The following is a 56,381-nucleotide window of genomic DNA, read 5'->3' on the forward strand; positions in this document are numbered from 1 at the left end:
AACCTTCCATACCGTCGATGTCAACGACATGGTCGAAACGCACGTCGGCGGTCTCAAGACCGCGCAGCGCGGCCGGAGCGGTGGTGCCGGTGGCCTTGGCAAGCACGTCCATGCATTCGAAATCGGTGCCGGACGCGTCAAGACCCAGAGATTCGTTGACTACGCGCGGGAACTTGTACGGGCTGGCGGTGGACAGCAGCACGCGCGGCGTGAGCGGATCGCGCGGCATCTGCTGCATGACGTAGTAGCCGCATGCGGTGTGCGGGTCGATCACGTAATGGTTCTTGTTCCAGCAGTCCGCGATCATCTCGCGCACCTGGTTCTCATCGGCCCAACCGGTGCCGAAGATGGAACGAATCTTCTTCATCATCGGCTCGGGAACCTCGTAGGCGCCCCACTGGCTCAGATCGTTCATCAGCATGGAGATCAGGCGCGTGTCCTTGTCGGACATGTAATACAGCATGCGCTCCAGGTTCGATGAGATGAGGATATCCATCGACGGGGAAATGGTCTGGAAGAACGGACGTTGACGGTTGTACGTGCCGGAAGTCAGGAAGTCGAACAGCACGTTGTTCTTGTCGGACGCCACCACAAGATGCTTGACCGGCAGGCCCAGCAGCTTCGCGTAATAGCCGGCGAGGATGTCGCCGAAATTACCCGTCGGCACAACGAACTCGACCTCGTCGCCCACATTGATGACCTGGCGTTCCAGCAGCTGCGCGTACGCGGAGAAGTAATAGACGACCTGCGGCACCAGACGGCCCACATTGATGGAATTCGCGGAGGAAAGCACCACATGCGAATCATCGGCGAGACGTTCGGCAAGCTCCTTGTCGCCGAAGATGCGCTTGACGGCGGACTGCGCGTCATCGAAATTGCCCTTGACCGCGCACACGTTCACATTGGAGCCGGACTGCGTGGTCATCTGCAGCTCCTGCACCTGGCTGACCTTGCCTTCCGGATAGAACACGGTGATGCCGGTGCCCGCGGCGTCCGCGAAACCAGCCAACGCGGCCTTGCCGGTGTCGCCGGACGTGGCGGTGACGATCATGATCTTCTCATCCGCGTCGCCATCCGCCGGAGTGGTGCGCGCCATGAAACGCGGCAGAATCTGCAGCGCCACATCCTTGAACGCGGAAGTCGGACCGTTGAACAGTTCCATCACATAGTCATCGCCGAGCGGCTTGACCGGAGTGATCTTCTCGTCGGACCACTGCGGGCCGTACGCTTCGTCGATGCACTCCTTGAGCTCGGCCTCGGTGTAGTCCGGCAGCAGCACGGACAGCACATCGAACGCGATCTGCTGGTAGGACTTGCCGGCCAAGGAAGCGATATCCACATGGGTCTCACCCAAGGAGTCGGTCACGAACAGGCCGCCATCATCGGCGATGCCCTTGCGGATGGCCTGCTTGGAGGTAAGCGAATCGGTGGTGCTGCGTGTGCTGTGGAACGTGGTCACTTGATTTCCTTAGCAATAGAACGGACAGATTACGTCAAACGTGCTTCTCAGTGTACCGGCACAGGTGGGAAGAACGTCGCCTCGCGTCCGTGGAATGGGACGCCGACCCCATACGATTGCCGACGGAAGGTCCTGCTTTTCCACGTGGCCCGCGATCGTGCCGTCCATGTCTTCGCGCGCAGGCGGTGCCATATTTCCCACATGTTTCGAAACCCGGTTTTCCTCCGATCGTTTTCACACGTACACTGCTCTGTAACCCGCGGTACAGCGGATGATCATTCCGAAGTCAAGGAGGGCTTCATGACTGCATCACCTCTTGCGCAAACACCGAACGACATGTTCAACGCGCCCATCGCCGAAGCGGATCCGGAAATCGCCGAAATCCTCGACGCCGAACTATCCAGGCAGCAAAACGGACTCGAAATGATCGCATCCGAGAATTTCGTGCCACGCGCCGTCCTACAGGCACAAGGCTCCGTACTGACCAACAAATACGCCGAAGGCTATCCGGGACGCCGCTACTACGGCGGCTGCGAGCAGGTGGACAAAATCGAAACCATCGCCCGCGAACGCGCCAAAAGCCTATTCGGCGCCGAATACGCCAACGTACAGCCGCACTCCGGCGCACAGGCCAACGCAGCCGTCTACCAGGCGCTCGTCAAACCCGGCGACACGGTTCTCGGCCTCGCCCTCGACCACGGCGGCCACCTCACCCATGGCATGAAAATCAACTTCTCCGGCCGCTTCTACCACGCCGAAGCCTACGGCGTGAATCCCGAAACCTTCCGCATCGACCCGGAAATCATCCGCCAGCGTGCGCTCGAGACCCATCCCGCCATGATCATCGGCGGATGGAGCGCCTACCCGCGCATCGAAGACTTCAAAGCCATGAAGGAGATCGCCGACGAGGTCGGCGCCAAATTCTGGGTGGACATGGCCCACTTCGCCGGCCTCGTAGCCGCCGGACTGCATCCAAGCCCCGTCCCATACGCCGACGTCGTATCCTCCACCGCGCACAAAACCCTCGGCGGCCCACGCTCCGGCTTCATCCTCGCCAAGCAGGAATACGCCAAGAAACTCAACTCCGCCGTATTCCCCGGCCAGCAAGGCGGCCCGCTCATGCACGTCATCGCCGGCAAGGCCGTCGCCTTCAAAGTCGCCGCCACCCCGGAATTCAAAGACCGCATGCAACGCACCCTCGACGGCGCCAAGATCCTTGCCGAACGCCTCATGGCCGACGACGTCAAAAACAACGGCATCAGCGTCCTGACCGGCGGTACCGACGTGCACCTGGTCATGGTCGACCTACGCAACAGCGAAATGGACGGCAAACAAGGCGAAGACCTGCTCGCACAATGCGGCATCACCATCAACCGCAACACCGTCCCGTTCGACCCACGCCCCGCATCCGTGGCCTCCGGCCTGCGCATCGGCACCAGCGCACTCGCCACCCGCGGCTTCGGACCCAAGGAATACGAGGAAGTCGCCGACATCATCGGCACCGCTCTCGCCGCAGGACAGGACGCCGACGTCGACGCGCTCAAGGCGCGCGTCGACAAGCTTGCCGAAGACTTCCCGCTTTACCCGGGACTCGACCAAATCCACTGATCACCAGCCTCGACTGACGAAATCGCGTCCCGCCGCGCAACCAACGACCCGAAAATGGCCGTCATTGCCCAGCGAGGCGTGATTTCGCGCTATTCTAAGAGACTATGACGAATCCACAGAACCAAGGCACCGCCATGAACACCGACGTGTTCGAAGCAGTATGCGCCATGGGCGACGCAGCCCGCACCGTGCAATCGCAACTTGCCCAGGCAAACACCGAAGCCAAAAACCAACTGCTCAACGCCATCGCCGACGCACTCGACCAGCATGCGGACGACATCGCCGCAGCCAACGCGCTCGATATGAACCAAGCCGAAACCGACGGCATGGACGCCGGCAAACTCGACCGACTCAGATTCGACCAGCAGCGCATCACCGCCGCCGCGCAAGGCGTACGCCACGTGGCATCCCTACCAGACCCCATCGGCGAAATCGTACGCGGATACCATCTGGAAAACGGCCTACGACTGCAGCAGGTACGCGTCCCCATCGGCGTGCTCGGCATGATCTACGAAGCACGTCCCAACGTCACCGTTGACGTTGCCTCCCTATGCATCAAATCCGGCAACGCCGTCCTGCTGCGCGGCGGACACGCGGCCGAACACACCAACGCGGCAACACTCGCCGTCATCGCCGACGTACTCACCAAACACGGATACGACCACAACATGATCGCCACCGTAGACCAATACGGACGCGACGGCGCCACCGCCATGATGGAAGCACGCGGCCACATCGACGTGCTCATCCCACGCGGGGGAGCAGGACTCATCCAAGCCGTGGTACGCAACTCCAAAGTCCCCGTCATCGAAACCGGAGCCGGCAACGTGCACATCTACGTCGACCGCACCGGCAACCCCGACAAAGCCATCCCCATCCTCATCAACGCCAAAACCCAACGCGTCGGCGTATGCAACGCCACCGAAAAACTCCTCGTCCACAAAGACATCGCCGAAAGCTTCCTGCCGAAAGCCGCGGCAGCGCTCGCCGCAGCGGGAGTCGAAATGCATGCCGACGAACGCGCGTATGGCATCATCGAACATGCCGGAATCGCAAATGCGCAACTCGTGCATGCCACCGACGAGGATTGGGACACCGAATATCTGGCACTCAAAATCGGCATCAAGGTGGTCGACTCGCTTGACGAGGCCATCGCGCATATCAACCGCCACTCCACCGGGCACACCGAATCCATCATCGCCGAAGACTATTCGGCCATCGAGGAATTCACCGCCCGCATCGACTCGGCGGTGGTGATGGTCAACGCCTCCACACGTTTCACCGATGGCGGCGTGTTCGGATTCGGCGCGGAACTTGGCATCTCCACACAGAAGATGCATGCGCGCGGTCCGATGGGGCTGCGCGAGATGACCACGACCAAATGGATTGGCTACGGAACAGGACAGGTGAGAGAATGAGCGACGAAGTCATGCAGGACAATATGCAGCACACCATGCAGGACAACAAGAACCCATGGAACGCGGACTTGACCGACCCAATGCTCAGATTGCGATTGGCATCCGAACGATTGAGCATCGTGCGGTATGTGTTCCTTGTGCAGGTCGAAGACGGTATCGCGTCAGCGGATGAACGCGCCTCGCTCGAATACGCCGACGCGGTGCTGATCGGCTGGCCCGAAACCGACGCTTCGGACGTCATCACTCCCGATGCCGCCCAGCTTGACGATATCGACGAGCAGATGCGGGTCATGGAACAGCACATCGCCAAGTTCAGCGCGATGGAACGAGACCATGACATCGTCGGCATGACCGACACGCTGATTCGTGTCACCGAGCGCGTTGCCGGAATCCGCAGCATATACCAGCCGGATTTCCCGCTGCCGACATTCGCCGAGATTCGACGTGTGGTGCAGGACGAGTGGGATGAGGATATGGACAAGATCGATCCCGACAACGCCTCACCGACCGCGGACAGCATCGAGCAGGAAACCGCCGACGCGGATAAAGAGCAGCAGGCCGAGAAACAGGCCGAACAGCAGGCCGATGGCGCGCAAAAGAGCGGAGCGTCCGCATGACCGGACCAAAACGCATGCGGCCGGAATCTGCGGAGGCCGATCCCGAACTGACCGTCAGCTACGTGGTCGAGCCGGAACGACGCATGTCGGAACTATCCGTAGACCGGCCGCAATCAGCCGTGACCACCGGACGCAGGTCCGCACGAGGCAACTGGCACAACCGGTTGCGCATCGGCATCATGGGCGGCACTTTCGATCCGATCCATAACGGCCATTTGGTCGCAGCCTCCGAAGTGTCCTGGGTGTACGACCTCGACGAGGTGATCTTCGTGCCGACCGGACGGCCGGTGTTCAAGTTGGACAAGAAGGTCACCAATGCGGAGGACCGGTACCTTATGACGGTCATCGCCACCGCGTCGAACCCGAAATTCACCGTGTCGCGCGTGGACATCGACCGTCCCGGCGTCACCTACACCATCGACACCCTGCGTGACATCCGCGCCCAGTATCCCGATGCGGAACTGTTCTTCATCACCGGTGCCGACGCCGTGGCGGAGATCATGCAATGGAAGGACGCCAACAAGATGTGGGAGCTGGCGCATTTCGTGGCCGTGACACGTCCCGGTTATTCCTCGCCGGACGGCGTGAAATTACCTGAAGGCAAGGTGGATACGCTGGAGATTCCCGCATTGGCGATTTCTTCCACGGATGTGCGTCGCCGCGCCGAACATGGCGAACCCGTCTGGTATCTCGTACCCGACGGCGTGGTGCAATACATCGGCAAACACGGCCTATACCGATAGAAGGTGGACGGAACGATCGCATGGCCCCCGAACACACGGGGTCGGTGAGGTCTGCGCGGCCGGTTAGTATGGGTCACATCCACTTCGCTAGAACAGACGTTTGGAGACACGGTGAGCGCAATCCTTGAAGGAAAGCCGGATAAGAACCTTATCCTTGTCACAGGCAGAGCACACCCGAAGCTGGCGGCGGAAGTCGCCGAACAGCTCGGCATTGATGTTCTGGAAACCACAGCATACGATTTTGCGAACGGCGAAATGTACGTGCGCTACACCGAGTCCGTGCGTGGCGCGGACGTGTTCGTACTGCAGAGCCATTCCAATCCGGTCAACCAGGCCATCATGGAACAGCTCATCATGATTGATGCGTTGAAGCGTGCTTCCGCGCGTTCCATCACCGCGGTCTGCCCGCTGCTGGGCTATTCCCGCCAGGATAAGAAGCACCGCGGCCGCGAGCCCATCTCCTGCCGTCTGGTGTTTGACCTGCTCAAGACCGCAGGCGCCGACCGCATCATGAGCGTCGATCTGCATGCGGCGCAGTCGCAAGGCTTCTTTGACGGCCCGGTTGATCATCTCATCGCCATGCCGGTGCTGGTCGATTACATCCGTGACCGTTTCTCCAACCAACTTGACAACGTCGCTGTCGTCTCCCCGGACGCCGGTCGTATCCGTGTTGCCGAACAGTGGGCGCAGCGCCTCGGCGGCGGTCCGCTCGCCTTCGTGCACAAGACCCGCGACATCACCCGCCCGAACCAGGCGGTCGCCAACCGTGTGGTCGGCGACGTCGCAGGCAAGGACTGCGTGCTTGTCGACGACCTGATTGACACCGCGGGCACCATCGCCGGCGCATGCAACGTGCTTAAGGATGCCGGAGCCAAGTCGGTGACCGTCGTCGCCACGCATGGCGTGCTGTCCGGCCCGGCCGTGGACCGACTGAAGAACTGCGGCGCACGCGAGGTCGTGCTCACCGATACCGTGCCGATTCCGGAAGAAAAGCGTTGGGACGGTCTGACTGTTCTGTCGATCGCGCCGTTGCTGGCAAGTGCCATCCGCGCCGTGTTCGAAGACGGTTCCGTTGCCGAACTGTTCGACACGTATCCGGAACATCACGGCCAGGGCTTCCTGTTCGCCTGATTTTCTAGGAAACTCGGATACTTCTGACACTTCAGATATTTCGAGGTTTTACGTTATACGGGTTCCGGTTCATTCGGAACCCGTTTTCTTTATGCTTTTCGCTGCATTGCACGCTGACGGTTGCGCGGGTGGGGGTGTTTCCGCCATGCCGTACGGGCCGATCCGACTTGTTCGAATGGTAATGCGTGCGGAACGTCATGATGCCCCCGCATCTTAAAAAAACGTCAGGCCGGCATCAGACCTGTACGCCTGCGAGCTTCAGGAACTTCTTGTCGGACTGGATGCCTTGAGTCAGGAACTCTCCGTTCTTGAACAGCGCGTAGGTCGTGACCGGAGCTGGCGTATTCTGGGCCTGCTCACGGCTGATGATGTGAATGGTTTTTAATGGAATGCTGTGCTCTTCCGCCACCGCTTCCACGCGTGGCACCCAGTAGTGGGTGAACGGACACTGGTCCGTGTAATAGAGAACGAATCCATCACCATCCGCCGTGGGATATTTGGCGCATTCTTTGAATTGCGGAGGCTTCGTGTCCGAACCGAACGGCAGGTACATGAGCATGATTCCGCATGATGACGTGTCCGCAACCATGAAACCCTTGTGCGCAAGGTATTTCGCGTCGGAGAGGAATTCGCGCTTGCGTCCTTCGGCAGACAAAATACACAATCCCTTCCGCCCCTGCTCCTTCGCATCCCTCACGCACTCCCGTAACAGGTCGTTGGAATATCCGTGCCCTTTCATGGAGCCGGCGACCCATAGACAGTCGATGTAAAGATACCCATCCGCTTGGATAGGAACCCACGCGTTCTCCGCGGGGATATATTCGATGAAGCATTTTCCGCGTTCTACGCTGCGGTAGAAGATCAATCCTTCGTCGAATCGACGTTTGAGCCACTCCTTTTTCGCAAGGGCCTGTTTGCCGGACATGGCGCAGCAGACGTGCTCTGCATCGATGTTGTCCCTGGTAATTCGAATGTATTCCATTCGGGACCTCCTTGTCTTGCGCGGTTCCGCCCATGTTGCCGCCTATGGCGTGGGATTATTGCCGAGTCTACTGGAAGGCGCCGTTCCTTGACATCAGCGTTGCTCCGAAAAAACGAGATTCCGGTTTCCATGACGTTTTCAGACTTCCGTATTTTAGATATTTAGACAAACGTCTAAATATCTGGTAGGATGAATATCCCAATCCGATACTGGAAAGAGAGCGATGATGGCAGGAGAAGGATTCAAGGCACTCGCCGACCCCACGCGGCGTCGTATCCTCGAGCTGCTGCGTGCGGGGGATATGACCGCGGGGGAGCTCGCGGAGCATTTCGACATCAGCAAGCCATCGCTCAGTCACCATCTGGCGACTCTTAGGAACGCTGGTCTCGTAACGGACGAACGACATGGGCAGAACATCGTGTACAGCCTCAATACCACAGTTATGCAGGACTTGGTCGGATGGTTCATGGGCTTCGCGGACGATCCGGAAGACAGGCAATGAAAGGTCTGACAATGCAAAAGCAGGAAAAACCCGAGACAACCAAAGCCTCGACCGGTATTCCGGCCCGTGTATGGGTCGTCCTCATGCTGCTTTGCGTGCTGAACGTCGTGGCGCATCTTGCCGCCATGCCGGGGCTACCTGAGCGCATTCCCATGCATTGGGGTGTTGACGGCGGTGTGAACGGATGGGGGCCACGTTGGATGGCATCCGTTCTGGGTGCGCTTCCATTGACGTTTCTCGCACTGTTCTATGTGGTGCCGCGCATTGATCCGAAAGGTGCCGCATATGCCAAGTTCGGCGGATTCTACCAAGGATTCGTGATCTCGTTCACGGTATTCATGTGCGCCATCAGCTGGCTTGGGGAACTCACCGTCTGGAACCTCCTTCCTGGCAAGGGCGCGGTCAACGTCATCGTGTCCGGGGCGATCGGCGCGTTCTTCATCGGCATGGGTAATTATCTACCTCGTGTGCGGCAAAACTACACGCTCGACATCAAAACGCCATGGGCGCTCGACGACCCCGACAACTGGCGCCGCACCCACCGTTTCGGCGGAGCCTGTTTCATGGTGGTGGGCGTTAGCCTGATTGTGCTGGGATTTTTAGGAGGTATATTGCCTGAAACCTGGATTCTGGCAGTGATTATGGTGCTTGCGATTGTCTCGGTCGCAGCCATGTATGTTTACTCGTATCTCATCTGGCACAAATCCCACAACAGCTGATTGGGTAGCACCCCCGGTTTTCTTCAGCGAAACCACAGGGGAGTCCGACCCGAATTGCCTGACCGTGCGGGTCGTGTTGACGCGGATAAACGGATAAAAGACGCCCCGGTGACATGGAAACTAGCGGTTAGCATGGGGACTCGTACTTGTAAGTGCAACAGGCATTCCGATGATGTTTGATTTTCCTGCATGCAAACCCGTCGTGTTCTTTATTTCTGTTGTATTGCGAGCAGTACGGTGGCGCGCAGGACGTCCTCGTCGGCGAAATTCAGGCCCCATATGATCTCGACCTTGTCGGTGAGGCGCTTCTGCACGCCGCCGACGATCGCCGTGGCGTCGGACAGTTGGAGGCTCTTCGGACCTTCGATGGCGATTATCGCTCCCGTGACCTCGTCGGATGCGACGCTCGAATCATGGAACCGTCCGTCGAGCGCCTCCACGATGCCCGTCGACGACCCGCTTTCCACGCGGATGACCGTGGTCAGGGCGCCGGCGCAGACGCTTCTGACGTCGTCCCCATCGATGTGGATGTACTTGTTGTTGCCGAGGAATCCCTCCAACGCCGCGACGGCATCGTCCATCGTCGTGGCGGGATCCTCTCCCGGGACGGGCAGGAGGTCCACGTCCACGCGGTCCGTGGCGTCCGTTCCGGCTGCCGGCATGCGGACGGTCAGTTCCCGTTCGCCGTCGTTTTCGTTCCATAGGATCTTGACGACATGGCTTCCGTCCGTCTTGTCCGTGGCGTCGATGTGTCGTGCGGTCATTTTTGGTTCCTTTTCGATGAGGCGGGTTCGTTTCTTTCCGGGGCATGTCCCGGCCGTTCTTACTTCTGTCGATGCCGGACGGGCGTGTGGTCCGATCGGGGCGAGTGCGAATCAGGACGGGGGCCGGCATGGGCGTCGTGGATCGGCGACGAGTCCCAAAAACGTCACCGATCCACGACGCAATCCCGACACCCGTTTCGCAGCCGAGGACGATGGCGGAAGGGGCATTGGCGCGGTTCTTGCCGGCCATGACGGAAGACGTGGTCTGTGCGAGAGTGCTATGCCTTGGCTAGCTTCTTATGTCTGAGGGTGTAAACGGCATCGGCGGAATCGGCGACACGTTTGGAATGCGTCACCACAATGACACATTTACCGAGTTGATGAGCGGCATGCCGCAAAAGATCAATCACCTCATCAGTCATTTCCGGATCCAGGCTGCCAGTCGGTTCATCCGCCAGAATCGCGCGGCCGGGCGCCACTAGGGCACGGCCGACCGCCACTCGCTGACGTTGACCGCCCGACAGGTGCATGATGTTGCGCTTCGATTCCTCACGGCTCAGTCCCAAATCCTCGAGGATCTTCATATCGGCCTTGGGATTGACCAAACGCAGATTCTCTTCGGGAGTGAGATAGTCGATCAGATTATGGTCCTGGAACACCAAGGACACGTGCTCGCGACGGTGCTTTGAATAACCCGTCGTAGCTATATCCTCACCCTCGAAACGGACCACTCCATCAGAGGGGGCATCCAGACCGGCCAACAGGGACAGCAGTGTGCTCTTTCCCGCTCCCGATGGACCGGTTATCGCATACATCTTTCCGGATTCGAAATCAGCGTTCACGTCCGAAAGAACGCGGATCTTCGCCGCGCCATATGAGTAATTGACATGGTCCAATTGCAGACAGATAGTCATGATTAATATCTCCTAACGCATAGAGGAAAGAATGGATTTCGGGGATTTGGCCAGCACCGCGGCGCACGACACGGCAAGCGCAATCGCGATGACCGCGCATCCGAGCAGCAGGATGAGCAGCGTCTGTTCTGGCGGCAGAGCCTCCACCTGCAATGATTCAAGAGGCGCGACTCCCGAATCGTGCAGCAGAAGCGAGGACACGTAACCGGACAATAGGGAGCCCGTTCCCAGCGAGCACAGGGCGGCGACCACAGCCATGAGACCGGTTTCGATCGCGAACTGGGCGATAATCTGCATCTTGCCGATGCCGAGGGCCAGAAGGGTGCCTATCTCATGGATGCGTGAGCGAATCCAGAAGACAAGCGCCATGCCCAATACCAGCACATCGGCCAGGCAGACGGACAACAGCACCATGCGGACCAGATCGCGTACCGTTTCCACCGACTGCAGCACGCCGGAAAGCCGCGCCGAGTCATCGGTGACGCCATACTCGCTTCCGGCGATTTTTTTCGCTTGGGCCATTGCTGCGGAAAGATCCCGCGGATTATCCGAGAGGCACCGGATCGTGCCGACCCGTTCCTCTCCAGTCAGCGCGGAAACCACTTGAGCGCCCGAATAGATGAGATTCTCCGATGCGTCCGATGGCATAGGGCTCTGTGCCTGTACATTGCCAGAGAAGATTCCGGCCACGCGAACGGTGGAATCGCGGCCTTCCTGACTGAGCCGGAAGGTCGATCCCACCGATAGCCCATTCTCACGTGCGAAATCCCGGTGAATCAGCACGCTCCGGCCATTATTTGAAATGTGGTGTCCTTGTTCCAACCGGTACAGGCCGCTTTGGAACTCTTCGGACAACGAGGAGTCAGTGGTGCCCAGCACGCTGACCTGCGTGGATAGGCCGGAATCCAGTCGAGGACCATGTTCGGGGACAACCGGATGCGCGCCATCCACCTGCGCCAGGGTCTTACGTTCGTAAACGGTTTTCCCTACGCCGGGGATGCGTGAGAACCGGCTCGCTTCCTTTGGGCTGACGGGATTCTCGCCGGTGTCGACGGTAAAACCTATTCCCAGGCTTCCGCCGATATCGTCGGACATTTTCTGAAGCGCCGTTGACGCTCCGACCTGAGCCACGAGACTGGTGAAAACCATCAGCATCAACAGTCCGATGATTCCGCTGCGTACCGGTTTACGTACGATTGCCAGCGTGGCACGCTTCCACACGTTCATGCCCGTCATCGGAGCTCCGACAGGCTTCGCGGCGACTTGCGCAGCATCGGTATGCACGATATGGCGACGCATACCAGCATCACCGCCAGCAGGCCGAGCGACACATACAGTACGGCAGTCGTGTCGATCGATACCGTGAGCGAATCCAAGGTACGAACCGACATATTGGATTCGAGATCGCCGCCAACCTGCCCCATGCTGCTCAGCTCCTTCGCCGCGGAGGCGTTCACGGAACGGAGGGCCGAAGTGCCAAGCCATTGGGCCACTCCTCGTGCGCACAACCATCCGAGGGCCAGGGACGGCAGACCGATCAGAATCATCTCGGTTAGATATTGGGCGATCAGGGATGGCTTGCCGATGCCGAGGGACACCAATACGCCCATCTCCTGACGTCGGTCGTTCATCCACAGCAAGAGCATGAGGCTGAGGACTATCACTGCCGAGATGGTCACGCCGATCAAAGCGCCGCGCATCATGGAGCGCACACTTCGGGCGGCATTCAGCATGCTCGACGTATATTGGTCATTGCGCGTGATCTGGTAGTTGTTCCAATCCACCGGAAGCTTCTTCGCCGCTTCCATGGTTTTCTCCACGTCGACACCCCTGTCCAGAACGAAAGTGGCATCCTGGTATATTTCCTTGCCGGCCTTGTACTGGTACAGAGTACTTGTAGTGTCCAAATCGGTGTACACAGTGTTGGAGGTGAGTTCCGCGCGGCTGGATACCTTTCTGTCGCTGTCTCCTTTGAATATTCCAACGATGGTGGTTTTGACGGTTGCCGTCGAATGCGACTCATTGTCGGCATCATATGGATTGGCCTTGAGCGTGAGGGTATCGCCGACTTTAAGCCCATTGGTTTTGGCGAGATCCTCATGGACCATCGACATATGCTTATCGGATGCCTTGAGATGACGTCCGTCGACCATGCCGAGCGTGTGCGACGTGAACACATTGAGTTTTGACGAATCGTTTGTGCCTATGACGTTGGCCGTATTGCCGAACTGCTGTTCTTTCTCCGCATCGTAATCATCGCCGCCGGGGACCTTCACCACGCTGGCTCCCACGAGATCGGCGGTGGCGTTCTGCCTGACCATGTACGAGTCAACACCGGACAGCTTCGAGATTCGTTGCACATCAGCGGGACGAACCATTCCGCCTCCGCGAGGTGTCAGCATGCTGCCTTGCAGGTTACTGGCCAGCACGAATCCGCCGACCGCCTGTTTCTCAATCTGTCCGGCCTCATGTTGAGCTGCCTGAGAAACCGCGGTCGCGGACAGCATACTCGCCGTTATGATGGTCAGCACAATGAACAGCACCGCGGTGCGCACTCGTTTTCTGAGCACATAGCGCGCCGCCCGTGAGATAAAGGTCATTAATACCCCCTGTAAAGCTGGGACCTTCTCGGTAGTGCCCGAAAAGATGTGCACTTTGGACCATGGCCGTCCATGGCACGATGATCAGTTCGCTTCCGCGAGTTTGTCATCGAGCCGGGACCTGTCGAGATAGCGGCGGGTCGACGCTTTCCTCGCGCCGTCTGTGGCGCTCGATGACCGCGGATTCGAAGACCTCGCCCTTGAGCTTGGGCACCTTCAGGCCGAGCCTGCCGGCCTTGGCGGTCAGGCTCCGGTCGTAGTGGCCGGCGCGGTACACCTTCCGCTCCCCGGCGCGCTCGTATCTGGCGGCGTTGGCGATCTCGTCGGCCTGAAGCGCCGGGCATCGCGTTCAATGGTTCGGTGACCTTCTCGGCGACCAGGCGGTCGAGCTTGGTCTCGAGCAGGTTCCGGTCGATCTGTATGATGCTCGAGGGTCTTGCCGACTTTGTCGCGTCCGCGCCGAGCGGATTCCTACACTCTTTGGCGGCCCTGTCCAGATCGGCGGCCGCCGACACGCACGTTCCGCGCGCCATGGCCGTCCTGTGGTCCTCATATGCCCGATAGCCCAGGCGGCCGCCCACGACCACTGCGGTAGACGCGGCCGCCGCCACGCCGCTGAAGCGGCCGGAATGACGGACTGGAACCCGCCATCGTCGGCATACGTCGGTGTATGCGGTCGGCGCGTTGGGCAAACCCATGCCGCACCGGCCGGAGGCTGAGGGGGCCGTTCGACCGGAAAACTCAATGGCCGTAGGATTCCCGGATGCGGGCGTCGGGCCCGGTGGCAATCCGGACTGGAACCCTCATACGAAAAACGGGCTGCCGTGGTCCGCTGGGAACCGCGGCAGCCCGCCATGTGATTCGTTGGAATCGGAAAGCCTTACTTGTTGAGGACCTTCTTCATCAGGTCGGAGGAGGCCTTGGCGAGTGCGAACTGGCCGAAGCCCGGGTCGATGGAGGCGAGGTTGGCGTTGATGATCTGGTTGAAGGTGTCGTTCTTCATGGTGTTTCCTTTCGGACGGCCGCCTGTCTTCTTGCTCTTGTCTTCTTCTGCGTCGCGCGGCTCGTCGCTTCGTTGTTTTCTTGTCTCTGTATCTTCTGTTGTTTTTCTGTTGTGCCTTCACTATAGGCAGGAAAGTATGCGTACGTCATGCCGCAATCGCCATTTCTATTGTAGACTCATCGGTTCATCTTAAAGAAAGAATAAAAAACGGTCATATATTCTGTTGCGCAGCCTGCCGCAGCGTAGTTTTGGGTAGATGAAGTGCGATTGTTCTGCCCATTCCGACGGAAAAGTTCATGTTTGCGTCGGAATGGGCGGATGAATTGCGATTGTTCTGCTGGTTTCGATGCAAATGGTAGCTTTATCGTCGTTTCGAGCAGAAAAGTCAACGGTTTTCTGTTGATTTCAACGCTGGCAGCCCGGTTTGCGTCGTTTCAAGCAGAAGAAGTGCGGCTCGTCTGCCGGTCTCAACGCGAACGGCAGACTTTGCGTCGTTTTGAATGGAAAGACCAATGGATTTCTGTCGGTCTCGACGTGGACGGACTCGGCCTTTTTCTGCACCAGTGGGGATTGACCTTCCGTCGGCATCCGGAGCGAAGGCCTATCGCTTCGAACGCTTGCCTACAAGAACCATGGAACAGCCTGCCGACACGCACAGGTTCACTCCGCAGGTCACCGCCGGCAATAGCCGTATGACCGGCTGGTCATAGAAATCGAGGACATCGGGATCCATGAATCCTGAGTACGCCTCGAAAAGCGGATATGGCACGAGTGCCAGTGTCGAACTCGCAAAGAACAATATCCAGATAACGGAGAGGCACAGGATGAAGGCTCTTCGACCTTCTGGACGGATGGTTTTCGAGAATGCGAAAAGAGTCCATGAAAGCACGGCGATTAAAGCTCCGGCGACATACAGCAGACTCGGAATCTCGTCATACATGATTTCGCCTCCTCTCGATTCGGTTGCAGACGATTCGATCTATCGGCAGTATGGGCTGATTATAAGGCGGCGTTGTTTTTTGCGTCAAGAGGTTTTGGCCGCTCATGGCCGATTTGACGTTTCGCCGGAATCGCAAGGCAATGATGCTGCACGGATCTGGCGAGTCTTCGATACCTGCGCATGCCAAGCGAGGGACGATCCATGGGGTGGCAGGGTCGAGGGATCTTCGCAATGCCGTTCTCGCCGCTCGCGAAAACGGTTCGTCATGATTCCGTTCGGCTACAACGCGGACCGAGCGAGCCTGCATTGGAACAACTGGAGCTACTGAAACGGCAAGACCTCCGAAACCGCGATTGCCGACGGCGACGAGGATTCGCCGAAGAAGGAGAAGTATCGGTCAAGGTGGCCGCGGTGAACCTGAAAGCAGTCTAGATTATCCCGATCCACATATTGTCCATTGTGTCCATTTGCCGCATGATGAAAACAGATGGAGGTGGTTGCGATGACCATGATGATGGGTGGCAAAGTCCATAGGACGAGGTCTAAGGCACGGCGCTCTGCTGGCGGAGTTCCCGGAGCGTTCCTGCAAGGGGTGGACGGCACGCGTATCCCGTTGACGCCGGACGACTACAGGCGCGTTAGGGAGTTTCTGCTTGCAGAGCCGGAACGGGCGGTGGCGGATGACGAGCGTATCACGACTGGCGAGGCGGCGCGTATTCTTGGGGTCTCCCAACGCACGCTCACACGCATGCTGGACGCGGGCATGATTCCGTACACCCGCATGGGGGAGCGCAGTTACCGTTTCCTGAGGCTTTCGGATGTGACCGACTACAAGCGCAGGCGCGACGAGGCCACATCCAAGGCGTTGGATGAGATGCGTTCCATCGCCGATGAGGACGGCGCGTACGACATCGACTATTCGGATTACCTGTCCCGGTTCGATAAGTAGAGTGCCCTTATGATTGCGCTGCTTGACGCCAACCTGTTCGTACCTACGTGGATCATCGACCCACTGCTTAGCTTGGCCGAGGCTGGTCTGTGCGAGCCAGCATGGTCTGCGAGGGTCATGGACGAGGCACGCTTGGCCATCATGGAAGTGCGGCATGTGCCCGACGTCCGGGCCCGCGGTTTTCTTGACGCGATCTGCAGGGCCTTTCCGATGGCCATGGCGGAGGATTGGGAGCGGTTTGAACCGGACGTGAATTTGTCGGACCCCAACGACGGGCATGTGGTCGCGGCCGCCCGTCGGGCCGGTGCGGAAACCATCGTTACATTCAACCTCAAGGATTTCCCCGCAGACGAACTTTCCAGGTACGGACTGCACGCTCAATCGCCGGATGTTTTCCTTACCTCCGTGTTCGATGCACATCCAGAAGAAGCGATGGACGCCATGCGCAGACTGGTCAGCTCCAAACGCCATCCGCCGCGTACCATGAGCGAAGAAATCGAGCATTTGCGCGTCTTGCGCCTTCCGCTGTTCGCACGGAGATTGTCCGAAACGGTAGGCTAATCCCCGTCATCTGCAACACTGCGAATCATACGGTAGGCGCAATCAATGCACAATCTGTGAATAATCGCTAATCCATTGGCTCAACACAACCTATTGCCGCCTTGCACCGTGGAATCAAGCAAATCACGAAGAAAAGGCCGTCCGCACGGCAAGATTTCGGTCGTAGGCGATGGATTCGGACGAGCCGTATCCGAGAGGGTGCCAGTACGAATAGGTGGACTCGGACCGGTCATGTCTAGGGGGTCGGAATAGCCCCCTAGACATAGTCCTTTTTGCTCCCCCACCTGGACTCGAAAGATCTCATGCTACTTATGTTGCTTCTTTGGTGGATGTCACTGGCTCCCAAGACGAATGAAGTACCAGGAAAGACCATATAACAGAACACCTCTGCACTCTAGAGAGGCCGGAAGAGAACAGACGAAGACGCCACAACATATTCCCTTCCGGCTTTTTATTCCCAGGTGCCGTTTCAGATGCATTTTAAGGTTCCAAAAAAACGCCATACATATAGGTCTGACCGGTTTTGCCGAATCAACTGTCATGCGCTATCTTTTTTGCATCGAGGGGGCTTCGTCTCCCGGAGATGCATATGCTCTTTCAATGGCGACGACGCTCGTGCTCCTTGGCCTTGCAATCCTCCCCGAATCGGGCGTCCCTGCCGACGCTAATGCGTGGAAGGACCTGATATGACGGACCCAGATCTGGAAGTCACAAGGATAAGAAGATTCGGAACGATCGTTGCGCGGAAACGATCCGACGGGTCGATCAGCGCATGGCTTGCACGCTATTCGTCACCCGTGGATGGACGCCGAGTGCAACGATCATTTGAAAGTGTGCGGGATGCTGAGTCATGGCTTGCCGGCGAACATGAGCTGGTCGAAATGCACCGTCGTGGTTTAAAACAGTGGGTTCATCCGACCGACAGGGATCGTCGGAAAAAAGCGGGATCGATGACATTCGATGAACTTGCCGACTGGTATGTGGATACGCATCGAAAACCGGATGGCACCGCGCTACGTGGCGCGGCAAGACGTAATCTGCGGACGGACGTGGGCCATTTAAAAGACGTGTTCGGCGGCATGACGCTCAAGCAAATCACTCCGGACGTGATTTCCAAATGGTACTTCGGCGAGCATGCGGAAGGCGAGTGGGTGTTCCCCCGCATGTGCCAGAGACTGAAAGCCATCATGAATCTCGCATGCTCGGACAAGTTCGGTACAGGAATGCCATTGCTGGCGTCGAACCCGTTCACCCTACCGATTCCACCTGATCCGGAACCCAAATCGTGGGAGGTGCCGCCATTGACGGGCACGCAACTGGCCGCCCTATACGAGTCGATGCCGGAATACGACCGGTTAAGTGTCCTCTTGGCCGCATGGGCCGGTGGCATGAGAATCGGCGAGGCATGCGCGTTGAGAGTATCCGATTTCAATCTTGAAGCCCGAACCATGATGGTGAATCATTCGGTCTGCCGTGGGGAACACGATCTGGGAGAATTAAGATTAGGGCCGACCAAGTCGAAGCATTCCAAACGCGTGTGCCCGTTGCCTGACCTGCTGGTGCCATTGGTCCGCGAGCATATCGCCAATCGAAAAGACGAATCCAGCCCGTATTTATTCCAGTCCCGTCGGGGAAAGGGACCACTCGCCCCGACGACCCTGGGCAATCATTTCCGTCAAGCGCGCGAACAGGCGGGATGCACGACAGCGACGTTCCGTACGTTGCGTGTCACTCATGCGACCCTGCTCATGCAGAACGGCGGCACGATCCGTGAAACGATGGACAACATCGGAGACTCCACCCAAGAGGTCGTGATGCGTCATTACACAAGGACAGTGCAGGAACATCAACGTCAGGTAGTGAATCGCATGGCAGTGGGTATGACATCGGAAAGCAAGACCCTGCAGCATATCCTCGGCGTGCAATACGCCGTTCCGACTCCGGTTCCGGAGGTCCGACTGTTGGATCTGGACGCGAAACTCTCCCTGATCATCAAAGCCCTACAACAGATAAGTGTGAACGACTAATAACAAACAATTTCAGCGTGACCAACGGTGGCAAAACCTGATAGCCGGCTTTCTCATTCATGCGAGCCGCGGCATCGTTCGTCACGATGGGCAACACGAGTACACAGCCGTGCCGGATGGCCCCTGGCGGACATCGGCGCCGTACGCATCATCACTGAGTGGCGCGGCCGATAACAGGTGGGCGGGCGTGACAAGAGAAAGGACATCCACAGGAAAAAGGAACAATCATGGGAAAGGAACCAGACCCACACGCATACCATCCGAACGGCATGGACCTCAACGACGCGGCCGACATGAGGGATGAAGCGGAACAGGCATTCAACGACGCGCGCAAGACCAGAGGAAAACGCGACCTGCTGTACGTCGCGGTCATGGCCTGCGTCATCGTCATGCTCACCGGCGCCGTATGCGGAAGAAAGGACATCATCATCGCTTCCGCCGTCATCGCCGTCACGTTCTCATGCGCCGGAAGCCTGGCATGCTACCGCATGAAAAAATCACTCCACACCTACCACGAGAACAATGCCGTCCTCGAAAACGAACTCGACGCCGCCGACTACCAGAACATCATGGGATGCCCTCACCCCTGGAAAACATTCTGACCACGATTTTTACCCCCGATATCGTAAGCGGGACACGTGGAAACAATGAAGGAAACCGACGGGGGAAACATTAACAACAGCAGACTCTAACAATTCCCCCGACGGCGTTCCTTCAAAATCAAAACCTTTTCAGGAAATCGACTCCCAAAAGGATGAAAGCCGATGAGGAACGGTCGAGGTCCACGGACGATACTCAGGTTCATCGCGATAATCGCGATGAACCTGTTCACCATCAATTGCGCCTGCTACATCGCAGTCACCGTATCCGCACACGCCGACCCACGTTTACTGCATCTCAGTCGAACGGTAGGAACGTTGTGCGGCATGATGGCGATCGCAATCACTCCGATCCTCCTCATCACGGTCCTTGTCAATGGCATGGAGGAAGGAAAGAAACGACATGAGGAAAACAACGATGGCGCAGGTCGTGGAATTTGCCGGCCAACTCAACGCCACCCTGCAGAACATAAGCGAGGACGAGAACACGCACGGACTGGCCGAAGCGTACAACCGGCTCGCCCAGGTCATGGACGAGCTCTGCATTCCAATGCGCGAGGAAGAGGTTCTGGAACCCATCAGCCATGAAGAAGCATGCGAAACAGCCGAAAGACTCTACCGTCAACTCATCGAGCAAGCCAAGGACCATACGACCATACGGCTCGCCCAAGCAATGAACCGCGCATGGGCGGAACTCACCGTCGTCGAAGGCCTTGACAGACTCGCACGGCCCCAAAGCAAGGACGAGTAATGGGAAACGGAACTCCATCGGATGAATACGAGTCCGTTGAAATGTGGTTCATGAGAAGGACGACCGACAGGCTGGTCAGGGAAAACTTCGAAATGACCGACAGGCTGGTCAAAGAGGACTTCACCATGAGAACCATAATCAACACCTCAGTACGGAAACTCAATGACATCCACCAGCAAATCAGCGGATTGAAAGAAGTCATATGAACACGGACGGAACACTATTCTCCATGAAGAAAAACAGCAGGGAAGCCGAGGCGATGTCGATGACGAGCTTCATGATCCCCATCGGACTGAAGCAGAAACTCAAAGACCACGCCGCCAAGTTGGGTATCACGTCAACCAGCCTCATCATCGAAGGCATCAGACTCATCCTCGACCGGAAGGACGGTGCGACACCGCAACTGGAAGAGATCGACACCACGGGCGCCGACGAATACGTCAAACGAAAAGCCATCAAAACACTATTGGAAGCCCATCTCACCACCGAATCGCCCGCGCAGGCATGGGCCCTCGCATACCGCGCCGCGTGGAACGATGCATTGGACTTCTGCATCCAAGCAGAACAGGCTCTCGACAAGAAGGAAGACAAATGAGCGAAGAAGAACGCATCTGGGCCAACGCGTTGAGCGACGCGATCGAACCAGCGAACGAATACGCACGAAAAATAAAGGACCGTTACCTGGTAACAGCCAAAAACGACATGTACGGAATCGACCAGACGATGAACATCATCAGCCAGGCATATCTCGCCGGAGTGGAACACCAAGCCGAGGCCTGCATGGGAAAGGCATGACTCCGCCATGAACGCCCAAAGGACGTCGGCAGAAGAAACCGAAAGGACCCTACGCGCGGAAAGCGTTCTTTCGGACGATCGCCTTCCCGTCAAATGGGATGGCGAATACATCTATTGGGCGGACACGTGGACCGACACCATGCCGTTCCTGTGCGGGAACAACAACCCGTTAAAGGATCAGGCATGCCCCGGCACGGACGAACGCAGACGATGGAAACAATACAGGCCCCACCTGTGGAGGCCGAGGACCATCAACGGCCGTACCACCCAAAGCAAACTAAGACTGATGCGGTGCGGAGTCTGCGGACTGACCCTTGTGGAGGAACATCCACTCAACGGAGGAAAGGAAACGGTCTGGCGGTTGGACGAATCCGACTATGGGCCGGAAGGCAGCCACCCCGTCATCCAAGGAGAACTCGACATCTAAAAAAACAAAGCCGGCTCATTCCGGCGGAAAGGACAGAAATGATAGGAATGACCAGACCGAAAGCAAAAGACCGTCCACGTGGTAAGCCGTTCGACGAGCCGGAACGCAAATACCTATGCAGTCTCGACATCATCGACGCATGCACCGAGAAAAGAATCACCTGGAACAAAACCTTCATCGAATACGCCGAAAAGGAACTCGAAGCAGGCTCCCGACCGGTTGACATTTTCCGTGGAGCGGGAGTCGGACCGGAACTCATCGGACGGAAACGCATAGAACGATGCGTGGCGCGATGGCGGGCCAAGATCAAGAAAGAGGAACGGCAATGAGCGTCCGGAACGACGACAACATAATCAAATCCCTGGTCATCCTCGCCGTCTGCATAGTCGCGATGCTGATGGTCTGCACGGAATGCGCGCTACTGCCACAATACGGTTGGCTATGGCTCATCCTCCTGCTCATCCTCGCCATCGCCGCGGTGTTCAGCGTGGTGATGGGCATCAAAACATGGCTGGACGAACACGGAAGGAAATAGGATCGATCATGGAAGAACATGCCGGAAAACTCTGGTTCGGCATATGCGCGGGACGTACGGTGCCTTCGGCACGTCTCGCCCTCGCAGGAACACGGATCACCGCGCTGGACAAGACCAACACGGTCATGGAATGCTTCATGGACCCTTCCGTCGCCAAGAATCCCGACCCCGTATGGGCGGCATGCCATGCGATGGACATGACATTGACCGGGCCGCGAATACCCGAAGACGTCGTACCCAGCCTGCCGCAGGCCATATGGGTGGAATTCATGGGAATCGACGAGAAACCCGACAGCGACGATTACGAGATCGCCGTCGACCTGGTCGCCGGCGACTTCTACTACAGTCCGAACCTCAAGGACGACGGCAACCGCAAAGGATTCGCACTCTGCGTCCAACACCTCACCGACTACATCGCCAGCCAGATGGACGAGAAGAAATCCCATGATTGAACCTGCAAGCACGCTCGACATGGACGACGATATCCGCGGCCGCATGATCGCGAGATGCGTGGCATACATGACGCAACGGAAGATCCCGATACGGGACACACACGGGCGGTGACCTGCCTGCTGGCCTCCAACGCCGGCCGGATCGACGGGGCCACGAACGTGAAGGTACGCAGCTACCTTACGGACACGCCGGCCGAAACGTTCCAATCATTGGAAACGATGAAACAATGGATGGGCGTGCGCAAGGCCCTGGAATACGCCGCGATCGGAAGAATCGAACCCGACAAGTCGTCCGGACTGGCCGGAACGCCGGACGAGACCGGCACCCTCATCCGATACTTCATACTGACCTTCATCGACCGGAACTAACCGACGTGACGCAAGGCCTATGCGCCGAACCTAAAAAGCATGGCGCATGGGCCGTTAGTCCTTCGGATATCCGATCAGCTCATGGTCCGTCCAATCAACAAGCCGACCATCGATACGGTCCACGTCCAACAGCCACACCTCGTCGCGCCGCGGATTGAAGAAACCCAACCGCCGGACCATCCGATACTCGTCATGCACGGAATGCAATCCCATACGCCAGTAGACCAGCAACTGCAACGTGTACATGGGATTCGGCCTATAGGAGCTCACCTTGAAATCCCACAACGTGTCAGCGGTGAGGAAATCGCCACTACCCGACGTGATCCGGTCCGTATACCCGCCCTCGAAGTCGAAACCGTCCCACACGACCGGACCATACTCGTCGAAAAAGGCACGCGACCGGGCCACCATACGCGTGAGATTGAAATACGTCGCATCATCCGGAACCATGCGCCGCGGACGCCAATACTGCGGTCCACGACGCGACGCCGCATCGAAATCAAGCAGCAGGCACGCTGCACGCGCCGACGCGGGAGAGAAATCCGTCACACGGGACAGCAGGGACTCCGCGTATTCGCCCTGTCCGACCAGCCGCGCACCCAACAAGGGAACATGGAACGCGACCCGCACGGGAGTGCCCATCGCCACACGGGTCATGTAATCCACATACAATCCCGCAAGATCGGGCGGAACGGTCTCCATACTCCGCGGATACAGGCTTTTCCGGTCGGCGAGTCCGACCCTGTCGAACAAGGACAAGGGCAGCAGGCCCTCCGGCGGCTGGGAGACCAGACGGATACGCGTGGTCACGGGCATGGGATGACGGCGGCGTTCCCTCTCGCGACGCGCGGCATCCTCCGCCTCCAACTGGCCGACCGGACGCAGATCCATCCCAGTGGAACCATCGAACCCGTAGAAACGCGGCATGCGAACCTCCCTATGGAATCGTCACGCGCCCGCAGGCCCATCGACTGCGGATAACGGGAAAACGTTCCACGGGAGCATCGGATAAGCGTTGCATGTCCGGAAGATGCAACACTTAAAACAATCCAAAACAAATATCACAGTATTGTGATATACTGGTCTGTGTCGGGAGGGCACAGGCCGAGCCCGAAACGGAAGAAGGAAACCCGCACATGATGAAAGTCAACATCCTCGAAACCGACACCGGACGCATCCGCGAAGACGAACTGCGCGACTGGTCCCAAGCCGCGCTCAACCAGCTCGACAAGGCCTACGGCTACAAGTCCTTCCGCCCGGGCCAGCTCGAAGCCGTCAACACCATCCTCAACGACCGCGACCTGATCGCCGTCATGCCGACCGGCAGTGGAAAAAGCGTCTGCTACCAGCTTCCCGCGATGCGCGAAGGCCATCTCGCGCTCGTCGTGTCCCCATTGCGCGCCCTCATGCGAGACCAGGTGCAGGCGTTGCAGGCCAGGGGAGTGGCCGCGGCCCTCATCGACAGCGGAGTGACCCCGAAGCAACGCCAAAGCATCTACGCCATGGCCCACGGCGGAGGACTCCGCATCCTCTACGTCGCACCCGAACGCCTGTTCGCAGACGATTTCCTGTTCTTCAGCCAATCCACACGCATCGACCTGATCGCCGTGGACGAGGCCCACTGCGTACTCCAATGGGGCCACGACTTCCGCCCGAACTACCTCAAAATCGGCGAATTCATCGCCGGACTGCCCACGCGCCCGGTAGTGGCCGCGTTCACCGCGACCGCGACCCGCCGGCAGGTGCCGGAAATCGCCCACGCACTGGGGCTCGACAATCCCATCATGCTCGGCACGGGCTTCGACCGTCCCAACATCCGATTCGACACGATCGAACTCAAGCCGGCCGCGCGGAAGAAATTCATCACCAACTGGGCGAAAGCCAAGCAGGGAAGCGGCATCGTCTACTGCACCACCATCCGCCGCTGCGACGAGCTCGCCGAAACCCTGCGCGAGGCCGGCATCGACGCGGAAGCGTTCTACGCGCCCCTCACCGACAAGGAGAAGGCACGCATCCAAGACGGATTCCTAACCGGCTCGCCACGCGTGATCTGCGCGACCACCGCGTTCGGCATGGGCGTCGACAAGCCCGACGTACGCTGGGTCGTCAACGACGGCCCCTGCGAAAGCCTGGAAGCGTTCTACCAGGAAGCGGGACGCGCGGGAAGAGACGGCAAACCAGCACGAAGCGTCATGCTGTGGACCGGCGGCGACTTCGCCGACTGGAGGCGCCGCCTCGCCGACAACGCGGGAAACGCGCTCGAAGACCCGAAGGGCCGCGCCAAGGCCCAACAGGCCGCGTTCGACCGTCTCCACGCCATGAGCCGCTACTGCGAAACCGACCAATGCCTTCGCGGCGTCATCCTCGACTATTTCGGCGACACCGACCACGAGGAATACTGCGACAACTGCGGAAACTGCACGTACGTGCAGGACTGCGACCCGACCATCCAGGCAAGCCATTCCACGAAAAAGAAGAACGGGAAGGGAAGCGTCCAGGACACCGAGGTAATCGACACGACGATAGTCAGGTTCGTCTACGCGCGCGAACGCCTGCTCGGCTTCGGATACGGCATCCGCAAGACCATCCGCAGTCTCGTCGGCGATACCGGCGAAGGCGTGGACGACAGGGGAATCGGCGAATTGGAAGGATACGGCGCCCTCGAAAACGTGGACGAGGACGTCATCGAAGCACGCATCCACACGCTCATCGACGACGGAACCATCTACGTAGGCCAATACCACACGCTACTGGAGCCATGAAATGGGAAAAAGAACATCGAAACTCGCCGAACTCCGCAAACAGGCCGGCCTCAGCCAGGTCGAACTCGCAGAATTGAGCCACATCAGACAATCCAGGATCAGCGAATTCGAGACCGGACGCTACTCCACGGCCAACATGAGCCTGAAAACCGCGGCCAACCTCGCCCGCGCGCTGGGAGCACACGCCGAAGACCTGCTGGAAGACAATGAATGACGCCTAAACCACTGCCTAACTGCTGACGATACGGACATATCTCCGCCTGTTTTTGCCTGTTTTTGCGGCCCTATTCGGTTTCGCGTCCAACACCGGCTTCCCCGGCGGCAATCTGGATCACGCCGCGGGCCTTGGATATGTCGTCGAGGGAGGCCTGAAGGAGCGTAGAATCGCCGGTCTCGGCCATCGCGTTGAAGTACGCGATGGCGTCCTCATCGCTCTCGATGTATTCGCCGGCATCGAATTCGCTAATGTTCGTCACAAGCATTTCCTACGCCTCTTTTAAATCCATGTGGTTTTCTTGAGATTCGATCCGTTAACGGAGCAGGTCGAACTGGTAGTCGCGGCCATCATCCAACGAGTCCGCAGCACGGACCACCGCGTCATTCCAAATGCTCGCAGGCCATCCCGCCATCTTCGGGAACGCATGGGCGAACGCGCGGTCGGACCTGTACATCGGCACATGCACCACGCCTTCCACATCCGGTTCCAATCCACGCAGGAAAGGCACCGCCCACCGGCATAACGCGTCACGTACCTGGCCGATACGATCCAGGATTTCGGGCAGGGAGTCCTGCACCCAATACGGCGGAGTGTCATGACCATTCACGCCTTCCTCCCAACGGGAGACCGTATGCTGGCCCACCGGCCGCGGATCAGCCGGATCCTTCGGCGAAAGCAAACCGATGCACACGCCCAGATCGGTCTGGCTCAATCCGAGCTGCCGACGGCGGGTCTCCAATTCGATGCAAGTGAACGCCATGGCTCTTCTCCACTCCCTGTTTCCGAAAAAAGGCGGGACCGGGCACGGCAGAAGCCATCCCGGAAAACAAATCCCATCGGGGATTCTAACACGTGGGAAAAAGACGGCCCCTCCGGAAATTTTTGAACGTGAACATCCGTGAAAAACGGATTAATCCCAAATTGAGAAATTATAGGATGAGTGCTCCGGAGGGAAACCGTCTCGACGATACCACGTGTACGGCCACCGATATCAGCCGGCCACATGGCCGGGAACAACGGACCCTCCGCTGACGCTTCGGGGCAAGCCCGACAACGGAACATGCCCCGCCATGCCCATGCGCGGCGGGGCCTGGAAACGGAGCGGCGCACAGGCGCGCCGCCATCCACTGTTTTCTTTTGGACCGTTTGCCTACGGCAAGGATCGTAACCGCCTCCACGTCCGCGCCACGCGGTCCGGCCCCCAAGGGATCCGTCGTGCTCGCGGACGCTCCGACGGCTAACGCTATCGCTCGACCAAACGGTCCGAAAGAAAAAATCAGGGACCGATTCAATCCAAGGAGACACGAACATGAACGACAGCATCAAGCATTCCGACGATGAGGTAGTCTGCGCCGTCACCTACACGTGGGGACAGGTCAAGACGTTTCTGAAGGAACATGGCAGATGCGCGACGGACTCCAACGCCGAGGCATTGCTCGCGGAATGCGGCAATGGAAGCATCGAAACAGGCAAGGACAACCTGTTCTGCGACGCATACGACGAAATCGAACAGTGCCTTTACACTTCGCTGACCACCGCCAGCCTGCCCGACAGACCATGGTACGACCGTCCGAACAGTGAATGGGTGTACGACCGTGAGGAACCAGCCGACCATCATGATGCCGACGAGGACGAAGCATGGTACGGCACATACTGCCATGTCGGCATCCACGGCGGAAACCAATGCCGGTGCTGCAACACCTGCTCACAATGCGGCAGGCACATGTGCGAGGCGTGCACCGTCCGATGCTCCACGTGCGGCAGCGTCATCTGCGACAATGACGCGAGTGAGACCAAGGACGGCGAATGGGAGTGCGTCGAATGCGAACGCGAGCACGATCCCGAGAAAAGCCGTCTGCTCGACGCCCTCGAAAACTATCAGGGCACGATACGCAGCGAGAAGGCCGAGAGCGAACGCCGCATCATCCTCGGCTTCATCGACAGCCTCTGAAAAAAGATTGGGGGTTGCCATCCATCCGTGACGGGTCGGCAAACCCCATAGATTCCGGAAAAGGAGGAAAGACATGGAAATCAGGGACACCATACAGTCAGACGACATCAGGTGCGACGGATGGATCGATAAAGACACCGCCGAAGCAAGCATCCGGCAGACGGAAGCGACTCTGAAACGCTACACGCCGGTCTACGACGCCCAATGCAAGGAATATCCGCGTGGCGTCGAACCATTCCGCGACTGCATTTTCGCTGAGTGGCATGTGGACACCGACGAAGTGGTCTACTGGCTCGACCTTGACAACGACATCCTTCTCGTCACCGACGAAATCGGCTGCGCGCGCATCGACGACATGGTAAGGGACATATGCCGAACATACGCGGCGAGCCACGCCCATTCGGATTGACGAAACCGCCGCAGGGGCGTCGAACCCCAGCGGCGGACCGGCGCCCACCCGGACGGCGCACGCGCCGGGAACAACGGACCCTCCGCTTCGCTCCGGGACGATTCCGACAACGGAACGTGCCCCGCCATGCCCATGCGCGGCGGGGCCGGGAAACGGAGCGGCGCCCCGGGCGCCGTCGCCGAAAGCATTTCCTTGTGACCGTTCGGCTAAAGCCTTTGGATCATAACCGTCTCCACGTCTGCGCCACGCGATACCGAACCCCAAGGGGTTCGGCGTGCTCGCGGACGTTCCGACGGCTAACGCTTCGCTTGACCAAACGGTCACAAGGAAAAAATTTTCGGGAGCAATCCCACACAAGACCCAAGGAGCAACATCATGCATTTCCTCGGAGCGGTCATCGCGGAGAAACAGGACGACATCTATGGAATCCTCGCAGAATGGAGCGAATACGCCGACGTGGACGAATACGTCAAGGAGACCCGAAGCGAAATCATCGCCAACGGCCGCGCCGACGACCAAGCCTACTTGGAGGACCACGGGAACGACACCGACCCCATGCATGAAAAGTTCAAAAAAGCCGCCGCCGGACGACTCGCGCTTGACGACGAGGCCGCGCTCAAGGCGTACGCCGAATATCGCAGGCTCAACCTCAACGAGGACGGAGACGCCGTGTCCACGTTCAACGAGGACAGTTTCTACGACTATTACGAAATCGGAGAATGGGAGGGAGTCGACGCCTTGCAGGGAATCACATGCCGTGAACTGGCCGACCGGTACAACCGCGAGGACGCTTTGGCAAGAACCGCCATAGGCAGTCTCTGCGTCATCTGCAAGGAAGGCTGGTACGACGGCGGACTGTGGAACGACACCACCACAGCAACGGTGCTGAACGAACTCGAACGGAACACCGGCAGGAAGGTCTGGTGGCTCAACTTCCACGACTGACCGCGCGACGGGCCGGCGTCCTCCCATCGGAGGATGCCGGCCAAGAACCGACCTCGCCGCATATGCCGTGCGCAGGCTGGAAATCCGCCGCATCATCATCCCATCGGCGAATCTCGCCGGAACGACCATCCCCACCGGCGTCGAGGTCATCGGACTGGGCCGCATCGACGAGCTGCTGAACCAGTGACGGCCGATGCGGAAAACGCCGTGGCGGACCACCGGAAGTTCCGGCGGTCCGACACCTCTCCCAATCGGCCGGATTCACGGCAGACATGCATGGATTGAGCCCACACATGCTAAAATGGTATTAAATATGGTACAGATACCAGATAAGGAGATTGTCATGTTCAATTCGTTGGATGTGCTTGACGACCTCGTGCCAGTCAGCGAGCTCAGCAACGGGCGGACCTCAGCCGTGCTGAACAAGGCCGACCGCGCGCCCGTCATCATCATCAAGCGCAACAAGCCGTCCTATGTGCTGATGGGCATCAACGACTATCAGGACCTTCTCGATCGTCTTGAGGACACGGAGGACGTCCGCCTCGCGGAAAAACGCATCGAGGACAACAATGGCCGGGCGACCATCCCCAACGCCGACCTGATGGCCGGGCTCGGCCTGACCGAAGAGGACATCGCGGGCACGCCGACCCCGGAGATGGCGTGAGCTGGCGGGTCGAATGGCTCGAAGAAGCCGCGAAGGACATGCGCAGACTGGGCAAGACAGAACAGAAACAGGTGCTCAAAGGCATCGCCAAGGTCAGCGAGAATCCGCTGCCATCCAGTCAGGGCGGATACGGCAAGCCGTTGCGCAACGCGAACCGAGCCCATCTGGCCGGACTGTGCAAAATCAAGTTCAGGGACCTTGGAATCAGAGTGGTATACAAGCCGGTTCTCAAGGAAGGAACCATGGTCATCATCGTCGTAGGCGTCAGAACGGATGGCGAAGCCTACCTGAAGGCCGATGAAAGGCGCGGACGGCACGCACTCTGATAAGCGGGCTCATCGAATGGGGGTCGGGCATTCCTACCAATGGAATGCCCGACCCCCATCATTTTCCGGCCCCTGAAGCCGCCGGAGCCCACCCGGCCCGGCGCGTTCCGCGCCGGGGGAGACGGACCCTCCGCTTCGCTCCGGGACGATTCCGACAACGGAACGTGCCCCGCCATGCCCATGCGCGGCGGGGCCGGGAAACGGAGCGGCGCATGGACGCGCCGCGACCCTTTTATTTTCTTTTGGGCCGTTTGCCTACGGCAAGGATCGTAACCGCCCTCGCGTCCGCGCCACGCGATACCGAACCCCAAGGGGTTCGGCGTGCTCGCGGACGTTCCGGCGGCTAACGCTATCGCTCGACCAAACGGTCCAAAAGAAAAAATTCAGGGACCGACAGGACATCAAGGAGCGACATCATGCAGCAGAACATCATCTGGACCAACGACACCGACCAGATCGACGCCATCATCGACGACTGGAAGCAGAAGGCGGCGCACCTCGCCACGGCCATGGCCGAAAACCCGAAAGAGACCATGGCGGACGCGACGTACGGTGTGGACGTCATCCTCGAAAAGGCATGGAAATACGTCGTGGGGGAGTGCGAACTGCCGGCCCCGCAGCGACTCGTCGAAGCCATCGAATCCATCGACGAATACGACGCGAACGTCCGTATCGCCGCGGACGACCTCAACACTGAATACCGTGCCGACGAGCGGGACAACCTGCGTCACCTCGAGCTCGCGCATCCCGTCATCATCCTCGGCAAGGCCGGACTCTGGAACGGCAGCCGCACCATCGCCAGCGTCGTGAGGTTCGACAACATCGGCGACATCATCTCCGACAGCCCATGGACCGGTATGGAATACGAGACCTGGAAGATCGACGGCCACGACGACCTGAGATACGTCGGCGTCCACCACGACGGGGTCAACACCTGCACCTTCCGCGAGCTCAAGACCGACGGGCACGGCGAAAAACCCATCGAAGAGAACGACCTGCGCGCCCTGCTCAGGGCGAGCCGCCCCCTCGGGCCACTGGTGCGAGAAGTCTACGGCATGCCCGCACCCGCGAAAAAACACGGAAACCGTTGAAAAAGACAAGCCACAACCGGAAAATATCACAATACTGTGATATAATGGGGGCTATCGGCAAGACATAGGCCAGCCGAAACCCCCAGAACGAAAGGGACAACAATGCTCGAAGCATTCAACGAACTCATGGCGGACCCTACATCCCGCGCCGAACTCGTCGGCGGACTGGTCGAAGTCCTCATCTTCATCATCCCCGCGGGAGCGTACGCGCTCTCATTCCGGATCCGAGCCTCTCTACGCCGCTTGCGCTACGGCACCGATCGTCCACGCGTCATCATCGGCCATGCGACCAACTCCTATTAGAGACGCATTCCGCCGACATGGCGGTCCGGAGGGAGTTCCGCCGACCTCCGGATTATTCCCTTGCAAACCGGTGGAATCAAAGGAGCCGCATTATGAGCGACATCGACGAAAATTCGGACCGCAGGCTGTCCGATACTTCCGAAAAGTACGAAGGAACGGAACATTACACGCTTGTCAAAACCAAAGACGGATGGCATGGCGACCCAGACGGTTACAGCTGGCAATGGTTCGACTTCCCCGACATCACATTCACCGATGACGGCGACTGCCATTTCGAACTGGAGGCCGAAGCCATCGACATGGCGGTCGAACTTGACACCTACCGGGAATTCCTCGCCATCCTCTCCAGAGAGATAGAAGAACTCCGCCAGCAAATCGACGGTTAGACAGGCAAGCCCGAATCCGCCCGCGGGACATCGCGGGCGGATGCCTCCGGCGGCCAGAGGACGGCTAACGTCCTCTGGACTCCACGCGCCGGGAACCGGTTCCCGGACCCAATAATGGCCAAACCGCGCCACGGAGGCCGCGGCCCGGCCGGAGGGAAATGGAGCGGCGCCCAGCGCGCCGCGACCCTTTTATTTTCTTTTGGGCCGTTTGCCTACGGCAAGGATCGTAACCGCCCTCGCGTCCGCGCCACGCGATACCGAACCCCAAGGGGTTCGGCGTGCTCGCGGACGTTCCGGCGGCTAACGCTATCGCTCGACCAAACGGTCCAAAAGAAAAAAATTCAGGGACCGGTTTCATCCAAGGAGACACGAACATGAACCACTGCGCATACGAACGGCAGTCCAAGCCGAGGAACATCGAAGTGAAGGGCCTGTACGGCAGGTGGGACGTCCAGCTTCACGCGACCGTGGACGGCGGTCGGGAATACTGGTGGGTCGAGAACGCCAACGGCATCGACGGCGAGGAAGGCTATTGGACCACCAGGAACGAGGCGGGGGAGTACGAATACTTCTGCGACGCCGGCTGGGGCGACGAGGCGAACGCCATCTGCCATCTCGAAGACGCCATCGACGACTGAAAAGAAAAACGTCCGGCCTCCATATCGGGTCGGACGCCCGTGAACATACGGAGCAAGAGAAACAGGAGCAGGAAAAATGTGCAACTACAAGCTGACCGTCACCCTTGAGAAGAGCGTCGACGTCGTGGACGGCGGCGGCTGGGTCACCGGCATGACGTGGCGCAAGGCCGTCATCCTCGAAGCCGGCGAACGCGCAAGCGTCCTCGCCCTGCGCGACCTGCTCAACCAATCCAAGCCCGCCATGGACGATCTCGGATACATGCTGTGGGACCGCTGCTACGGAATGTGCAACCGCCAGTGCTGGCAGTGGGAATTGGTTTCGGCGCACAGCACCTGCGTCAATGAAATCCTCCGCAAGGCCGGCATCGACTGGCCGGCGGACGGCATTCCCAGCATTGACAAGCCCATCATCACCATCAACCTCGCCATCAACTGACCTTCGGAAAGGAGAACGATGGACGCCGAACGAATCATGGAACGAGTGCGCAGACTGCTGGCGATAGCCAACGATCCCGCAGCGTCCGACAACGAGCAGCGCATAGCCCTCGAACAGGCCCAAAGGCTCATGGACCGGCACGCCATCGAGGAATGGCAGCTCGAAGAGGACCACGACGCAATCGAGATCATCCGCCGTATGATCCACCTGGAAGCCAACCCATGCAACTGGTACATGGCTGAACTCGCCAACATCGTCGCACTGGGAAACCGATGCCGGGCGTCATACGGATGGCGGCGGGCCGGGAACGGACGGAACGTCGTCTGCTCCATCAGCATTTACGGAGCCCGCTCCGACGTGGACAAGACCGAAGCCATCTGGACGGCTATGGAGACCAGCCGAGCTGCCATGTGGCGGGAACGGGCCAGGACGACACCACGCGCGAAAGCGAACGCGGCATGGAGGAACGGCTATTACCGCGGATTCCAGGAGGAGATCGCCCGCAGATACGCAATCCTCCGGCGGGAGATGGAATCGGATGGCGCCGGCAGGGACCTCGTCACCGTCCGCGGCAGCCAGGTCGAACAATGGGTCGAAAAACACGTCACCTTCAGCGACAGTCGGCCGAAACTCTCCAAGCCCACGGGATCCAGCCAGTCGGCCTACCGGCACGGACGACAGGACGGGGCACGCCAGGCCATCGGACTTAAGGAGACCGGCAAGGTCGCCGATTGGGCTCTGGAAAAGTAGGAAGACACCTGCAAAATATCACACATGTGTGATATACTTGGGGTATCGGCAGGGCATAGGCCAGCCGGTATCCCCACAGTGAAAGGGAAATCGCCCATGGATACGATTCGGGACTGACTCGCGCACGCCGCGCGGTCACGCGCCGCATATCCCTGATGGAGTCCCCTCTGACCGACGAAGAGCTTCTGCTGCTAGACGGCTGGAGCCCCACGCCCACGGCTCTGTGGCGTCTTAAGGCCAGAGGGAGTATTGACTGAAGCTCTAGCCTCGCATCGGTTCGACCGACTCCGAAAAATCGACTTCCATCGAAAAATCTTTGGTTCCATCCACTCCGGACGGAACCACAACCATGAAAGGAAACACAACAAAAATGTATTGGGAACGCTATATCGACCGTCGCAATCCGCGCCGCATCGAACCGCTCGACAAGCCGATCGACACATACATCATGCTTGACACGGAGACCACCGGCCTCCATCCCGAGGAGGGAGCCACGCTCATCGAGATCGGCGCCCTGTTCGTGCAACCCGGCAACGAGAACAGCAGGCCGAAGTTCGAGCAGTTGATCGACCCGCAGCATCCATTGACGGAATTCATCACGGGCCTCACCGGCATCACCGACCGCATGCTCCAGGGCATGCCGACCGCCGGCGCGGCGATGATGCGCTTCCACCAGTGGATCGACCATGTCTGGCCGGCGGGGGAGCCGTTGACCATCATCGCGCACAACGCTCAATTCGACGTCAGTTTCCTTGACGTGGCCGAACGTGTCTACGATCCGACCTCGCCAGTGTTCGACTGCAAGTGGGCGTGCACGAAGGAGATGAGCTGGGAGCTCAACCCGCAGAAGCGTCATCACCGCGTCGCGGACCTCATCGTCGACTACCACATCGGAGACGTCGAGGAACACCGTGCGCTGTCCGACGCGATCCAGGAGCAGATGCTCTACCAAGCGCTTTGCGCTGAGGCCACCAGGCGAGGGAAGTGGAATGAAAGGGAAGACTGACATGGTTGCACGAAGCCTAGCAGAGAACAATTATCCAGCGGAAGAAGGAGGGTTGAAATGAGCATCGTGGCAGACGAGGCGGAGGATTACGCAAACAGTCAGGACTACGACTGCTGCCAGATCATCGAAGGAGCATTCACCGTCGGCGACGCGATCATCGAAGCGTACGCCGCCGGACGACTCGCGCCTTCCACCGACGCCGGAGTCGAAGCAGCCGCCGATTTCTTCACCTCTCATCTGAGCATGCTCGGATCGGCGTCAAGCTTCATAGACACAGGCCGGGCGAAAGACCTCGCGCGCGGAATGCTCGACGCGGCGCGAAAAGCCATAAACCGCCCAGCAACAAGCCAAATTCAGAGAACAAGCATGGGACTGAGTGGGCACATGGAATATCGACATACGATGAAGTGAGAAGGATAAGCCCACCACATGGGCCGCAATTCGAAAGAAAGGACCAATCATGGCGACAATCAACCAGATTCCCATGACCCTCATGGGCAATCTCGTCTCCGATCTCGAACCCAAGCGCACGGCAGGCGGCAGGACCGTCGTCAACTTCCGCGTAGCCCAAACCAGCGTCACCGAGAAGAACGGCAAATGGGAGGACGGCGAGACCACGTTCATCCGCTGCGTAGCCTACGGCATCCTGGCGGACCATATGATCGCCTCCGGCATCCGCAAGGGCACCAGGGTCATAGTCAGCGGACGATACGTGCAACGCGACTGGCAGACCGAGACGGGGGAGAGGCGAAGCAGCTACGAGCTCAACGTGGACGATCTCGGCGCCTCCGTCCGTTACGCCACCGTCCAGATCACCAAGGCCACCGCCAACGCCGGCATGCAACACGCTCCGCTGGTCCAACCGCAACAGCAGACGGCCCAGCCAACGAATGATCCATGGCCCACTGCCACACAGGACCAGTTCGCCGAACCACAGGAGCCGGCCTTCTAGAAAATCCCGCAGATTCGAGCCCATGAAAAACTCATGGGCTCTCTTTTTCTTGGGAAGCAAACATGATGTGATCTTGTCATTATCGAAGTCCGAAAGGTCGGCAGAGGATCAAGCCCTGCTCATGTTCTGCGCCATCACACGCGGACAATGGTTCAACGACGGCAATAAACGTACCGCATTGATGGCAGCGAACCATGTGCTCATCAACGCGGGCATTGGCGTATTCGCCATAAGCCCGTCTCTGAAGCGTGATTTCACTAACAGGCTTCTTCGATATTACGAATCGGACGATCCCGCTCCGTTATGCGCATGGTTGAGAGATTATGCCATTGGCCGGCTGCCGGGAGGGCTCACCTCCGCGGAGTCGCGGAGACTTGAAACCGAACGGATCAAGTCGGGGCGACCTTCCATCGGACTCCCGATACCGAATCCGACTGCCATCACGGAAGACACGGACAATGACGTCCGGTCATCGATGGGCATGTAGAGAAACATGATTGGACCACCGGCCACGAATCCGATATCGGCATGCGGGCCACTGCTCCAATCACATGCCGAGCGGCCGGCAGCAGAATCGGAATGGCCCAAGGAAGCGCCATCGATGGACCCCGACCAACCGATATCGGAGCCAACGCATCGTCCCCGATATCGGACCGGAAAAGAAAAGGACCAGGACCATCCGGAACCATGGACCATATGGTCCATGACCTCAAACCCTTGGAATAAAGCCAAAGGCTCAATTGACCCAAATGAGCCGAACCGATATCGGCATGCGGATCACGTGCCGATATATCGGTCCAGAACCGAAATGGTCCCTTATGGACCATTGATCACAGGCCGTGTCCATAAGGCTTGAAAGACAAACCACCAGCCGATATCGGAGCCGGGGCATGACCTTCGATATCGGCTCAAGCCCACGCCAAACCGATAGGCCAGAATTGAGCCGGCGCATCCTGACCCGTATGGTCCAAACTGCGCGAAGAGAGAGCCGAGCCGATATCGAATCCTCGTTCCGGACTTCCCACCCCGGACCAGGATCATCCGGCTCATGATCGGCATGGTCCCGATATCGACGCGGCCATGTTTGCACGTGAGCGCAAAAGCACTTTTCGTACGAAAACAATGATAGGGGAAAACGAACACAGAGAAGAAAGAATTCAAGAAAGAAAAACCAAAACGAAAAAAGATAGAAGAAAGACCATACAAGAAGAAACAAGAAAAAAGACAACAACAAAAAAGAAGAAAGAACCACAACCAAGACAAAAAGACAGAAGAAACCAAAACAGACCCCAAAACAAAAACTATAAGCATAAAAAAGAAACCACGCGCGTCTTGCACCCGGCTTCGCGGCTGACGCCTGAAAACGGCGGAATACCGCCGTTTTATGGGTGCTGTTAATTCGCTGTCGGGGTTTTGACCCGATATCGGCGAATTAAGAGCGTGGAGAATGTGGGTTGGGTATGGAAAAGGCAGTGAAATATCCCCGTTGCCCGGTGTGCGGGAAGTTGGTCAACCAGAAAAGCGAGGTCTGTCAGAGGACCACGGAGGCGGGAAGGAAGGGCGAGTATCGGCGGTGGCATAGGAAATGTGCCAAGGCTTATTCGAAACGCAAGATTCGGATGGAAAAGACTGACGAGTGTCGGCGTATCGAGAAGGAGCGGGATGATCGTCTGCTGCAGGCGTGGCTCGACCGGCGGGACGCCTTGGAATCTTTGGGTCGTGAGATCGCCGACTACAACGAGATCGCTCCCGGGCATGACAGGGCGGTGGTCGAAATGGTCTATCAGATTACCCGTCAGGCGATATTGATGTTCCAGATCAGTCCGATGATCCCCATCGATTACGGGGACGATTTCCGTTGGCTGTCCGCCGAGATCGGTTCGGACGGGATGAATCTGATAGCCGACAGCGTCCACTGGAACGGCGTGAGACGGTGGAACGACGATCCGGACGTGAGTCCGGAAGGCAGAGCGCCACGCACGTTCATGGGACGCATTGACGAACCGGGCGAACGACTCGAGGACGAATACACGGGCGACCTGGACCACAAGGAGACGACGGTCACCTATGAGACCGCGTTGAAGCATATCTGGCGCGAGGACAACATCGCGGGAGGCCGATGGGCCGACGATCGCGGTCCGTGGACATACAAGTGAGGATCGGTCATGGGAAAGAAGGAAGACCGGCAGCTCATCGGACTGCGCATGCGGGCTTCAGAGATCAAACGCAGACGGCACGAACTGGACGAGAGATACGGGCTGATCGATGGAATATGTCCCATCTGCGGCAAACTGATCCGCAAGCCCAAACGAGGACCGACCGCACGGTTCTGCAGCAGGTCGTGCCGAGCGGCGTATGCCCGGCGGAAACAGGACGCGATCGATTTCAAAAAGAACAAGTCGGCGGAACTGGCCTTGGACCAGTTGAACAGGCAAGGCGGGGACTATCGGAAAAGGGCCGACGGGAAACGAGAATCCACCCTGAACGCGCACAAGGAAATCAAAAGCGCCAGGAAAACCAGTCGGTTCTCATGCATGTTCCAACTGAAAACCATTCTGAGCTATAAGCCGGAACTCATCGGACAGGCGACGGCGAACGGATACATCGCGAACCTCATGCGCGCTATTGACCAGTACGGCTCGCAGGGTGATGCGGAACGCCTGCTCAGGCATCTCGGATACACGGGGCCGATACCCACCGGAGACAAGTGAACAAACCATGTCAATGAACCTCACCAAACTCAGCAACGCCGAATACCCGCTCCGTGACGCGCGGGAGGCGATCGATGGCGACAACGCGTTGAACCCTGCCGACCCAACGGCATACTATACGGCAACAGGCAACCCGCCAGGCTATTGGATCGGCAAAGGAGCCGAGCTCGTCGGCGGCAAGGTCGGCACCACGGCATCCAGCAAAACCGTGCGCGAGCTCATCAACGAACGACGCAACCCGTCCAACGGCCAATACCTCGGCGACGTGAAACTGGTCGAGGGAGACAACGGCGAAGCTCCGGTCGCCGGATTCGACTTGACCACACGACAGCCGAAAAGCATCAGCATCCTCTGGGCATTCGGCGATAAAGAGACCCGTGACGGAATCGACGAATGCATGCGCAGGGCCACGGAAATGACCATCGAATATTTCGAAAAGGAATACGCGACCACGCGCGCGGGCCAGGGCGGCGTCGCCAGCGTATCGGCCGACGGGGTGGCCGGCTTCGTGTTCGACCATTACGACAGTCGCGACGGCGACCCGCAGCCACACGAGCACGTCGTCCTCAGCAACCGCGTGCGCCGTTCGTCCGACAAGGTCTGGACCGCGTTGGACGGACGGAAGATCTACGCAAGCCTGGTCGAGATCAGCGAAGTGCATGAGAACCTGCTCCAGGACCTGCTCACAGAACGGTTCGGTTGGTCGTGGACCCTCAGACAGGACACCGGCACCAAAGCCGTGGTCAACGAGGTCGAGGGAGTGCCGCAGGAACTCATCGACGCCTTCAGCGGACGTCACGCGGAAATAGCCAAACTGGTCGAAGAGAAAATCAAAGAAGAGGAACGGCAGACAGGCAAGGAAGTCGGTCCGAAACGCAAGGCGCAAATCGATCTCGAAGTGTGGAGGAACACGCGCAAAGCCAAACCGGCAGTCCAACCATCCCTGCAAGCCAAACGCGAACACTGGTACCGCAAGCTCGGCGAAGTCGCACCGGATATCCAACTCGACCAGATGATGAAGGACGTGAACTCGCATAAAAGCAGTCTCATGCATGTGGACGCCGAATGCGAGGAAGACGTGGCCAGACTCCTGCTCGGCCAGCTCGCCGACCTCACCCAACTCGCCGGAGGCGGCGAGGAATACCTCGACCGGCAGGCCCAGGCCACAATCCAGGCCACGACCCACGCGCACACCACATGGACCCGCAGCAATGTGAGGGCCGAAGCCCAACGCCTGCTCCGAGGCGTGCGCATAGACCCCAAGCAGCGGATCATCGTCGCGAACAAGATCGCCGACAGGGCGCTCGGCCAATGCGTCAAACTCACACCCGACCGGTACAAGCTGCCGGAAGACATGATGGATGATCTGAGCCTCGCCACGCACCAGGGCCGAAGCGTGTTCGACGACGCGGACCTCGACAAATACACGACCAAGGACGTGCTTCAGGCCGAACAGTACATGATCGAAGGATTCAACAAGACCGCCAATGTCGGCTACGCGCATGGCGAAGGCGAGAAATGGCTCGACCGGTGGAACGAAAGGAAACAAGCCCAAGGCGGCTATCCGCTGGCAGAGGACCAGAAAAAAGCGGCCGCGTACGCGTTGGAGAATCCACGACTGGTCAGCAGCATCATCGGACCGGCCGGCACGGGAAAAACCACGACCATGAAGGCCGTGGCCGAGGCATGGCAGGCACGGTACGGCGCGGGAAGCGTCCTCGGCCTCGCTACCAGCCACAAGGCCGTGGAAGAACTACGCAACAGCATCGGCTGCGACAGCAAGACCATCGCCATGCTGATGGCCCTCAACGATCCCGAACGGATCAAAGCCGAGATCCAACAGGAAGGCAGACTCCAACAACAGTTGAGGAACGCGTCCAACCCGTTGGAACGACTGCTCGCCCGCATCAACATCACTGCCAACCATGTCACGGACTCGTCGAACACGATCAAACCCAACCAGCTGATCATCGTGGACGAGGCCGGCATGGTCGACAGCAGAAACCTGCAATGGATAACCAGGCTCGCAGAAATGCGTGGCGCGAAGGTCCTTCTCACCGGTGATCCGAAACAGCTCGACTCCGTATCCGGCGCGGGCGGCATGCTCGGCTACGCGGACCGGCATGACCAGTGCGCGAGACTGTCAAGCATATGGCGTTTCACCGCCAAAGCGGAGAAATGGGCCAACGATCCGGAAGGAGCCGCGTCCCGCCGCAGGTGGGAAGGTGAACCGGAAGCGACCCTACGGCTACGCGACGGCGGCGACCGGTTGGACGAAGCGAGCGTCAACCAGTGCCGGCAGCTCGTGGACGAATATCTGGCGCATGACCGCATCCACTGGGGCGAGGACGCGGACGTGGAGGAAGACGCGTACCAGATGTGCATCAAATGGCAGTCGATGGGCAAGTCGACATTGCTGATCGCCGGAACGAACGCGCAGGTACGCGACATCAACAAACGGTTCATCCTCGAACGGCGCGCGCAAGGCAAAAGCGAAAGCGACCCGGACAAACTGTTCCAACTGCGCGATGGGCTCGACGTGGGATCCGGAGACCAGATCGTCTGCCGAGACAACATGAAGGACATACACGGCCAGAACGGACGATCGCTCGAAAACGGCATGACGTTCAGGGTCATCTCCACCGGCAAGTCCGGCGCACGATGCGTGAACCTCTCCGATAACACCGTCTGGAACATTCCAAAGGAGGTCCTGCGGAAGGCTTGCGAGGCGGGCTACGCTGCCACCGTCCACCGCAGCCAGGGCATGACCGTGGACCGGTGCGCCGCCCTGTTTCCATCTGACTCGAACTCGGCGTGCAATCTGCAGTACGTGGCCGGCACGCGTGGCAAGGAGGAAAACCATTTCCTGTTCGGATGCAAAAGCGAAGAGGACCGTCATATCGACCACATGCTCACCGGCGCGGAAGAAGACCCGAGGAAAATCGCCATGAGCCGCATGCTCGACTCGCTATTGACCCACACGGAGACCATGACCGCGACCGAAACCATGGAACAGGAATACAAGGACCGGTACGATCTGAAACGGCTGCTCCGCGAACACGATTACGCGGCCGGCCTCATCGCCGGCCCCCACCTGCTCGCCATGCTCGGCAAGACGCATGACGCGAGGACCGTGGACAAGATCAAACGCAGTCCAAGCTTCGAATGGCTCCGTGGAGTCTGGTCCCGCGCCTACATGACCGACCCGAAGCGCGCCACCGCCATCATCAGACAAAGCCTTGAGAAGAAGCCACGCAGGCTCACGGCGGAGAAGGCCGAACATGCCGCCATCCACGCGGCACGCGGCATGATGCCCGCGGCCGGCACGGAAACAGGCGGCACGTTCACGCTCGACATGGACGCGCCATCCGACATGATCGAAACGGTCCGGCACATGATGGACGAGACCGGCATCCCATACCATGAGGAACCATCCCTGGACCCCGGCCGCAGCCGGTTCAGCATGGACGAGCGGTACACGCCGGCGGTCAAGGCCATGCTTGACGCGCATATACAGGCCCGGGACGATATCGACCAGTCCATGTTCCCCGAATGGGAAGCGTTGCGCAAAACCGCACGCGGGATCATCAACGACGATCCGGACCTGAAAAAGAAAAACCGGCCCGTGGAACCCGACTGGGCGGCGACCATAGCGGGACGATTGAACGCCAACCTGTTGGACCGGGTCAACGGTAGCGTGCACGACGATTGGGTGGGTGGCATCCTGCCTCCCATACGCTCCCGCAAGCATGACGCGGCCCTCGACCTGGTGCGGCAGAACGAACGGCTCATCGAAACCAGGATCGACAGCCTCGAACAGGAGGCGCGCCGAACCAAGCAGGCATGGGTCGGCCAGGTACTCGCCGCGGCCGGGGACTCCGACAAGCGTCTCCTGCGCGACGTCGTCGTCTACCGCGCCATGTGGAGTGTGGAGGACGCCGACAATCCGCTAGGGGAGAGGCCTCCTGCGGAAAGCGGCAGACAGGAACAGCATTGGGCCAACCTCAACGGCCGCATCAACCACACCTTCACCACGGTCAAGACCACGAAAACGCAACGCATGCAGGCATACCAGCCGATACAGGCCCAGCCGCACGTGGAACAGACGACACTGGAAACCGGTCACGAAAGGACAACGACATGGCATACACCATTCCAGGATTCCTCAAAACCCTCACAGAATGGCTTGTCTCAGTAAGCCGATGGTTCGATGGCTGGGACATCACAATACTGGTGCCGGCGCTCATCATCCTCACGGTGATCGCCGGCGTGACCGGCCGCGCGGCCACCGGGCCGAGACTCTGGATGCAACTCGTCTGGGGAACGGTGACCGTCATCCTCGGTCTGATCGAAGTCGCCATCATCTGGACCGTCATCGCCCGTTACCTGCCGGTCGCGGACATGGGCACGCTCATCCAGAACATGCTACAACGCAAGCCGCTGCTCGTTACCGAGTAAGCGGAGGAACGGTCCCGCTCGAAGAGGCTGTGGGGTTGGAGGAACTCGGAGTGAAGGTTCCAACGCTCACGCTAACCATGGAATAACCTTTTTATGTGTTGCAGCAATATGTGCTGCAACACATAAAAACAGTCCTGATTGAAGAATCAAACCAATCCACACGAATCAGGAAGAACTGTTCGCAGTTCCTCCAATCCAATAGGCGAATAGATTCATTAGACTTTCCCATCGAGTCCAAATCTGCCGGTCTGGATGATTCCGTTTTTCATAACCTCATACTGTTCCGCGAAGCATAGTAATAATGCATTGATATTTTGCGGCATGCGGAGTTCTTTTGGCTCACTTTCCTCGTCTTTGCTAAGAAGTGTGCCACTGTATCCCGCATCGCATTCTGGACGGTCGAGATGCACCGCCATCATCTGGACCATGGGACCGCCGTGCGGACTTTCCAGTTCCTGCAAAAAGGCTTTCTCGACATGAACGATGATATCGGCTAACAGGGAAGTGCCGGTTGAGGCACTGCTAACCTCTCCCGTTCTTCACGGCGAGCAAGAAGTCTTTTGGGAGAGCCGAAACCGGCGGGGTGGTCTCATTTCCATCCCCCGACCAAGCATTGGGTCGGTGGATTGTCGTTTATGGGACTCCCTAGAATATAAACAATCTAAACATATATAAAACATTATATGCTTCTATAAAGCTCTATAAAACAGTATAGATGAATCATGCTTGAGTCTTTCCGACTTTTGTTGTACCATTTTCTGTACATGTAATTGTCGTTGAAGGAGGATGGCATGGTCACGGCGGTCGCGTACACCAATTTCCGCAAGGATTTGAAATCATATCTACGTCGCGTGAACGATGACGCGGATATGCTTCTGATCACCAACAAGGATCCGAGGGACAACGTGGTGGTGATGAGCGCCGACGATTACGATTCGCTTATGGAGACATTGCGCGTTTACCAGAATCCCGGATTGTTCGATAAAGTCCGCCGTGGCATGGCACAGGTACGCTCAGGTTCCACCGATTCACATGATCTGGTCGGAGAGTGATAATGCTGCGTTGGACTGATGACGCGTGGAACGATTACCTGTATTGGCAGGTTCAGGATAAGAAAACCCTCAAGCGGGTCAACGCGCTGATACGTGATGCGATGCGTTCTCCATTCGCGGGTCTCGGCAAGCCAGAGCCGCTCAAATGGGAACTGCAGGGTGCGTGGAGCCGCCGCATCGATTCCGCAAACCGCCTGGTATACATGATTGAGGACGGCGACTTGTGCATTCTGTCCGTCCGTGACCACTATTGAGAACGCGGTGGCTCTGGTCTCGGCAAGCTTGGCGTAAGACTCCGCTCGATAAGACTGTGGGGTTGGAGGAACTTGGCATGGAGGTTCCGACGCTCGTGTTGACCATGGACTGATCTTTTTATGCGTTGTGGCAGTGTAATCCACAACACATAAAAAGATCAGTCCACCATATGTTGTCCGCTTTTGCTTGACTTCCTAGTTTAATTGAGTTCGTGAGTTGCTATGCCGGCAGATGTCTCATTATCCACTGATGGATCGGGCTCTGGTAAAGGATCGCTCTGCGTACTTTGGACGGCAAAATAAGAATCTCGCAGGTTTTCCAATTCTATAGGTGAATTGAAAAGAGCCTTTTCCATAAAACGACGAAGAGGAGCCGGATCCTTGAAGTCGGGGTCGAAAGTATTGTCAAGTACAAGAGCGTCTCGGAAATATTGGGCGTTGGACGCGAAAGGCTCATTGCCGATTATGAATCCAAGCTGTCTGAGGTACAGTATCGCGAATACAGCAGTCGTTCGAGTGTTTCCTTCACGGAATGGATGAATTTGCCATACTCCAGAAATGAATCCAAATGCAGAGGAAGCGATTTCATGCCTGCCGATTTGGGGATACTTGGCCTGTCGTCCTTTTTCTTGACCGAAATCATAATCCAGCATCTCTCCAATCAGATGGAAGGGAGCGTAAGAAACTGAATCTCCTTGAAGAACTGGCTCCTTTTTGGTCAGATTGACCTGCCTCCACTGTCCAACCCAATCATTTTTGAATACGCCGTCAAAAAGATGACGATGAATCTGCCTGAGCATCGGGGGAGCGAAGACGAATGATTCAGTCTGGAGGAGGGAACTGATTCTGGTGGATACGATGTCAGCTTCAAAATGCTCCGCCTCTTCACTATCCGCGGAATGGTATTCACGTAGACGATGCTCGACTTCGGCATAGGAGGCTTTTCCCGAAATCTGCTCCTTGGACTGTTCTATAGCGTAGTCTGACGGGGTAAGTCCGTCCGCGGCCTGCAGGCCAAAGCCAATGTCCCAAGCGTTGGAGCGAGTCGCCGGGGTTCCCTCATCGGTTGATACATAATATACGTCTTCAGGCAGCAAACCAGAGTCCTTTCATGCCAGGCAGGTGAAATCGTCTGTCGAACAATTCGAGTATATCCCCAGTATCTAGTGATTATTTGACCCTTCTTTGGTCCGATCATCCTGTTCAATGGCGTGGTAGATATCCACCGCCGTCATGCCCTTGAGCTGCCCGTGAGGAAATTCTCCCGCGAAACTGAGCAAGGACGTGAACGGGACGTCAAGGACGTCGCAAATCAGAATTGCCTCATCGATAGTCATCTTTCGCTCATGGGAGACAAGCCTGCGCAAACTGTGGTATGGCAGGCCGCAATCGGGATGCCTGTCGTGGATCAAGGCCAGAAATCCATTTACATTGAGGTGTCTGTCCTTCAGGATCTTTCTCACATTGTCCATGGCTATGCAGGTGATCGAAAGAGAAGGTGGTGAAGAAGTGCGCATACGGTGATCTACTTCCTTTTCCTGTTCAGATCGTCGAACGACAATCCGATGCCATACTGCCGGTCCGGCACGAGACGCGCGTCGAACGTCTTGCCGGCCTTCGACTTCAGGCCGGACACCTTCGGACGTTTGCCCTCCAACGTGCGGCGGACCATGCTATCGGTCAGCTTCTTGCCGAACTTCTCCGCGAAGATCTTGTAGCCGCAACCCTCGCCGAGCTTCCAGGCACCGGCATCATCCCTCACGCTCTTGTTCGACGAACACTGCCAGACGCTCCCGGTCTTGACCACGGGTTTGCCGCAACGCGGGCAGGGTCCGAACGACTCACGTTCGCCGGCCTGCTGCGCCAACTGTCGCAGGCTGTCCCGCTGGGTCATCTCCATAACACGGCCGGGCATCGCCGCGCAGGCCGTGCGGATCTCGGTCAGAAAGACCGTCTCGTCGCCCCTGCCATGTTCGATGTCGGCAAGGCTCTGCTCCCATTGCGCGGTGAGCTTCACATCCTTCAACTCGTCGATGGCGACGCCGACGAGCATCCGTCCGGCGGTGGTGCTGCGTATCTGCTTGCCCTTACGCTGCAGGTAGCCGCTTTTGACCAGGCTCTCGAGTATGCCGGCACGGGTCGCGGGCGTGCCGATGCCTCCCGAATGGCTCGTGTCGTCATCCAGGGCGGCTTTCAGATCGCTGTCCGCGACGAAACGGCTCGCATGCTCCATGGCGGACAGCAGTGTGGCCTCCGTGAACGGTTTCGGCGGTGCGGACACGCCCTCGGCGAGGGAAGGTGAGCCGGACTGGGAGAGAGGTCCCTTCCCGAGGGAGTCCGGTATCCGATTCGCGGGCTTCTTCTCCGCGCCGTCCGTTTTCGACGTGTGCTCGATGGCGGTCCAACCCGCATCGACCGTCACATCGTTCGATGCGGACAGCGGAACCCGTTCCGTGGAACCATCGGCATGACGTTCATCCAATGCCGCATCGACTTTCACCGTGTCGTGGACACGGTCCGTGGCGCAGGCGGCCCACATGCGCGTCAGGATCACGGTCATGACCTTGCGTTCCATGTCCGTCAGGTCATGCTGGAACACGTCGTATGTGAGACGCCGCGTCGGAAGGATTGCGGTATGACCTTGGACCTTGTCGTCCGCGACGCACCGCATCGGATCGAAGCCGCCGGCGGAATACAGGTCGTGGATCGCGTCGACGGGCTTCTGGTCCAGGAAACCCAACGCGTATTTCGGCTGCAGCAGTTCCTTCAACCCGTCCACGTCATCATGGGTGACGTATTTGGAATCGGTGCGGGGATAGGTCGCTACCTTCATCTCGTACAAGTGCTGCAGACAGTCCAGCGTCTGCTCGGCGGTCAGCCCGTGCCGGTCGCTCATGGCCTTCTGCAATCCGGTCAGGTCGAACAGGGTCGGCGGCTTCGCATGCTCGCGACGCCGTTTCACCTCCAGAACATCGACGGCCAGTCCCTTGGCGTCGGCCAGCACGCGGTCGGCCGACGCCCGGTCCTCGATCTTCCCGCTTTCAAGCGTCCACCCGTCCATCGGCACGATGAGTCGCCAGAACGGAGTCGGCTTGTGTGATTCGATGGCGAGATCACGTTGGACGACCATGTTCAGCGTGGGTGTGCGCACTCGTCCGAGCGACAGACTGCGATGCCAGGCGAGCGTATGGGCGCGTGACGCGTTCATGCCGACCAGCCAGTCGGCTTTCGCCCTGGCGTCCGCCGCGTCGGCCAGACCATCGTAATCGGATTCCGGACGCATCCTTTTCCACGCGTCGCGGATCGCCTGCTCGTCCAATGACGCGACCCACAGGCGCAGTGAAGGTTTGGAGACCTTCGAGGCCATGAGGATACGTCGGAATATGGCCTCGCCCTCACGGTCCGGATCGCACGCGTTGACCAGCTCGGTCACCTTGTCGGAACGAAGCAGTTCGGAGAGGGAACGGTATCGTTGCACCGCGCCCTTCGCACCGCTCAAACGCCAACGCCATGATTTCGGATCGATGGGAAGGGACTCCATCGTCCACTTACGCGCTGACCAAGGCATGTCCGTGTATTCCTCCGGATCCGACAATTCCACCAGATGGCCCTGCGCCCATGAGATGAGCGTCTCTCCGGCCGAAACATACCCATCGCCCTGTCTCACATCACCCAACGCCTGCGCGATGGCGAAAGCCACGGAACGTTTCTCAGCGATCACAAGACGCACTTCAATTCCTTCCCGATATCGAATGGTGCGTCCCTTCCACACGCATCCCAACCGATATCGGTTTTTCATCCTCGAAAAAATATCGGCGGCGAAAAAACCGGGGGCATGTGAACGGGAGGAAGACGGGATGGGCCCGTCGGAAAGGAAACCATCATGGTCGACGTAAGCCAACGGTCGGAACTGTCCCTCCTGGACCACGACGCTCTCGCACGCGCCGTCGGGAGCATCCTCGACCGGCATGAGGAGATCCAGGACTGGACCATCCTCTACACGCAACGGGAACTCGGCATGAGATATCCGGGCATCGACTTCTCCACCGCGTCCACACTCGCGAAGATCGCCACCGATCCCGGACTGTCCAAGGAATTCGACCAATCACTCACCGCCGACGCCATCGAACGCATGCGGGCCGTCCCACTGCCGGACCGTCCGGAACGACGGTCGGACGCTGGGCTTCCCATGCCGGATCCCGGCATCGACCCGAACTCCGGCAACGGTCCCATGGGTCCCGGAATCGGAATGTGACGGAAAGGAGACGAACATGGAAAACCCGACCTTGGAACAGATGGAAGCATGGCGCGACCAGGCGACCGAACGGTTATCGCTCTTCGCACGAAGCAACGCCATCGAAGAGCCGATCGGAATCGGCGAGGAATGCTACCAGCTCGGAGAGGACTGCTACAAGCCCGACAGGTACGACCAATTCCGCTGGGTCACCGAAGACCAGTTCGACTCGGTCCTCCCACCGGGAATCGAACACGACCGGTACATCGCCATGACGAACATGACCGGCTTCGACGACGAGATCAAGGAATGGTCCGCGAACTGGAACGACCCCGGATACTGGCATGATGCCGCGGCCGATGCCTTATGGTCCAGCAACGACGGCGCCTATTGGACCACCCGCGACGAAGACCCGTCGGACGCCGTCATGGCGCGCGCCACCGCCGCATCGCAGATCGCCCTTGAACTGGACGCCGATAATCTCATCGAACGCACGCCGGAGAACATCGGACTGCTGCACGACATCGTCGATACCGTCCACGGCATGGACCCGGAAAGCGACCTCGGATACTACCGCGCCTACCCGTCCGAAACCGCCCGCGAAACCGTCGGAGAGCATCTCATCGATGGCGAGATCGCGGAGAAAACCATGTACGGCGGATGGAACCCCGACAGGGACCGGTATCTGAGGGTCAACAAGGACGGCGACTGGGTCGGCATGGACCAGACCACCGCGGACCGGCTCGTATGGGACAACCGTACGCCGATCCTGGAAAGCGTCGGCGCATACGCGGACGACATGCCGGCCGACCTCACTGACCGCGTCTGCGTAATGGACGAACGATCCTCCGCCGCACGCGTGAAAGCGCCGGACCCGTGGACCGGCGTCGACCCGGACGCCTTGTTCCAAGCCAGCGGGCCGACCATTCCCGATCCGGATCCCGGCATCGACCCGAACTCCGGCAACGGTCCCATGGGTCCCGGAATCGGAATGTGAGAACCAACCATGTCATCCATCGATATGGAACGGTTCCGCGAGGACATCAACCGGTATCGGAACAAAACCGGCATGCCTTGGGCCGCATTGGCCGAAAAAGCAGGCGTGAGCCCGGCGATGTTCACCCGCATCAAAAAAGGCTCAGCCGTCACCCTCGAGGCATTCGCGCAACTGTGCTCCTCATTCCAACTCAATCCCATCGACTACATGCCGGAACTCCAAACAAAACCAACGAAGGAACAACCAATGGAAGACGTGAAAAGACTCAGCATCGACGGCAAGGACTTCACCATCGAGGACGTGGAACTGCGGTCCGGCCCGGCCTGGGCGAACGGTCCGAGACGCGCCGACGCGGAACTGCCCGACGGGCAGGTCCTCGGCAGCATCGTGGCATCGGACGGCGAATGGCTCTGGCGTCTCGCCGGAGAGAAATGGAACCATACGGAACCGGCCGAAGGCCCCATCGCCGAATACATCGGCCATGAACCGAACCGCCTCTCGGCCATCAGAAGCCTATTGCAGGCCATCGAGGACCGGTATTCCGCCACAGCGGCCGACGACCCATGGGCATCCATGCCGGATGCTCACTCCACCACCACCATGCCGGATGCCGTCAGCCAGACCCAACCGGCACAGGTCGGGGATCCCTGGGCTTCGGCCTTCCCGGACGCGAACGCCCTGCCCGACCCGGATCCAGGCATCGACCAAGGCGCCATGCCAGCCACCGGACCCGGGATCGGAATGTGAAAGGAGACGGACATCATGCGTGACGACAAGACCGGAACGGACGAGGAACTGAACACACCCGACACGGCGAGAACCATTCCAACACGAAGGAGGAAGGAACCCGAGCCTCCGGCGACGGACGAGTGGCGTCCACCCGCATCGCTGAACCCCTGGGCGCGCGCGTTCGACGGCGACAGCCTGCCGGACGAACCGTACATGGGAAGCAACAAAAAACCGAAACAACTCTCCGACATGCTCCCGTACCCGAATCCGGCATCGGCCGACACGGCGGACGACAAGCCACGCCCCACATTGGAAGGCATGCGGTGAGCCGAATGGAAGGAACAGCCACAATGATCGACGAAAACACCAGCCGGCAGGTCGAAGAACTCTACCGCTCCGACGATTGGGCCGAACTGCGTTGGGCGCGCGAACATTCCACCCCACAGCAGATCGCACGGCATCTGCTCGACCCGCAATGGCGGAACCGCGACTACAACGCGTTGGACGAACTCGTGGAAATGACCCACGATGCGGACCTTTCCAGCCTCGACGAGGACGATCTGGAAACCCTCGCGGCCAGCGGACTGCCGGAACTCCGCCAGGCGGTCATCCGCTATGCCGGCACGCCGGCACGTCTGCTCGAGGACATGGCCCGCACCGAAAGCAACACGAGACTGCTGCAGATGCTCGTCGAATCAGGCAAACTCAGCCAGAACGCCATCGACCTGTGCTGCTGGAACCAGACGGACAGCCGACTGGCGGCAAGCATGCTGCCGAAAGCCTCGGACGACCTGCTCCACCGTCTCAGCGGCCGCGACTGGTGGCCATCCAGGAAGAACGCCGTCGAATCCGGCAGGCTCGACCGCAAGGACCTGGACGACATGATCAAAACGGAGAACCACCCGGACGTGGTCTCCGCCCTGATCGGCACAGGCGAATTCGACATGGACAGCGAAGCCGAAGCCATCAGACGGGTCATCACCTCACCCGGGCTTCTCACGACATACACCAATCCGATGAACCGCAGATACAGCCTCGACCTGCCCCGGCGGGAAGTCGTCCGACAGGCCGCGAGAACCATGCTGGAGCACGCTCCCGTGGGAATGATCCTCAGCATGCCCGACGACGATGATGAGAACTGGCGCACGCTCATCGACACGGCGGCGACGGAATACGCCGGGGAACTCGGCAAGGACATGCTTGGCCTCATCGCCCAGTCGGAAGGCAACACCCAGGCACGGACCATCCTCGCCGGACGGGGATTTCCGAAAGCCGCGGCATCCAACGCGGAACGGACCCTGGCGGCATCTCCCGGAGCGGACGGAACCTACGGGTTCAACCTGCGGCTGCTCGGACGCCTCAAGGACGACGTCGACTATTTCCTCGGCCCATCACATGCGGATAAATACCTATGGGCCGGCAGCGTGGACGCGCAGATCGCGAAACTCCGCGAGATCGACGGGACAATCAGGCCGGAAGACCGTCCCGAATGGTTCACCACGGAGTGGATCGACCAAGCCGAACGGGAGATGAAAGACCCGTCCGACAATACGGGAACAGCCCTTGACGCCGCATTGTCAGGCCAATACGCGGCGTTCGAGAATGCGGTCATCGGCTACATCGACGCGCACGACACGGACGCGGGAACCAGCGAGAACGGCGCGAGCCAGTTCGCCGGATACGAGGTGGCCGCACGCGACGCGAACGGAACGCCCATGGCCTACCGGCTCGACTGGTTCGACGATGAAGGCATGGTCCACGAGGGGCCGGAGGCCACGGAAACGGAACTCAGGAGTCTCCGCGAAGGCATCTTCGACAGTCCGGACTCATGGGACTCCTTCAACACGGCGACGGACACGCCCGATACGACCGCCGCCGATACTTCCGGAACGGCCGGCACGAAGCCCGGACATGAGACGGGCCACGGTCCGCAGATCGTCTTCACGTCACTGGCCGGCGGACATGGCATGCCGGAAGGAACGGTGGAACTGCTGTCCGACGACGCCGCCCGACAGGTCTCGGACATCCTCGACGCCGGAGGAACCAGTGGAGGACGGCCGGAACGGGCAGCCGGACAAGACCGGGAACGACGCCGCGAGAACATCGACAGACTGCTGGACGTACTGCCCGTCACCATGGTCACGAAAGACGGAAACCACCAGGTGACGGCCGAAGAGGTCATGGCCATGGCCGACCGGACGGAACATGCCGCGGACATGGCCGAGGAGCCGGAGACGGCCGCCGCATCATCCACGGATACGCCGGCGGAACCATTCGACTGGAACGGCGTGGATGGTCTCGAATCCGGCATCCGGGACTGGTACTCCCACGAATTCCCGGACGATCCGGAAGGAGGCCGCATCGACCCGCGGACCACGTTCCGCGAGGCCGTCGAATCGTTCCCCATGGGAGACGGCCACGATTTCTACGCGGTCACCGGAGCGGTGGACTCCATCGTGCGCGAACGCGTGTTCGAGGAACTGTCCAAGCGGCTCGACTGCGGATACGGGACGGTCTACGACGCATGGCTCCACCATACGGGCCTCGACCCGGACCTTTTGGGCACGAAAAGCACGCACATGCGCCACGACATCGAGGATATGCTCGGCGCCAGCGCCGGATCGTACGCCACGGTGGACGCCATCGCCGACCATATGGCCGCGGACCGGCATCTGAGGTCCATCATCCGCGAGGCAGACAGATCGACTGCCATCGGCAGCCGTGATTTCGAAAAGGGCCTCGGATCCGCCGTCGCCGACCATCCGCGAATCGGACGTCTTATGGACGACGACCGTTTCAAGGACCTCATCTACGACATGGTCCACGACGGACGCAGATTCTCCACGCCAGTACAGGACGATGCCATCGTATCCGGCGCGGACGCCCCCGCGGCCGAAGCGGGGACACAATCCGAAGCCGGGGAGGGGAGAGACCTGCCCGACAGCGGCGACGGGCTGGCGTCGGAGAACGTCGCGGAAGCTCCGGAACCGGTGGTCGCGGCCACCATCGAAGCGGAACAACTCGCCTTCGATTTCGACGACATGCCGTCCGGACTTGACTCCCGGCAGAATCGGGGGGAAAATTATAGCCAAACGAAATTAGGCACGGTGTCTAATTCGGACTCTTCCCATGAAACGGAAGAAAACGATGCGAAGAAGGAGACGACCCGAAATGACGAACATCACGCATTGCCCGTACACCGGGATCAAGAAGATGAGGTACCTGTTCATGGCGGAGCACATGCCGGAACAGCTCAAGGAGCTCCAACGCCAGGGGATGCCGGCGATGGACGCCTACATGGACGAGATGATGAAGAGGTTCGGCCGCGTGAGGACCGAGTACATCAACCATTGGGACAAGACGCACCAACACCTCAAGAAGCCGGGCAACTGGGATCCGTGGCTCAAGGGACTCAAGATGGCGGAACTGGAAAGCGAGGAAGTGGCCATCAGGGAAGTGGTCGAAGCCCTCTGAGGGGAACCGACCGCGGACTGCTCGACCCGGACCGGCAGACCGCGGGATCCAATCTCGAACGCGCGAGGGCGAACGTCCACGCCATCGAGGTGCTGCGCGACCTCGACGAAAGCGGCAGAGAACCCACCGACGACGACATCCGCGCCCTCGCCGCGTACGCGGGCTGGGGCGGAGCCCAGGAGGCGTTTCAGGAGGACACCACCAGCCAGCCGTGGCTTGAGGTCAACGGCCGGCTGCGCGAACTGCTCAGCGACGAGGAATACGCCGACGCGCGCAGCAGCACGCTCACCGCGTTCTACACTCCACGGCCGTTGATCGACGCGATCTGGAACACGTTGGGCAAGGCCGGGTTCGGCCGGGATCCGAAGCATCCCGACATGGTCCTGGAACCCGGCTGCGGAACGGGCAACTTCATCCGCTCCACTCCGGCGGGCTCATCCTACGGGTTCACCGGCATCGAGGCCGACCCGATCAGCGCCGGCATCGCACGCTACCTGTGCCCGGACGACGACATCATCGCCAACAGGATGGAACGGACCGGACTGCCCGAGAGCGCGTTCGACCTCGCCGTCGGCAACGTGCCGTACAGCGACGCGATCCGCATCGACAACACCGTCATCCACGACTGGTTCATCCGGCACAGTCTCGACACGGTGCGTCCGGGAGGCCTCGTCGCCGTGCTCACCAGCCGGTACACGCTCGACAAGAACACGACGGGCATGCGCCGCGAACTGGCCCGCAAGGCCGAACTCGTAGCCGCATGCCGTCTGCCCAGGGAGACGTTCGGCCGCCAGGCCGGCACCGAGGTGGTCTCCGACATCCTCGTTCTGCGCAAACGCGACGAGCCTTTGGCGGACGTGGACGCCGCATGGGTGGACGCCGTCGAATTCAGCCAGGGCGTCAACGCCAACAGGCTGTTCGTGGAGCACCCCGAATACGTGGCGGGCACCATGACCGTCGGATCGGGACCGTTCGGCCCGCAGATCGACGTCACCGGCACCAACGACATCGGCCGATTGGGCGAAAACGTCGAACGCATCCTCACCGGCCAGCTCGAAGCCTACGGCATCGGCCTGCACGACAGGCTCGGCGAACGCGCCAACGAGCCCATCGTCGTCCCCGACGCGACCAGGCAGACGGCCATGCGGTACACGGTCGACGAGAACGGCCACATCTGGTACGGCAACATGTACGGGCAGGTCGTGCCCGCGCACTCCCGCGTTAGGAACGGCGGCGACGAGCGCATGGCCGCCATGCTGCGCCTGCGCGACCGGACCGAACGGCTGCTCTCCAGCGAACGCGACCCGGAGACCGACGACGAGACCGTGGCCCAAGGCATCAGGGACCTCGACCAGGCGTACGACCGGTTCGTCGAATCCTACGGCCGGCTCAACTCCAAAGAGAACCTGCGCGTGTTCGACCCGAACGCCACGGACGCGAGCCTGAACCAGCTGTACGCGTTGGAGAAGACCAACGCCGACGGGTTCGAAGCCAAGGGAGACACGCTCTCCAAAAGGGTCGTCACGCCGACACCGCCCATGCCCGACCATGTGGACGAGCCCGTGGAGGCGCTGTCCATCAGCCTCGACCGCATGGGGCACGTGGACCTCGACCTGATAGGCCGGCTGCTCGGCACGCGGGACACGGCCGAAACGTCCGAACGTCTCGGCGACCTCATCGTGGCAGGCCCGGACAGCGGCGAACCGGTGCCCGCCGACGAGTATCTGTCGGGAGACGTGGGCGGCAAGATCGACCATGTGGAGCGGCTGCTGCGGGACCTGGCCGGCCGGCCGGAACACGACCGGACCAATGACTGGCTCGCCCAGAACGGACTCGACGACGGTTCCCTGGAACCCGCCGTATCCGCGGAACAGGCCGTGCGGGAACTCCGCCAGTCGGGAGCATGGCAGAGCGCCACCGACCCTCTCCACACGACCAAGGCCATGGTGGAGGAAGCATGGTTCGCCGACGTGTCCGACGCCCACAACGGCCAGAAAATGGCGATGGCCTCCAAGTTCATCGACGACTGCAAGCCGGGAGTCGAACTGCTCGCCAAAAACTGGGACGCGGACAATCCCCAAGGGAACGCCTTGTTCGGAAGCGTCTTCGAGCAAGGCTGGTCGGGAGACGGCAACGGCATCGCCAACAGCACCATGCGCATGCTGTACAAGGCCGTGACCGCCGACCCGGAAGCCATCGACGACCGTGTCGTGGCGACGATCCTCAACACCCGCGACTTCCGATGGGGAGACGCGAAGGAGACCCTGCAAAAAATCACCGATCCAAGCCTGTGGAAGGTGGAGGATCTTGGCTACCGCAGGGAATCCAGATGCGACCTGCTCGCGATGGCCCGCGAGCTCCGCTCGCATCCGGAGATCTGCGAATACCTGTACTCCATGGACGTCGCACGCCTGAAAAGCCCATCCCATCACGGACGATACGACGAATACCGCCCGCTGAGTTCCATGGTCAGCGTCGAAGGACTCGGACAATGGCGCGAACGCAGGAACGAATGGATGGAGGCCCATCCGGCGCAGGAACCCGATCCGGAACGCCTGATGGAACTGAGGAACCTGGAATCCAGGCTCAGGAAGTCGCTTCCCGACAGGCTCACCCACGATGAGATCACCGCGAAACTCGGCTCGTCATGGATTCCGGCCGGCGTGATCCGCGATTTCATGATCGACACGTTCAAGATCAGGCAACGGCCCGACATCACCGAAGGCGGCCTGCGCAGCCTTTCCGTCAGCCACGACGAGACCACCGGCAAC

General features: G+C 59.3%; 64 protein-coding genes and 1 pseudogene (1 of these 65 running past the window's edge). 49 read left to right on the forward strand and 16 right to left on the reverse strand.

Annotation, left to right across the window (positions count from 1 at the left end; genetic code table 11):
- Positions 1 to 1,459 (reverse strand): threonine synthase (thrC, locus tag Q5H33_RS00005; RefSeq protein WP_302422384.1); only part of this gene is annotated, 1,459 nt, incomplete at its 3' end.
- Between the two features lie 300 nt (positions 1,460 to 1,759).
- On the opposite strand from thrC, the gene glyA reads away from it, so the two are divergent.
- The 5 genes from glyA to Q5H33_RS00030 all read left to right on the forward strand — a co-directional run bounded on the left by glyA (position 1,760) and on the right by Q5H33_RS00030 (position 6,976).
- The gene (glyA, locus tag Q5H33_RS00010; RefSeq protein WP_021913080.1) at positions 1,760 to 3,067 is read left to right on the forward strand and encodes a serine hydroxymethyltransferase; all 1,308 of its coding nucleotides are present in this window, start codon (positions 1,760 to 1,762) and stop codon (positions 3,065 to 3,067) included.
- Between the two features lie 104 nt (positions 3,068 to 3,171).
- A complete protein-coding gene (locus tag Q5H33_RS00015) occupies positions 3,172 to 4,485 on the forward strand; it encodes a glutamate-5-semialdehyde dehydrogenase (protein ID WP_188015871.1) in 1,314 nt (437 codons plus the stop codon).
- Positions 4,482 to 5,102: a hypothetical protein gene (locus Q5H33_RS00020; RefSeq protein WP_021899016.1), complete on the forward strand. Its 621-nt coding sequence runs from the start codon at positions 4,482 to 4,484 to the stop codon at positions 5,100 to 5,102. Before Q5H33_RS00015 ends, Q5H33_RS00020 begins: the two co-directional genes overlap by 4 nt.
- Before the next feature lie 14 nt (positions 5,103 to 5,116).
- Positions 5,117 to 5,845 carry a nicotinate-nucleotide adenylyltransferase gene (nadD, locus tag Q5H33_RS00025; RefSeq protein WP_003810221.1) on the forward strand — a complete coding sequence of 243 codons (729 nt, stop codon included), beginning with the start codon at positions 5,117 to 5,119 and terminating at the stop codon, positions 5,843 to 5,845.
- Between the two features lie 111 nt (positions 5,846 to 5,956).
- Positions 5,957 to 6,976 (forward strand): ribose-phosphate diphosphokinase, encoded by a 1,020-nt coding sequence (locus Q5H33_RS00030; protein WP_003810218.1) that lies wholly within the window; start codon positions 5,957 to 5,959, stop codon positions 6,974 to 6,976.
- Between the two features lie 235 nt (positions 6,977 to 7,211).
- Here Q5H33_RS00030 and Q5H33_RS00035 read toward each other — a convergent pair whose 3' ends face one another.
- Positions 7,212 to 7,958, reverse strand: coding sequence for an N-acetyltransferase (locus tag Q5H33_RS00035; RefSeq protein WP_038444521.1), 747 nt, complete (start codon positions 7,956 to 7,958; stop codon positions 7,212 to 7,214).
- 226 nt (positions 7,959 to 8,184) lie between these two features.
- Here Q5H33_RS00035 and Q5H33_RS00040 point away from each other — a divergent pair, with 226 nt between their 5' ends.
- Positions 8,185 to 8,460, forward strand: coding sequence for an autorepressor SdpR family transcription factor (locus Q5H33_RS00040; RefSeq protein ID WP_033500314.1), 276 nt, complete (start codon positions 8,185 to 8,187; stop codon positions 8,458 to 8,460).
- Between the two features lie 11 nt (positions 8,461 to 8,471).
- Positions 8,472 to 9,179 (forward strand): SdpI family protein, encoded by a 708-nt coding sequence (locus tag Q5H33_RS00045; protein ID WP_270319976.1) that lies wholly within the window; start codon positions 8,472 to 8,474, stop codon positions 9,177 to 9,179.
- A gap of 209 nt (positions 9,180 to 9,388) precedes the next feature.
- Here the strand turns inward: Q5H33_RS00045 and Q5H33_RS00050 are convergent, their stop codons facing one another.
- The 7 genes and pseudogenes from Q5H33_RS00050 to Q5H33_RS00080 all read right to left on the reverse strand — a co-directional run bounded on the left by Q5H33_RS00050 (position 9,389) and on the right by Q5H33_RS00080 (position 15,400).
- A complete protein-coding gene (locus Q5H33_RS00050; RefSeq protein WP_051872019.1) occupies positions 9,389 to 9,943 on the reverse strand; it encodes a hypothetical protein in 555 nt (184 codons plus the stop codon).
- Positions 9,944 to 10,221: 278 nt separating this feature from the next.
- Positions 10,222 to 10,857 carry an ABC transporter ATP-binding protein gene (locus Q5H33_RS00055; protein WP_003807101.1) on the reverse strand — a complete coding sequence of 212 codons (636 nt, stop codon included), beginning with the start codon at positions 10,855 to 10,857 and terminating at the stop codon, positions 10,222 to 10,224.
- 12 nt (positions 10,858 to 10,869) lie between these two features.
- The gene (locus Q5H33_RS00060) at positions 10,870 to 12,093 is read right to left on the reverse strand and encodes an ABC transporter permease (RefSeq protein ID WP_302422385.1); all 1,224 of its coding nucleotides are present in this window, start codon (positions 12,091 to 12,093) and stop codon (positions 10,870 to 10,872) included.
- Entirely contained in the window at positions 12,090 to 13,457 is a 1,368-nt protein-coding gene (locus Q5H33_RS00065) for an ABC transporter permease (protein ID WP_302422386.1), read from the reverse strand. The genes Q5H33_RS00060 and Q5H33_RS00065 overlap by 4 nt, the downstream gene beginning before the upstream one ends.
- 139 nt (positions 13,458 to 13,596) lie before the next feature.
- Positions 13,597 to 13,882 (reverse strand): annotated as a pseudogene (locus tag Q5H33_RS00070) (transposase); the annotation flags it as partial.
- 455 nt (positions 13,883 to 14,337) lie between these two features.
- Positions 14,338 to 14,460, reverse strand: coding sequence for a hypothetical protein (locus Q5H33_RS00075; protein WP_003807087.1), 123 nt, complete (start codon positions 14,458 to 14,460; stop codon positions 14,338 to 14,340).
- A 601-nt stretch (positions 14,461 to 15,061) separates the two neighbouring features.
- A complete protein-coding gene (locus Q5H33_RS00080; RefSeq protein WP_038444512.1) occupies positions 15,062 to 15,400 on the reverse strand; it encodes a hypothetical protein in 339 nt (112 codons plus the stop codon).
- 502 nt (positions 15,401 to 15,902) lie between these two features.
- Here Q5H33_RS00080 and Q5H33_RS00085 point away from each other — a divergent pair.
- The 13 genes from Q5H33_RS00085 to Q5H33_RS00145 all read left to right on the forward strand — a co-directional run bounded on the left by Q5H33_RS00085 (position 15,903) and on the right by Q5H33_RS00145 (position 22,865).
- Complete coding sequence (locus tag Q5H33_RS00085; protein ID WP_158001455.1) at positions 15,903 to 16,349, forward strand: helix-turn-helix domain-containing protein; 447 nt, start codon at positions 15,903 to 15,905, stop codon at positions 16,347 to 16,349.
- Positions 16,350 to 16,358: 9 nt separating this feature from the next.
- Positions 16,359 to 16,910, forward strand: a complete 552-nt coding sequence (locus Q5H33_RS00090) for a PIN domain-containing protein (protein ID WP_003807074.1) — start codon at positions 16,359 to 16,361, stop codon at positions 16,908 to 16,910.
- Between the two features lie 950 nt (positions 16,911 to 17,860).
- Entirely contained in the window at positions 17,861 to 18,937 is a 1,077-nt protein-coding gene (locus Q5H33_RS00095) for a site-specific integrase (RefSeq protein WP_227561918.1), read from the forward strand.
- Positions 18,938 to 19,164: 227 nt separating this feature from the next.
- Positions 19,165 to 19,539 (forward strand): hypothetical protein, encoded by a 375-nt coding sequence (locus Q5H33_RS00100; RefSeq protein WP_302422387.1) that lies wholly within the window; start codon positions 19,165 to 19,167, stop codon positions 19,537 to 19,539.
- A 400-nt stretch (positions 19,540 to 19,939) separates the two neighbouring features.
- The gene (locus Q5H33_RS00105; protein WP_302422388.1) at positions 19,940 to 20,287 is read left to right on the forward strand and encodes a hypothetical protein; all 348 of its coding nucleotides are present in this window, start codon (positions 19,940 to 19,942) and stop codon (positions 20,285 to 20,287) included.
- Entirely contained in the window at positions 20,287 to 20,493 is a 207-nt protein-coding gene (locus Q5H33_RS00110; protein WP_117805647.1) for a hypothetical protein, read from the forward strand. Before Q5H33_RS00105 ends, Q5H33_RS00110 begins: the two co-directional genes overlap by 1 nt.
- Positions 20,490 to 20,882 (forward strand): hypothetical protein, encoded by a 393-nt coding sequence (locus Q5H33_RS00115; RefSeq protein ID WP_118092210.1) that lies wholly within the window; start codon positions 20,490 to 20,492, stop codon positions 20,880 to 20,882. The genes Q5H33_RS00110 and Q5H33_RS00115 overlap by 4 nt, the downstream gene beginning before the upstream one ends.
- Positions 20,879 to 21,082: a hypothetical protein gene (locus Q5H33_RS00120; protein WP_033500300.1), complete on the forward strand. Its 204-nt coding sequence runs from the start codon at positions 20,879 to 20,881 to the stop codon at positions 21,080 to 21,082. Before Q5H33_RS00115 ends, Q5H33_RS00120 begins: the two co-directional genes overlap by 4 nt.
- A gap of 7 nt (positions 21,083 to 21,089) precedes the next feature.
- A complete protein-coding gene (locus tag Q5H33_RS00125) occupies positions 21,090 to 21,509 on the forward strand; it encodes a hypothetical protein (protein ID WP_302422389.1) in 420 nt (139 codons plus the stop codon).
- A 47-nt stretch (positions 21,510 to 21,556) separates the two neighbouring features.
- On the forward strand, positions 21,557 to 21,838 hold the full coding sequence (locus tag Q5H33_RS00130; RefSeq protein ID WP_085393136.1) for a hypothetical protein: 282 nt from the start codon (positions 21,557 to 21,559) through the stop codon (positions 21,836 to 21,838).
- A complete protein-coding gene (locus tag Q5H33_RS00135) occupies positions 21,835 to 22,044 on the forward strand; it encodes a hypothetical protein (protein WP_042990446.1) in 210 nt (69 codons plus the stop codon). Before Q5H33_RS00130 ends, Q5H33_RS00135 begins: the two co-directional genes overlap by 4 nt.
- Positions 22,045 to 22,052: 8 nt before the next feature.
- Positions 22,053 to 22,496: a hypothetical protein gene (locus Q5H33_RS00140; RefSeq protein ID WP_033500302.1), complete on the forward strand. Its 444-nt coding sequence runs from the start codon at positions 22,053 to 22,055 to the stop codon at positions 22,494 to 22,496.
- Positions 22,497 to 22,550: 54 nt separating this feature from the next.
- A complete protein-coding gene (locus tag Q5H33_RS00145) occupies positions 22,551 to 22,865 on the forward strand; it encodes a hypothetical protein (RefSeq protein WP_302422393.1) in 315 nt (104 codons plus the stop codon).
- 54 nt (positions 22,866 to 22,919) lie between these two features.
- On the opposite strand, the gene Q5H33_RS00150 is transcribed toward Q5H33_RS00145, so the two are convergent.
- Positions 22,920 to 23,792 carry a hypothetical protein gene (locus Q5H33_RS00150; protein ID WP_151913046.1) on the reverse strand — a complete coding sequence of 291 codons (873 nt, stop codon included), beginning with the start codon at positions 23,790 to 23,792 and terminating at the stop codon, positions 22,920 to 22,922.
- Positions 23,793 to 24,001: 209 nt separating this feature from the next.
- Here Q5H33_RS00150 and Q5H33_RS00155 point away from each other — a divergent pair, with 209 nt between their 5' ends.
- Positions 24,002 to 25,627 (forward strand): ATP-dependent DNA helicase RecQ, encoded by a 1,626-nt coding sequence (locus Q5H33_RS00155; protein WP_118331899.1) that lies wholly within the window; start codon positions 24,002 to 24,004, stop codon positions 25,625 to 25,627.
- Position 25,628: 1 nt separating this feature from the next.
- Positions 25,629 to 25,841: a helix-turn-helix transcriptional regulator gene (locus Q5H33_RS00160; protein WP_117805641.1), complete on the forward strand. Its 213-nt coding sequence runs from the start codon at positions 25,629 to 25,631 to the stop codon at positions 25,839 to 25,841.
- Between the two features lie 70 nt (positions 25,842 to 25,911).
- Here Q5H33_RS00160 and Q5H33_RS00165 read toward each other — a convergent pair whose 3' ends face one another.
- Positions 25,912 to 26,103 (reverse strand): DNA-binding protein, encoded by a 192-nt coding sequence (locus Q5H33_RS00165; protein ID WP_179141979.1) that lies wholly within the window; start codon positions 26,101 to 26,103, stop codon positions 25,912 to 25,914.
- Positions 26,104 to 26,157: 54 nt separating this feature from the next.
- Positions 26,158 to 26,604, reverse strand: a complete 447-nt coding sequence (locus Q5H33_RS00170) for a hypothetical protein (RefSeq protein WP_042991307.1) — start codon at positions 26,602 to 26,604, stop codon at positions 26,158 to 26,160.
- Between the two features lie 549 nt (positions 26,605 to 27,153).
- Here Q5H33_RS00170 and Q5H33_RS00175 point away from each other — a divergent pair.
- From Q5H33_RS00175 to Q5H33_RS00270, 20 genes are all read left to right on the forward strand, one after another.
- The gene (locus tag Q5H33_RS00175) at positions 27,154 to 27,795 is read left to right on the forward strand and encodes a hypothetical protein (RefSeq protein WP_118331898.1); all 642 of its coding nucleotides are present in this window, start codon (positions 27,154 to 27,156) and stop codon (positions 27,793 to 27,795) included.
- 73 nt (positions 27,796 to 27,868) lie between these two features.
- On the forward strand, positions 27,869 to 28,204 hold the full coding sequence (locus Q5H33_RS00180) for a hypothetical protein (protein WP_042991303.1): 336 nt from the start codon (positions 27,869 to 27,871) through the stop codon (positions 28,202 to 28,204).
- Between the two features lie 375 nt (positions 28,205 to 28,579).
- Positions 28,580 to 29,149, forward strand: a complete 570-nt coding sequence (locus tag Q5H33_RS00185; protein ID WP_046999533.1) for a hypothetical protein — start codon at positions 28,580 to 28,582, stop codon at positions 29,147 to 29,149.
- A 313-nt stretch (positions 29,150 to 29,462) separates the two neighbouring features.
- Complete coding sequence (locus tag Q5H33_RS00190; protein ID WP_195400326.1) at positions 29,463 to 29,813, forward strand: type II toxin-antitoxin system Phd/YefM family antitoxin; 351 nt, start codon at positions 29,463 to 29,465, stop codon at positions 29,811 to 29,813.
- Positions 29,810 to 30,139, forward strand: a complete 330-nt coding sequence (locus tag Q5H33_RS00195) for a type II toxin-antitoxin system RelE/ParE family toxin (protein WP_085393130.1) — start codon at positions 29,810 to 29,812, stop codon at positions 30,137 to 30,139. Before Q5H33_RS00190 ends, Q5H33_RS00195 begins: the two co-directional genes overlap by 4 nt.
- A 416-nt stretch (positions 30,140 to 30,555) precedes the next feature.
- A complete protein-coding gene (locus Q5H33_RS00200) occupies positions 30,556 to 31,230 on the forward strand; it encodes a hypothetical protein (RefSeq protein WP_302422402.1) in 675 nt (224 codons plus the stop codon).
- Between the two features lie 102 nt (positions 31,231 to 31,332).
- The gene (locus tag Q5H33_RS00205; protein WP_033500385.1) at positions 31,333 to 31,533 is read left to right on the forward strand and encodes a hypothetical protein; all 201 of its coding nucleotides are present in this window, start codon (positions 31,333 to 31,335) and stop codon (positions 31,531 to 31,533) included.
- 92 nt (positions 31,534 to 31,625) lie between these two features.
- Complete coding sequence (locus Q5H33_RS00210; protein WP_195400330.1) at positions 31,626 to 31,919, forward strand: hypothetical protein; 294 nt, start codon at positions 31,626 to 31,628, stop codon at positions 31,917 to 31,919.
- A 374-nt stretch (positions 31,920 to 32,293) separates the two neighbouring features.
- Positions 32,294 to 32,557 (forward strand): hypothetical protein, encoded by a 264-nt coding sequence (locus Q5H33_RS00215; protein WP_042991447.1) that lies wholly within the window; start codon positions 32,294 to 32,296, stop codon positions 32,555 to 32,557.
- A gap of 76 nt (positions 32,558 to 32,633) precedes the next feature.
- On the forward strand, positions 32,634 to 32,993 hold the full coding sequence (locus Q5H33_RS00220; protein ID WP_046999525.1) for a hypothetical protein: 360 nt from the start codon (positions 32,634 to 32,636) through the stop codon (positions 32,991 to 32,993).
- 18 nt (positions 32,994 to 33,011) lie between these two features.
- A complete protein-coding gene (locus Q5H33_RS00225) occupies positions 33,012 to 33,743 on the forward strand; it encodes a DUF2786 domain-containing protein (RefSeq protein WP_302422405.1) in 732 nt (243 codons plus the stop codon).
- A 370-nt stretch (positions 33,744 to 34,113) separates the two neighbouring features.
- On the forward strand, positions 34,114 to 34,749 hold the full coding sequence (locus Q5H33_RS00230) for a PolC-type DNA polymerase III (RefSeq protein WP_118331892.1): 636 nt from the start codon (positions 34,114 to 34,116) through the stop codon (positions 34,747 to 34,749).
- A 57-nt stretch (positions 34,750 to 34,806) separates the two neighbouring features.
- The gene (locus Q5H33_RS00235) at positions 34,807 to 35,160 is read left to right on the forward strand and encodes a hypothetical protein (RefSeq protein ID WP_042991164.1); all 354 of its coding nucleotides are present in this window, start codon (positions 34,807 to 34,809) and stop codon (positions 35,158 to 35,160) included.
- Positions 35,161 to 35,209: 49 nt separating this feature from the next.
- Complete coding sequence (ssb, locus tag Q5H33_RS00240) at positions 35,210 to 35,701, forward strand: single-stranded DNA-binding protein (protein WP_118331891.1); 492 nt, start codon at positions 35,210 to 35,212, stop codon at positions 35,699 to 35,701.
- A gap of 67 nt (positions 35,702 to 35,768) precedes the next feature.
- Positions 35,769 to 36,188: a hypothetical protein gene (locus Q5H33_RS00245; protein ID WP_302422407.1), complete on the forward strand. Its 420-nt coding sequence runs from the start codon at positions 35,769 to 35,771 to the stop codon at positions 36,186 to 36,188.
- Between the two features lie 593 nt (positions 36,189 to 36,781).
- Complete coding sequence (locus Q5H33_RS00250; RefSeq protein ID WP_147351048.1) at positions 36,782 to 37,099, forward strand: hypothetical protein; 318 nt, start codon at positions 36,782 to 36,784, stop codon at positions 37,097 to 37,099.
- A 221-nt stretch (positions 37,100 to 37,320) separates the two neighbouring features.
- Positions 37,321 to 37,857, forward strand: coding sequence for a hypothetical protein (locus tag Q5H33_RS00255; protein WP_085393125.1), 537 nt, complete (start codon positions 37,321 to 37,323; stop codon positions 37,855 to 37,857).
- A gap of 9 nt (positions 37,858 to 37,866) precedes the next feature.
- Positions 37,867 to 38,412 carry a hypothetical protein gene (locus tag Q5H33_RS00260; protein WP_033500260.1) on the forward strand — a complete coding sequence of 182 codons (546 nt, stop codon included), beginning with the start codon at positions 37,867 to 37,869 and terminating at the stop codon, positions 38,410 to 38,412.
- 7 nt (positions 38,413 to 38,419) lie between these two features.
- On the forward strand, positions 38,420 to 42,610 hold the full coding sequence (gene mobF / locus Q5H33_RS00265; protein WP_302422410.1) for a MobF family relaxase: 4,191 nt from the start codon (positions 38,420 to 38,422) through the stop codon (positions 42,608 to 42,610).
- Positions 42,553 to 42,870 (forward strand): hypothetical protein, encoded by a 318-nt coding sequence (locus Q5H33_RS00270; protein WP_302422412.1) that lies wholly within the window; start codon positions 42,553 to 42,555, stop codon positions 42,868 to 42,870. Before mobF ends, Q5H33_RS00270 begins: the two co-directional genes overlap by 58 nt.
- A gap of 215 nt (positions 42,871 to 43,085) precedes the next feature.
- On the opposite strand, the gene Q5H33_RS00275 is transcribed toward Q5H33_RS00270, so the two are convergent.
- Positions 43,086 to 43,298 (reverse strand): hypothetical protein, encoded by a 213-nt coding sequence (locus Q5H33_RS00275; protein WP_055054403.1) that lies wholly within the window; start codon positions 43,296 to 43,298, stop codon positions 43,086 to 43,088.
- Positions 43,299 to 43,661: 363 nt separating this feature from the next.
- Here Q5H33_RS00275 and Q5H33_RS00280 point away from each other — a divergent pair, with 363 nt between their 5' ends.
- Both Q5H33_RS00280 and Q5H33_RS00285 read left to right on the forward strand, forming a co-directional pair.
- Positions 43,662 to 43,922 carry a type II toxin-antitoxin system Phd/YefM family antitoxin gene (locus tag Q5H33_RS00280; RefSeq protein WP_046999516.1) on the forward strand — a complete coding sequence of 87 codons (261 nt, stop codon included), beginning with the start codon at positions 43,662 to 43,664 and terminating at the stop codon, positions 43,920 to 43,922.
- 2 nt (positions 43,923 to 43,924) lie between these two features.
- Positions 43,925 to 44,176, forward strand: a complete 252-nt coding sequence (locus Q5H33_RS00285) for a Txe/YoeB family addiction module toxin (RefSeq protein ID WP_065438749.1) — start codon at positions 43,925 to 43,927, stop codon at positions 44,174 to 44,176.
- A gap of 200 nt (positions 44,177 to 44,376) precedes the next feature.
- On the opposite strand, the gene Q5H33_RS00290 is transcribed toward Q5H33_RS00285, so the two are convergent.
- The 3 genes from Q5H33_RS00290 to Q5H33_RS00300 form a co-directional block, all read right to left on the reverse strand.
- Entirely contained in the window at positions 44,377 to 45,273 is an 897-nt protein-coding gene (locus tag Q5H33_RS00290) for a Fic family protein (RefSeq protein ID WP_065438748.1), read from the reverse strand.
- Positions 45,274 to 45,339: 66 nt separating this feature from the next.
- On the reverse strand, positions 45,340 to 45,693 hold the full coding sequence (locus Q5H33_RS00295; protein ID WP_055054404.1) for a hypothetical protein: 354 nt from the start codon (positions 45,691 to 45,693) through the stop codon (positions 45,340 to 45,342).
- 8 nt (positions 45,694 to 45,701) lie between these two features.
- Complete coding sequence (locus tag Q5H33_RS00300; protein ID WP_055054405.1) at positions 45,702 to 47,906, reverse strand: type IA DNA topoisomerase; 2,205 nt, start codon at positions 47,904 to 47,906, stop codon at positions 45,702 to 45,704.
- Positions 47,907 to 48,059: 153 nt separating this feature from the next.
- Between Q5H33_RS00300 and Q5H33_RS00305 the strand changes: the two genes are divergently transcribed.
- The 5 genes in view from Q5H33_RS00305 to Q5H33_RS00325 are tightly spaced (at most 23 nt apart) and all read left to right on the forward strand, a layout consistent with a single transcriptional unit that may run on beyond the window.
- Positions 48,060 to 48,431 carry a hypothetical protein gene (locus Q5H33_RS00305; protein ID WP_195545936.1) on the forward strand — a complete coding sequence of 124 codons (372 nt, stop codon included), beginning with the start codon at positions 48,060 to 48,062 and terminating at the stop codon, positions 48,429 to 48,431.
- 16 nt (positions 48,432 to 48,447) lie between these two features.
- Positions 48,448 to 49,407, forward strand: a complete 960-nt coding sequence (locus Q5H33_RS00310) for a hypothetical protein (protein ID WP_195545935.1) — start codon at positions 48,448 to 48,450, stop codon at positions 49,405 to 49,407.
- 9 nt (positions 49,408 to 49,416) lie between these two features.
- A complete protein-coding gene (locus Q5H33_RS00315; protein WP_195545934.1) occupies positions 49,417 to 50,154 on the forward strand; it encodes a helix-turn-helix domain-containing protein in 738 nt (245 codons plus the stop codon).
- A gap of 15 nt (positions 50,155 to 50,169) precedes the next feature.
- Complete coding sequence (locus Q5H33_RS00320) at positions 50,170 to 50,463, forward strand: hypothetical protein (protein ID WP_033500256.1); 294 nt, start codon at positions 50,170 to 50,172, stop codon at positions 50,461 to 50,463.
- Positions 50,464 to 50,486: 23 nt separating this feature from the next.
- Positions 50,487 to 56,381, forward strand: the 5' portion of a protein-coding gene (locus Q5H33_RS00325; RefSeq protein WP_302422424.1) for an LPD11 domain-containing protein. Its footprint extends 3,078 nt past the window's final position; the window shows 5,895 of its 8,973 coding nt (coding positions 1-5,895); it begins with the start codon at positions 50,487 to 50,489; its stop codon lies beyond the right edge, outside the window.

It is taken from the genome of uncultured Bifidobacterium sp. (genome assembly GCF_959020145.1).
Classification (GTDB): domain Bacteria; phylum Actinomycetota; class Actinomycetes; order Actinomycetales; family Bifidobacteriaceae; genus Bifidobacterium.

Coding starts and splice junctions, on each gene's coding strand:
- Q5H33_RS00145 (WP_302422393.1), top strand. CDS start 22,551: ATGCGTGGCATACATGACGCAACGGAAGATCCCGATACGGGACACACA.
- Q5H33_RS00155 (WP_118331899.1), top strand. CDS start 24,002: ATGATGAAAGTCAACATCCTCGAAACCGACACCGGACGCATCCGCGAA.
- mobF (WP_302422410.1), top strand. CDS start 38,420: ATGTCAATGAACCTCACCAAACTCAGCAACGCCGAATACCCGCTCCGT.
- Q5H33_RS00220 (WP_046999525.1), top strand. CDS start 32,634: ATGTGCAACTACAAGCTGACCGTCACCCTTGAGAAGAGCGTCGACGTC.
- Q5H33_RS00185 (WP_046999533.1), top strand. CDS start 28,580: ATGCATTTCCTCGGAGCGGTCATCGCGGAGAAACAGGACGACATCTAT.
- Q5H33_RS00100 (WP_302422387.1), top strand. CDS start 19,165: ATGGGAAAGGAACCAGACCCACACGCATACCATCCGAACGGCATGGAC.
- Q5H33_RS00205 (WP_033500385.1), top strand. CDS start 31,333: ATGCTCGAAGCATTCAACGAACTCATGGCGGACCCTACATCCCGCGCC.
- Q5H33_RS00040 (WP_033500314.1), top strand. CDS start 8,185: ATGGCAGGAGAAGGATTCAAGGCACTCGCCGACCCCACGCGGCGTCGT.
- glyA (WP_021913080.1), top strand. CDS start 1,760: ATGACTGCATCACCTCTTGCGCAAACACCGAACGACATGTTCAACGCG.
- Q5H33_RS00280 (WP_046999516.1), top strand. CDS start 43,662: ATGGTCACGGCGGTCGCGTACACCAATTTCCGCAAGGATTTGAAATCA.
- Q5H33_RS00050 (WP_051872019.1), bottom strand. CDS start 9,943: ATGACCGCACGACACATCGACGCCACGGACAAGACGGACGGAAGCCAT.
- Q5H33_RS00060 (WP_302422385.1), bottom strand. CDS start 12,093: ATGACGGGCATGAACGTGTGGAAGCGTGCCACGCTGGCAATCGTACGT.
- nadD (WP_003810221.1), top strand. CDS start 5,117: ATGCGGCCGGAATCTGCGGAGGCCGATCCCGAACTGACCGTCAGCTAC.
- Q5H33_RS00230 (WP_118331892.1), top strand. CDS start 34,114: ATGTATTGGGAACGCTATATCGACCGTCGCAATCCGCGCCGCATCGAA.
- Q5H33_RS00095 (WP_227561918.1), top strand. CDS start 17,861: ATGACATTCGATGAACTTGCCGACTGGTATGTGGATACGCATCGAAAA.
- Q5H33_RS00250 (WP_147351048.1), top strand. CDS start 36,782: ATGTTTGCACGTGAGCGCAAAAGCACTTTTCGTACGAAAACAATGATA.
- Q5H33_RS00015 (WP_188015871.1), top strand. CDS start 3,172: ATGACGAATCCACAGAACCAAGGCACCGCCATGAACACCGACGTGTTC.
- Q5H33_RS00270 (WP_302422412.1), top strand. CDS start 42,553: ATGGCATACACCATTCCAGGATTCCTCAAAACCCTCACAGAATGGCTT.
- Q5H33_RS00135 (WP_042990446.1), top strand. CDS start 21,835: ATGAGCGTCCGGAACGACGACAACATAATCAAATCCCTGGTCATCCTC.
- Q5H33_RS00035 (WP_038444521.1), bottom strand. CDS start 7,958: ATGGAATACATTCGAATTACCAGGGACAACATCGATGCAGAGCACGTC.
- Q5H33_RS00190 (WP_195400326.1), top strand. CDS start 29,463: ATGGTACAGATACCAGATAAGGAGATTGTCATGTTCAATTCGTTGGAT.
- Q5H33_RS00255 (WP_085393125.1), top strand. CDS start 37,321: ATGGAAAAGACTGACGAGTGTCGGCGTATCGAGAAGGAGCGGGATGAT.
- Q5H33_RS00320 (WP_033500256.1), top strand. CDS start 50,170: ATGCGTGACGACAAGACCGGAACGGACGAGGAACTGAACACACCCGAC.
- Q5H33_RS00260 (WP_033500260.1), top strand. CDS start 37,867: ATGGGAAAGAAGGAAGACCGGCAGCTCATCGGACTGCGCATGCGGGCT.
- ssb (WP_118331891.1), top strand. CDS start 35,210: ATGGCGACAATCAACCAGATTCCCATGACCCTCATGGGCAATCTCGTC.
- Q5H33_RS00215 (WP_042991447.1), top strand. CDS start 32,294: ATGAACCACTGCGCATACGAACGGCAGTCCAAGCCGAGGAACATCGAA.
- Q5H33_RS00120 (WP_033500300.1), top strand. CDS start 20,879: ATGAGCGAAGAAGAACGCATCTGGGCCAACGCGTTGAGCGACGCGATC.
- Q5H33_RS00285 (WP_065438749.1), top strand. CDS start 43,925: ATGCTGCGTTGGACTGATGACGCGTGGAACGATTACCTGTATTGGCAG.
- Q5H33_RS00105 (WP_302422388.1), top strand. CDS start 19,940: ATGAGGAAAACAACGATGGCGCAGGTCGTGGAATTTGCCGGCCAACTC.
- Q5H33_RS00075 (WP_003807087.1), bottom strand. CDS start 14,460: ATGAAGAACGACACCTTCAACCAGATCATCAACGCCAACCTCGCCTCC.
- Q5H33_RS00295 (WP_055054404.1), bottom strand. CDS start 45,693: ATGCGCACTTCTTCACCACCTTCTCTTTCGATCACCTGCATAGCCATG.
- Q5H33_RS00310 (WP_195545935.1), top strand. CDS start 48,448: ATGGAAAACCCGACCTTGGAACAGATGGAAGCATGGCGCGACCAGGCG.
- Q5H33_RS00200 (WP_302422402.1), top strand. CDS start 30,556: ATGCAGCAGAACATCATCTGGACCAACGACACCGACCAGATCGACGCC.
- Q5H33_RS00180 (WP_042991303.1), top strand. CDS start 27,869: ATGGAAATCAGGGACACCATACAGTCAGACGACATCAGGTGCGACGGA.
- Q5H33_RS00315 (WP_195545934.1), top strand. CDS start 49,417: ATGTCATCCATCGATATGGAACGGTTCCGCGAGGACATCAACCGGTAT.
- Q5H33_RS00020 (WP_021899016.1), top strand. CDS start 4,482: ATGAGCGACGAAGTCATGCAGGACAATATGCAGCACACCATGCAGGAC.
- Q5H33_RS00305 (WP_195545936.1), top strand. CDS start 48,060: ATGGTCGACGTAAGCCAACGGTCGGAACTGTCCCTCCTGGACCACGAC.
- Q5H33_RS00150 (WP_151913046.1), bottom strand. CDS start 23,792: ATGCCGCGTTTCTACGGGTTCGATGGTTCCACTGGGATGGATCTGCGT.
- Q5H33_RS00045 (WP_270319976.1), top strand. CDS start 8,472: ATGCAAAAGCAGGAAAAACCCGAGACAACCAAAGCCTCGACCGGTATT.
- Q5H33_RS00210 (WP_195400330.1), top strand. CDS start 31,626: ATGAGCGACATCGACGAAAATTCGGACCGCAGGCTGTCCGATACTTCC.
- Q5H33_RS00275 (WP_055054403.1), bottom strand. CDS start 43,298: ATGGTCCAGATGATGGCGGTGCATCTCGACCGTCCAGAATGCGATGCG.
- Q5H33_RS00110 (WP_117805647.1), top strand. CDS start 20,287: ATGGGAAACGGAACTCCATCGGATGAATACGAGTCCGTTGAAATGTGG.
- Q5H33_RS00175 (WP_118331898.1), top strand. CDS start 27,154: ATGAACGACAGCATCAAGCATTCCGACGATGAGGTAGTCTGCGCCGTC.
- Q5H33_RS00115 (WP_118092210.1), top strand. CDS start 20,490: ATGAACACGGACGGAACACTATTCTCCATGAAGAAAAACAGCAGGGAA.
- Q5H33_RS00170 (WP_042991307.1), bottom strand. CDS start 26,604: ATGGCGTTCACTTGCATCGAATTGGAGACCCGCCGTCGGCAGCTCGGA.
- Q5H33_RS00235 (WP_042991164.1), top strand. CDS start 34,807: ATGAGCATCGTGGCAGACGAGGCGGAGGATTACGCAAACAGTCAGGAC.
- Q5H33_RS00080 (WP_038444512.1), bottom strand. CDS start 15,400: ATGTATGACGAGATTCCGAGTCTGCTGTATGTCGCCGGAGCTTTAATC.
- Q5H33_RS00055 (WP_003807101.1), bottom strand. CDS start 10,857: ATGACTATCTGTCTGCAATTGGACCATGTCAATTACTCATATGGCGCG.
- Q5H33_RS00140 (WP_033500302.1), top strand. CDS start 22,053: ATGGAAGAACATGCCGGAAAACTCTGGTTCGGCATATGCGCGGGACGT.
- Q5H33_RS00085 (WP_158001455.1), top strand. CDS start 15,903: ATGACCATGATGATGGGTGGCAAAGTCCATAGGACGAGGTCTAAGGCA.
- Q5H33_RS00090 (WP_003807074.1), top strand. CDS start 16,359: ATGATTGCGCTGCTTGACGCCAACCTGTTCGTACCTACGTGGATCATC.
- Q5H33_RS00130 (WP_085393136.1), top strand. CDS start 21,557: ATGACCAGACCGAAAGCAAAAGACCGTCCACGTGGTAAGCCGTTCGAC.
- Q5H33_RS00160 (WP_117805641.1), top strand. CDS start 25,629: ATGGGAAAAAGAACATCGAAACTCGCCGAACTCCGCAAACAGGCCGGC.
- Q5H33_RS00065 (WP_302422386.1), bottom strand. CDS start 13,457: ATGACCTTTATCTCACGGGCGGCGCGCTATGTGCTCAGAAAACGAGTG.
- Q5H33_RS00125 (WP_302422389.1), top strand. CDS start 21,090: ATGAACGCCCAAAGGACGTCGGCAGAAGAAACCGAAAGGACCCTACGC.
- Q5H33_RS00225 (WP_302422405.1), top strand. CDS start 33,012: ATGGACGCCGAACGAATCATGGAACGAGTGCGCAGACTGCTGGCGATA.